We start from the raw sequence: 57,159 nt of genomic DNA, 5'->3' as shown, positions 1-57,159 counted from the left end.
ACCTCCATCCGTCATGGTGGTGAGGTCGCACCCGCGGCCCGACCCAACCACGCGCAGGGAGACAGCAATGACCGAGTACGTCGTGTTGATCGTGGGTGACGCCGACCGCTGGTGGACGTCCATGAGCATGAAGGAACGCCACGAGGGCTACGCCGAGTACGCCCGGTTCGGAGAACAGCTCGCCGAGCGTGGCCACAAGGTCACCGGAGGTGCCGAGCTCAAGTCGAGCACCGAGGCACGGACGGTGCAGCCCGGCAGCCTCGCGATCATCGAGGGCCCCTACACCGAGAGCGCCGAACAGGTGGGCGGCTTTTACCAGGTGGAGACCGACGACCTCGACGACCTCCTGGAGTGTTGCAAGATCATCGCTGGCCTCGGCGACGCCGTTCAGGTCGTGCCCACGGTCTCTGCCGAGGAGCGTCCGTCGTGAAGTACCTCGTGCTCCTCATCGGCGACGGCGAGGTCAAGCCGTGGGCCGAGCAGACTCCCGACGAACAGATGACGGCCATGGGACTCTTCCAGGCCTTCGACGAGGCCTGCGCCGGCCGGGAGGGTGTCGAGCTGCTCGCGGGCGAGGCGCTGGCAGAGGCGAGTGATGCGACGACCCTGCGCACGCGTGGCGGTCAGCTCCAGATGACCGAGGGGCCCTACGCCGAGGTGGTCGAGGGCATGGGCGGGTTCTATCTCATCGAGGCCCCCCACCTGGACGTGCTGGTCGACCTGCTGGGCGTCCTGCCGCCGTACGACATGCAGATCTCGCCCGTGGTCGACGTCTCCGGGTGACTCCTGTGGATCCGTTGGCGGAGGTGGTGCGCGAGGAGTGGGGTCGCCTTGCGGCGCTGCTCCTCGCGCGCTTCCGGCGCCTCGACCTGGTCGAGGACGCGCTGGGCGACGCGGTGGAGGCTGCTGCTCGCGCCTGGCCCGACGACGGCGTCCCTGACAGACCAGCTGCGTGGCTGCACACCACGGCGAGCCGGCGCATCCTCGACCGGCTGCGCACGGAGGCCGTCGCCCAGCGGGTGCAGCCGCTGCTCGTCGTCGAAGCGGCACGCGCAGAAGCAGGTCGCGCCATGGCCGACCCGGGCGCGCTGGTCGAGGACGACCTGCTGCGCCTGGTGCTCATGTGCTCCCACCCGGCTCTCGCCCCGGAGGCGGCCAGTGCCCTGTCCCTGCGCCTGGTGCTCGGGGTGTCGACACCCGACATCGCCCGGCTCTTCCTGGTGCCCGAGACGACGATGGCGGCTCGGCTCACCCGGGCGAAGAAGCGCATCGTCGGCGCTGGCATCCCCTTCGGTGTCCCCGACTCCTCCGTGCTGCCGGGGCGCATCGACACCGTGGCCCAGACGGCCTATCTCGCCTTCACCGCCGGCTACTCACCCGGCACGGGCACCGACCTCCTGCGCCCGAGCCTGTCCGGCGAGGCGATCCGACTCGTCCGCTCGGTGCTGGCCCTGCGTCCAGGCGAGGCGGTGCTCGTCGCCCTGTTGGCGCTGATGCTCTTCCAGCACTCCCGGCGTGACGCGCGCGTGCGCGACGGTCGACTCGTGCTGCTTCCCGACCAGGACCGCGAGCTGTGGCACCGCGACGAGGTCGAAGAGGCTCGCGCCCTGCTGGACGCTCCGGCACTGCGCGGCCCGGTCACGCGCCAGGCTGCGGCATACACCCTCCAGGCGCGCATTGCTGCCGAGCACGCTCTTGCGCCGTCGGCGGCGGAGACCCGGTGGGAGCACGTCGTGGGCCTGCATGACCTCCTGCTCGGTCTCGCCCCGACGCCGAGCGGGCGACTGGCGCGCGCGGTGGCCGTGGCCGAGGCTCGAGGACCGGCAGCGGGGCTGGCTGCGTTGGAGGGCGTGGATATCCCGACGACGCACCGCCTCGCCGCCGTACGCGCCGAGCTCCTGGCCCGGTCGGGTCAGCACGACGCCGCCCGCGCGGCCTACGACCAGGCCCTCGCCGCCTGCCGCAACGACGTCGAGAGCGCCCACCTGCGCGAGCGCCGTCAGTCGCTGGGCTGAGGGGCTGCGACCTGCTGCTGCTTGGCGAGCACGGTCAGTCCGTCCTCGACGACGAAGCCACGCGCGCGGTCCTCGTCCGCGTCGACGCCGATCCTGGCGCCGGGAGGCACGATCACGCCCTTGTCGATGATGGCGTTGCGCACGATGGCACCCTCGCCGACGTGCACGCCGTCCATCAGCACGGAGTCGGACACCTCGGCGGCGTCCTTGACCCAGACCGCGGGTGAGAGCACCGACTGGTTCACGGTGCCGCCGCTGACCACCACGCCGGGCGACAGGATCGAGTTGTAGGTCGAGACCCTCGCGCCACTGGCTCCCTCGACCAGCTTCGCCGGCGGATGCGGGCCATAGCTGGTGTAGATCGGCCAGGCCTGGTTGTAGAGGTTGAAGACGGGCAACGGGGAGACGAGGTCCATGTGGGCGTCGTAGTAGGAACGCATCGTGCCGACGTCGCGCCAGTAGCCGCGGTCGCGGTCGGTCGAGCCGGGGACCTCGTTGTCCTTGTAGTCATAGACGGCCGACTCGCTCTTGTCGACGAACCACGGCACGATGTCGCCGCCCATGTCGTGCTTGGACTGCTCGAGCTCGGCGTCCCGGACGACCGCGTCACGCAGCGCGTCGGCGGTGAAGACGTAGTTGCCCATGCTCGCCAGCACCTCGTGCGGGGAGTCGGGCAGCCCGACAGGGTCGGTCGGCTTCTCCAGGAAGGCGCGGATGCGGTCGGGACTCGTGGGGTCGACGTCGATGACGCCGAACTGGTCGGCGAGCCCGATCGGCTGCCGGATCGCGGCGACCGTGCAGCCGGCGCCGGACTCGACGTGGTCGGCCACCATCTGGGAGAAGTCCATCCGGTAGACGTGGTCGGCCCCGACGACCACGACGATGTCGGGTTGCTCGTCGGTGAGCAGGTTGAGCGACTGGTAGATCGCATCCGCGCTCCCGAGGTACCACCGCTTGCCCATGCGCTGCTGCGCCGGCACCGGCGTGACGTAGTTGCCGAGCAGGTTGGACATCCGCCACGTCGTGGTGACGTGCCGGTCGAGGCTGTGGGACTTGTACTGCGTCAGAACGACGACCTTGAGGTAGCCCGAGTTGACGACGTTGGACAGCGCAAAGTCGATCAAGCGGTAGATCCCCCCGAACGGCACCGCCGGTTTGGCCCGGTCGGCGGTCAGCGGCATCAGGCGCTTGCCCTCCCCGCCGGCAAGAACGATGGCAAGGACCTTCTTGCGGGCGGGTGCGGCACTCATGGCTCGAAACTAGTGCGGCGGGCCGGTGCCGACCAGCCCGGACCGCCGGTAGGTTCACCGGCATGCGCGTCGACGTCCTGAGCAAGGAGTACCCGCCCGAGGTCTATGGAGGGGCCGGCGTCCACGTGGCCGAGCTCGTGCGGGCCTTGCGACAGCGGCCCGAGATCGAGGCGCGCGTCCGGTGCTTCGGTGCTCAGCGGACCGAGGCCGGCACGTCGGCGTACGCCGAACCGAGCTCGCTCGCAGAAGCCAACCCGGCGATCCGCACCCTGGGCGTCGACCTGGCGATGGTCGACGACTGCGCCGGGGCGGACCTCGTCCACTCGCACACGTGGTACGCCAACATGGCCGGCCACCTCGCCGGGCTCATGCACGGCATCCCCCACGTCGTCAGCGCACATTCCCTGGAGCCGATGCGTCCTTGGAAGGCCGAGCAGCTGGGCGGCGGCTATGCCTTGTCGAGCTGGGTGGAGAGGACGGCGTACGAAGGCGCGGCGGGGATCGTGGCCGTCAGCGCCGCGATGCGCGACGACGTGCTGCGCAGCTATCCCTCCGTGGACCCGGCGAAGGTGTCGGTGATCCACAACGGCATCGACACCGACCTGTGGTCGCCGGTGACCGACGCCGACCGGGTGCGCGCCCTCGGGCTCGATCCGGACCGGCGGAGCGTGATCTTCGTCGGTCGCATCACCCGGCAGAAGGGCCTGCCGCTCTTCCTCCGGGCCGTCGCCGAGCTGCCTGCCGACGTCCAGCTCATCCTGTGCGCAGGTGCTCCGGACACCCCCGAGATCGCGGCCGAGGTCCGGTCACTCGTCGACGGTCTTGCGGCCACGCGTGACGGCGTGGTGTGGATCGAGGAGATGCTCCCCCGTGCCGACGTCGTCGCGCTGCTCACGGCAGCCACGGTGTTCGCCTGCCCCTCGATCTACGAGCCCTTGGGGATCGTCAACCTCGAGGCCATGGCGTGCGAGACGGCCGTCGTCGCGACCGCGACGGGCGGCATCCCCGAGGTCGTCGTGGACGGCTCGACCGGCTGGCTGGTGCCGATCGAGCAGGCCAGCGACGGCACCGGGACCCCCCTCGACCCCGAGCAGTACGTCGCCGACCTCGCCGCCGCGCTCACCGACGCCGTCTCGGACCCCGACCGGGCCCGCTCGTTCGGAGTGGCCGGCCGTGAGCGCGCGATCGAGTCCTTCGGGTGGGGGGCGATCGCCGAGAGGACGACTGCCCTCTACCGCTCCCTCACCTGATTGCGGGACGTACGACCGGATCTGGTGAGCCGCCGACTGCGCATCGTGCTGGGAGCCGACTCCTTCGGGACAGCGCCAGTGCTTGTCCAGCGTCTCGTCGCGACGGCGCACCTGCTCAGGTGGCGTTCCAGATCCAGAACGGTCCGACGGCACCGACAAACCCGATGGCAATGCCGAGGAACATGAGCAGAACCCGGGAGTAGACCCAGCTCCACGTCGTCAGGACGAATCCCGCCGGCAGGAGGACGACGCCGACGACGGACGGGCCAACGTCGTGAGAGGCGAGCAGCCAGAGGTGGATCATCCACATCGTCACCATCGCGGCGAGTCCGTGGGTCGTGCTGTTCCACGCAGCGGGCGCGCCACGGGTCGCTACCCGGTAGGCCTGGCGGAAGGGAAGCGCCCGTATTTCGCGGACGTCGTCCTGCCTAGGAGCCACTGGCTGAACCCCCTCCACGACCGGTCATGTGACGTACCTCCGGGTCCTGCTCGGCAAGCTCCTCGACGAGCGACCCCACCGCCGTTGCTGTGGAGCGACGCAGCGCAGCGGCCTCCGGGCTGGGATCGCGCTCGTGGAGCACGTCGAGCCACGTGGTCTCACCGTGCTCGACGCGGCGGGCCAGGCGCCGACCGGACTCGCCGAGCTCACCGTCGCGGCCTGCGCGGGCCAGCTCAGCCAGAGCCTGGTCACGTTCTTGACGACTCTGCTCCAGCTGGTCGCGCGCGGAGTCACCGATCTGTGCGGCGGTCGAACGGATCTCCTCGGCGTCCGCGCGGAGTCCGGCCAGGGCAGTCCGCAACCACGCGAGATCGGGGTCCGGGTTGCTCATCAGAACCCGACACCGGCGACGTCGTCGATCTTCGTCCCAGGGCCGGTGTTGGTCGCTGCCGCACCGAGCGCGAAGGCGGCATCCAAGGCAATGAAGAGCCTGCGCAGGTCACCGAGGACCCCGATGATCTTCGGGACCAACGTGTCGAGAGTCTTGATCAGGCTGATCGTCTGGTCGACGAGACCGATGATCTTGCGGACCGTCGCGCCACCGCTGATCACCTCACGGGCCAGGCCCCACGCACTGGCCAGCAGCTTCACCACTGCGTCATCCACGAGGTTGAGCAGCGCCGCCACCGTCTCGCAGACGGCCCGGGTCGCAGTCAGCATGCAGTCAAGGGCTTCGCCCATCATCTCGCAGGTCTCGCGCTGGAGGTCGAAGGCCTCGCCCATCTTCAGCATCCGACCGGCCGCGCGGTCCGCCGCTCGCCCCTCCCACACGTGCGGGACGGCTTGGGAGAGCGCGCCGTAGTTGGCACCCAGCGATCCGAGAGCATGGCCGGTGGCTCGCCAGTTGGCTGCCAACGCCTGGACGCCGTCGAAGTCGCCGGAGATCGGCTCGAAGATCAGGGCAACCAGGTCCCAGCTCGGGTTGATCTGGCGTGCCACCCAGTCGACCCCCTGGATGACGTAGCCACAGTCATCGCGCAGCGCGTCGATGTAGTTGCCGCCGCCGGGTGAGGTGGCGGCCAGGGATGACGCCGGGTCGAGCAGATCAATGGTGACGTCAGTCATCGTTTGCCTCCACGAAGTCGTCAAGCTCCTCATCGGTGGTGACGCCGTCGACGATCTGGTCGGTGTGATGGCCGATCGACAGGATGCTGCCGACTGCGTCGATCGTGTTCGAGGCCGAGCCATCCAACCCCGGACCGCGGTGCCTGGGGGATGTTCGGGCTGGGCCTCCATGCCTCCGTAGTTGATGATCCCCGCGTAGCCCTTGGCGACCGCGGGAACCTGGATGGCCTCGTTGACCTCGTGAAGCCTTGCCAGGCTGGTCTCGACCTGACGGTCCGCGGCCTCCAGCAGGTCCCGGGCTTCCCCGATCCGCTCCGCGAGCCGCCGCGTGCCGGTGCTGCTCTGGTTCATCGACGCGAACACGTCGTCGGTGGCGGAGTCGTAGTCGTCCTCGAACAACTGCATGAAGCCCTTGCTGAACCAATGGCCTTCGTACATCCCGTTGTCGCGGGTGAAGTCCCAGATCATCTGGAGGCTCTTGTGCTGCTCGTCGGCCAGCCGGATCAGCTTACTGATCCCGGCGTGACATGACCACTTGTTCACCCATGACTGACAGCCTCCCCCTCGGTCCACGTTCCAACCGTTCTCGATCTCGCCGCCGACGAGTCAGCGTGGCCCCGTCAGTCCAGCACGAGCCCGGGATAGAGCGGGTGCTTCTCCAGCATCTCGTCAGCCCCGGCCTGTACGCGTTCGGCCACGCCGTCGGCCAGGACGTACGACGCCTTGCTGGCCGTCCCCGCCTTGGTGGTGCCCGGCTGGGTGTTGGTCAGCACCTCGATCATCAGCTCCGCGACCCGGTCGAACTCGTCGTGGCCGAACCCGCGCGTGGTCAGCGCGGGCGTGCCCAGCCGGATCCCGGACGTGTACCACGCACCGTTGGGGTCACCGGGGATCGAGTTGCGGTTGGTGACGACGCCGGCGTCGAGCAGCGCCGACTCGGCCTGACGGCCGGTCAGGCCGAAGCCCGAGACGTCGAGGAGCACGATGTGATTGTCGGTGCCTCCGGTGACGAGTCGGGCACCGCGCGACGTGAACCCTTCGGCCAACGACTTGGCGTTGTCGGCGATCGACTGTGCGTAGGTCTGGAAGGACGGTTGGCGGGCCTCGGCGAAGGAGACCGCCTTGGCTGCCATGACGTGCGACAAGGGACCGCCGAGCACCATCGGGCAGCCGCGGTCGACGTCGGCCGCGAACTCCTCCTGGGCCAGCACCATGCCTCCACGCGGGCCGCGCAACGACTTGTGGGTCGTCGTGGTCGTGATGTGGGCGTGCGGGACCGGGTCCTCGTCGCCGGTGAACACCTTGCCGGCGACCAGCCCGGCGAAGTGGGCCATGTCGACCATGAGCACCGCGCCCACCTCGTCCGCGATCTCGCGCATCTTCGCGAAGTTCACCCGCCGGGGGTACGCCGAGTAGCCCGCCACCAGCACGAGGGGCTTGAACTCCCGGGCCTTGGCGGCCACGACGTCGTAGTCCAGCATCCCGGTCTCGGGGTCGGTGCCGTACTGCTGCTGGTGGAACATCTTGCCGCTGATGTTGGGACGGAAGCCGTGGGTGAGGTGCCCACCCGCGTCGAGCGACATTCCCAGCAGTCGCTGGTTGCCGAACTCGTGGCGCAGCGCCTCCCAGTCGGCCTCGGTCAGCTCGTTGACGTTCTTGGCGCGCATCTTCTCCAGGAAGGGGGTCTCGACGCGGTTGGCGAGGATCGACCAGAAGGCGACGAGGTTGGCATCGATCCCCGAGTGCGGCTGGACATAGGCGTACGGCGCCCCGAACAGCTCGCGGGCGTGCTCGGCGGCGAGCGACTCGACGGTGTCGACGTTCTGGCAGGCGGCGTAGAAGCGGTGGCCGACCGTGCCCTCGGCGTACTTGTCGCTGAACCAGGTGCCCATCGTCAGCAGCACGGCCGGCGAGGCGTAGTTCTCCGAGGCGATCAGCTTGAGCGAGCCCCGCTGGTCGGCCAGCTCCTGGCGGGTGGCTGCCGCGATCCGCGGCTCCACCGACTCGATGACTTTCAGCGCCTGCTCGTAGGCGCCGGAGGTGAGCTGGGACAGGGTGGCATCCGTCATGGTCGTCAGCCTAGACGTCGTCCCAGGTTCCGAAGACACCGTGTCAGCAGCGGGATAGCGTCCGAGGCGAGGAGCTGAGACACGATGCGAGCACGCACCTGGGCCATGACTGCGATGGTGGGACTGACCATGGCACTTCTGCCGGCCGTCGGGAACCTTCCGACGCCCGCGCACGCGGCGGGCCAACTGTCGATGGCCGTCACGGGCTCATCCTGGTTCTACCCGGAGTTCGACCCAGACGTCAGGCGCTATGCCGTGCATCCCGCCGACGACGGCACGATCCACGTCGACGTGACGGGCTCCGAGCACGTGTGGTTCAACGGCGTCCCGGACCCCGACGGGTCGGCCGACTTCACCAGCGTCCGGCCCGGCGACGAGATCTCGGTCTTCACCGACGACGGAGCCGGCAATCGCCGCGCCTTCGCTCTCTATGTCCTGCCGGCCGCCTTTCCCAAGCTGTCCGCATCCCGGACTGCGGCCGCCCTCGCCCCCGGCAACATCGCTGTCAACCTGAACAGATTCGACGCTGGCTCACCGCGCTATGACGCAATCCTCGACCGGCACGGCGTCCCTGTTCACACGTTCGAGCACCACCAGCGCGCTCTCGACTTCAAGATGGCCCGCAGCGGCGACTTCACCGTGCACAGGCCGACCACGAGTCCTGGCCGCAGCGGCTACGCGCTCGTGGTGCTGGACGACCAGTTCCGCGAGACCCGGCGGATCGAGACCACCGGTCTCGTCCAGACCGACGACCACGACTCAGTCCTCGAGCGCGACGGGTCTCGCTGGCTGACGGCCTACGAGCCGAACGCCCAGACCGGTCTCGAGGACTCGATCATCCAGCACGTCACGCCAGATGGTCAGGTGGACTTCGAGTGGTCGAGTGCGCCATACGCCGCCGAGACGGTCACCCCCACCGACCCTGACTACGCACACATCAACTCCATCGACGTCCAGCCCAACGGCGACGTGCTGGCGTCCTTCCGACACCTGAGCTCGGTCTTCCTCATCGCCAGCCGCGCGCACGACGGCCACCAGCCGGGTGACGTCATCTGGAAGCTCGGCGGACGAGACAGCGACTTCACCTTCCCGTCCGGCGACGGCGGCCCCTGTGCGCAGCACTCGGCATCGATCCTGCCCAACGGCAACGTGCTGATGTTCGACAACGGATCCACCGAGTTCTTCGGCAGGCTGTGCGTGGACCCCGCTGCTCCGGCGGGTCCTCCCGTGTCCCGTCAGACGACCCGCGTGGTCGAGTTCAAGCTGTCCGGCACAGCCGCGGAGCCCGTACGCACCTACGGACCCAGCGGTCGCTTCTCGTGGTTCATGGGCTCAGCTGCCCGCGTCGCGAACGGCAACGTGCTCATCGGTTGGTCGGCCGACGGTACGGCCATGACGTCAGAGACCGACGCGTCCGGTGAGATCATCTGGAGCCTCACCGACGAACGCTTCTCCGAAGGAGGACAGCAGCCGCGGCACTACATCAGCTATCGCGCCGCATTGGTGCCTGAGCGCGACGGGTTCGACCCCGAGGTCACCTTGGACGGTCCCGTCGACGGGCTGTCGGTCCCACAGGGGGCCGAGGTGCCGGTGTCGTTCGCCTGCGAGGACCGCGGCGGCTCGACGCTCCAGACCTGCGTCGGACCGGCGGGACGACGGCTCGACACCACAACCCCCGGCCACCACACCTGGCAGGTGGTGGCCCGGGACGGTTCGGGCCGCCGGACCACCGTCACGCGCACGTACACCGTGGTGGCACCGGCACCGGCACCGACACCGGCAATCCCGGCAGTCCCGCCAGTCCCGCCAGTCCCGGCCGTGCCTCCGACGCTTGCGGGCCCACGGCCCGATCTGGCGGTACGCCCGGCACGCGGGTCGTGGGTGGGCTCCCGGGCCTACTCCCCGACTCGCCAGGTGGCCAAGGTGGACCTTCCCCGTGCCCCGGGCACGCGTGTCGTCGTGCTGCGTCTGACCAACCGCGGCGAGACGCGTGGCCGTCTCTGGCTGCGCGGCTCCGACACCGTCGCGAACGGTGCCGTCGTCGTGAGCTACCGCTCGGACGGCAAGGACCGGACCCGCGCAGTGTCCCGCGGTTGGCGCACTCCGGCGCTGGCGCCCGGCCAAAGTGTCCGCATCAGGGCACAGATCACCGCTGTAGGCCCCGGTGCGGACCGGTGGACGTTGGCGTTGAGATCCGGCGGCAGTGGTCTGAGAGACCTCGTCCTGCTGGTCCCTCGAGGCTGAGCTCCAGTGTGACGTACGCCGCACCGCAGTGAATCCCGCGCCTGAAACGGCCCGCTCATCTCAGCATGTGGCGGCCCGTCTCTCATCTTGAGATTTCGTCTTGTGGACATGCTGTCCGAGAGTTGAGACTCCTTGACATGACTCTTGCTGTGACGTCCAAGTTCCTCGTGGTTCGACGCCACGTGGACTTCGGTCGTACGCGCAGCTCGATGTGTTGGCATCGCTGATCCGCCGCCCAGCCACCCCGCACCTCACCGCGCTCATCGTCGCGCGCGGCCCTCAGCGAAGAAGGACACGAACACCGTGACCGCCACCCCCGCCACCCCCGCCGCACCCGTCGACACCCCGGCCGGAACCCCGGCCGACGCTCAGGCCAAGCCCGTGCGCCGCAAGCGCGGCGAGGGCCAGTGGGCTCTGGGCTACAGCGAGCCGTTGAACAAGAACGAGCAGTCCAAGAAGGACGACAACCCCCTCAACGTCCGGGCCCGCATCGAGAACATCTATTCCAAGCGCGGCTTCGACTCCATCGACCCAGCCGATCTGCGCGGTCGCTTCCGCTGGATGGGCCTCTACACGCAGCGCGCCCCCGGCTTCGACGGCGGCAAGACCGCGATGCTCGAGGAGGAAGAGCTCGACGACCGGTTCTTCATGATGCGCGTGCGCACGGACGGCCAGATCCTCGGTGCTGAACAGCTTCGTGCCCTGGGCGAGACCTCGACGACGTACGCCCGGAACACCGCGGACATCACCGACCGCAACAACATCCAGTACCACTGGGTTCGCGTCGAGGACGTCCCGGCGATCTGGGAGCGCCTCGAGGGCGTCGGCCTCATCACGATCGAGGCCTGTGGCGACTCCCCGCGCCCGTTCCTCGGCTCCCCCGTCGCCGGCATCGCCCGGGACGAGATCATCGACGGATCCTCCGCCCTGGCCGAGATCAAGCGCCGGGCCATCAACAACCCGGAGTACTCCAACCTTCCGCGCAAGTTCAAGACCGCGCTGACAGGGCACCCGAGCCACGACGTGGCTCCTGAGGTCAACGACGTGTCCTTCGTCGGCACGGTGCACCCCGAGCTCGGCCCCGGCTTCGACATGTGGGTCGGCGGTGGGCTGTCCACCAACCCGATGCTTGCGCAGAAGCTCGGTGTGTGGATCCCACTGGACGAGGTGCCGGACGCCTGGGAGGGGGTCGCCTCGATCTTCCGCGACTACGGCTACCGCCGCCTGCGCTCCAAGGCTCGCCTGAAGTTCCTCGTCGCCGACTGGGGCCTGGCGAAGTTCCGGGAGGTGCTCGAGACCGAGTACCTCCACCGCGTTCTCGTCGACAACCCGTCCCCCGCGACCCCCGTCGCGCAGGGCGACCACATCGGCATCCACGAGCAGAAGGACGGCAAGTTCTTCGTCGGCGCCGCACCGGTCGTCGGCCGGATCGACGGTACGACCCTGACCCGCCTCGGCGACCTCGTGGCGAGGTACGGCGCACTCGGTGCCCGCCTGACCGCCTACCAGAAGCTGGTGGTGCTCGGGGTCGACGCCGGCGACACCGAGGCCTTCGCCGATGACCTGGAGACGATCGGTCTCACCGCGCGTCCGAGCAACTGGCGCCGGAACACGATGGCCTGCACCGGCATCGAGTTCTGCAAGCTCGCGATCGTCGACACCAAGGAACGCTCCCGCAAGCTCGTGACTGAGCTCGAGAAGCGCTTCCCCGACCTCGACACCGCGATCACGGTCAACGTGAACGGCTGCCCCAACGCGTGCGCCAGGACCCAGGTGGCAGACATCGGCCTCAAGGGTCAGCTCGTCATGGACGAGGACGGCAACCAGGTCGAGGGCTTCCAGGTGCACCTCGGTGGCGCCCTGGGGCTCCAGGCCAACTTCGGCCGCAAGCTGCGTGCCCACAAGATCACCAGTGCCGGCCTGGACGACTACATCACCCACGTGGTCAACGGCTACCTCGCCGACCGCGTCGAGGGCGAGAGCTTCGCGACCTGGGCAGCCCGGGCCGACGAGGTCCACCTGCGCGGGGAAGCGGACTGACATGAGCGAACGCGCTGCAGCACAGCACTGCCCCTACTGCGCGGACACGAACCTGTGGCCGCTGGAGGAGGGGTGGGAGTGCCGTTCCTGCCTGCGTGCCTTCAGCGTGAAGTACCTCGGCCTGGTCCGATCCAACGCGTCCCCGGCATCATCGGGGGACGAGCAATGAGTCTCTCCACCCAAGCGGCCCGCGACTTCAAGGGCACCCACACGGCGGGGCGTACTCCCGAGGAACTGCGCGAGCTGGTCTCCCACGTCGGTGCCGAACTCGAGCTCGCACCGGCCGAGAACATCATCGAATGGGCGGCTGCGACCTTTGGTGAGCGCTTCTGCGTGACCTCCTCGATGGGCGACGCCGTGCTCGCGCACCTCGCCGCCAAGGTCGCTCCCGGCCTGGACGTCGTCTTCCTCGACACGGGATATCACTTCGCGGAGACGATCGGGACCCGGGACGCTGTCGAGGCGACACTCCCGGTCAACCTGATCACCATCACGCCGGTCCAGAGCGTCGCCGAGCAGGATGCGGCGTACGGCAAGGACCTCTACAAGACCGATCCTGACCTGTGCTGCAAGCTGCGCAAGGTCCAGCCCCTGGCCGAGTCACTGGCCGGCTACGACGCCTGGGCAACCGGGCTTCGCCGCGCCGAGACCCACAACCGCGTGATCGCGCCCGTCGTCGGCTGGGACGCCCGCAAGGGCAAGGTCAAGGTCTCCCCCCTCGCGCGATGGAGTGACGAGCAGATCGACACCTACATCGCGGACAACGGCGTGCTCGTCAATCCGCTGGTCTACGACAACTACCCCAGCATCGGGTGCTGGCCGTGCACGCGGCGCGTGGCTCCCGGTGACGACCCGCGCAGCGGTCGCTGGGCCGGCACGACCAAGACCGAGTGCGGTATCCACTGATGACTTTCCTCGACCCCAACGACAACGACGTCGACCTGTTCCCCACCACCCGAGATGGGAGGCCTCTCTGATGGCCGCTCCTGCACTGGTTGCCCTGGCTCACGGAAGCCGGGATCCTCGTTCGGCCACAACGATCAAGGCCCTCGTGGCCGAGGTCAAGGCCATGCGCCCCGACCTGCGCGTCGAGACCGCGTTCCTGGACCTGTCCAAGCCGTCGTTCGACACGGTGGTCGACCGCCTGGTCAAGGCCGGGTTCGACGAGATCGTGGTCGTGCCCCTGCTGCTCACCGAGGCCTTCCACGCGAAGGTCGACGTCCCGGAGGCTGTCGCCGCAGCGACCGCACGGCACAAGAACCTCAGGATCCGGGCCACCCGGGTGCTCGGCATGGAGACGGCGTTCCTCGAGGTGCTCGACGTGCGCCTGCGCGAGGCACTCAAGGAGGCCCGGGTGCGTGAGCTCGACGCGCTCGTCCTTGCCGCTGCCGGCTCGTCGGACCCGCTGGCCAACCAGGCCGTGGCGAGGCTTGCACGCACATGGGGCACTCGCCACAAGCTGCCCGTCACGGCTGCCTTCGCCTCCGCGGCTCCTCCCGCTGCCGGTGAGGCCGTCCGGGCTTTCCGGGCAGAAGGTCGTCGCCACATCGCGGTCGCGTCGTTCTTCCTCGCACCCGGGTTCCTGGGCGACCGGGCCGCCGAGCTCGCCCTCGAGGCCGGCGCCGTCGCCGTGTCCGCACCGCTCGGCGCGCACCCGGAGGTGGCCCGTGTGGTGCTGGCCCGCTACGCCGTCGGTGCAGTGGAGCTCGTGCCGGTCTAGACCTCGCACTGGTGCTACCACCATCCCCGGCCGGGCGGCCCTCCGGCCGTGACGGTGCCGACAACAGCGGCTTCTACATCTTGGCCAGGTCGGCTGCTGCCGGCGAGGTGCTGATCCGGTACGTCTGGGCCTACAAGGCTCCCTGAGCCCTGGCCGCGCAGGGCTCACGTCCTCGCGACGAGACAGCTCGCTCGACCTTCCGGGTGGGGTCCCGACGACGTCGGGTCCCCACGCGGATCTCGTCCCCACAAGGCTCCTTGGGCTTCAGCCCACCAGCCGCTCGAGCAGCCGCTCGAGCTGCCGGGCCGGGTCTGCGGTCAAGCCGCCGTGGACCGGTCCGGGCTGGAGCACCGTGCTCCTCGGCGCCTTGAGGAAACCGAAACGCTGCCCCAGGGACTGCGCCGAGGCGGCTCCCCCGCGCTCCTCACCTCGGCACACCGCTTCGACGAATCGCAGCGCGGAGCGAACGGCGTCCACGTCCAGTCCGGGGTCGAGCGCGTGCAGCCGAGCGGGATCGCATCGCCATACGGAGTCGAGGAAGTCGCGCGACTGGCAGTGGACGACGACCCCGACGTTGATGAACTCCTCGCGCTCGGGCCTCGGCACGCAACGCAGGACGACGTATTGGTAGGCGATCCGACTCACGACGATGCACCCGGCAGCCAGGCTCGGGTGGCCAGGCGGGCGCTGAGGAACTCGACGTACGCCGCACGCAGCTCGGGCGGCGTCGACGCACCCGGCACCGACTCGAGCCAAACGCCTGGGACCTGCTCGAGGACAGCGATGAAGACGTCCCGGTCGAGCAACCCACCGATCCGCTGGTCGACGGACGGGAGGTCGCCCACGCGGTCCTTCATGACGTGCTCGCTGATGTCCCAGGGCTGTTGGGCGAAGCGATCCGGGTCGGTCACGCCACCTGCCCACCCGTGGTGGAAGTACAGGGAGGCGCCGTGGTCGATCACCCAGAGATCGCCGTGCCACACCAGCAGGTTGGGGTTCTTCCAGGATCGGTCGACATTGGCCGTGAAGGAGTCCAGCCAGAGCACCGCAGCGGCCTCGTCGGGATCCGTCGTCGAGTCCGTGTCGAAGCCGAAGGCGCCCGGGAGGAAGTCGACACCGAGGTTGAGGCCGCGGCTGGCATTGAGGAGGTCCTGGACCTCCTCGTCCGCTTCGTAGCGAGCGATCTCGGGATGCAACCTGAGCGCCACCAGGCGAGGGGTGCGCAGGCCGATGCGCCGCGCGAGCTCGCTGACGATGACTTCGGCAACCAGCACCTTGAGACCCTGTCCAGCGCCGCGGAACTTGCAGACGTAGGTGCCTAGGTCTTCGGCCTCCACGATGCCGGGAAGGCTCCCACCTTCGCGGAGGGGCGTGACGTAACGCGTCACGTCGACCGTCGAGATCACGCCGGCGGAGTCTCGTCGAACATCCGTTGCTTCTGGGCCTCGACGTCGAAGTCGGCGAGGGGCCACTGCAGGTCCATGCCGCGCAATGTCGCGAGCAGGAGCTCGGCGACCGCGAGATTACGGAACCACTTCTTGTCGGAGGGGATGACGTGCCAGCGCGCGAGGTCGGTGTTGGTGCGCTCGAGCGCGATCTCGTAGGCATTCTGATACTTCGACCAGTGCGCTCGCTCGTCGAGGTCGCCGGGGTTGTACTTGTAGTGCTTCTCCGGCTTGTCCAGACGCGCCTTCAGACGCTCCTTCTGCTTCTCGGGACTGATGTGGAGCATGCACTTGATGATCGTGGTGCCCTCGGCGGCCAGTCCTGCTTCGAAGTCGTTGATGGCGTCGTAGCGGCGCTCGATCTCCTCCGGCTCCGCGTAGCCGCGGACCTTGGCGATCAGCACGTCCTCGTAGTGCGATCGGTCGAAGACTCCGACGTAGCCCGCTTCGGGCAGCCCTTTCTTGATGCGCCAGAGGAAGTCGTGCTTCAGCTCAGCGTCCGTCGGCGCCTTGAAGCTCGTGATGCGCACACCTTGGGGATCGATCAGACCCACGGCGTGGCGAAGCACGCCGCCCTTGCCGGAGGTGTCCATGCCTTGGAGCACCAACAGGATCCGGCGCCGCGAACCGGACGTCCCCTCCGCCCACAATCGCTCCTGCAGGCCGGCAAGGTCGTCAGCAATCTCGGCCAGGGCAGCCTTGCCGTCGGACTTCGTCCCCGAGAACCCGGGAGCGGCGTCCGTCTCGATGGTCGTCAGATCAACGGGGCCGATGGGAAGGCGGACGGTCTCGGCGATCGCATCGGTCATGGGCACATCATGGCGCACAACCACCTGCGCCTCGCGTCAGTCGGCCGCGCTGCCCAGCACATTCTTGAGTGTGGTCCACATGCCCAGGACGGCGAAACCGAAGAAGAACGCCATGTCCTTGCCGTACGCCTTGAGGACTTCGCCGTCGAAGATCGACGTCCGCACGAACTCACCCTTGCCCATGCCCATGCCGATCTGATCAGCAGGCATGCCTGCCGTGACGTCGTCGTACGCCAGCGCAGCGTCGTAGCCCACGAGCAGGAAGAAGGTCGCGACGACTCCGGTGACCACCAGCAGGATCAGCGGAACAACGCCCCGACGCGGGGGCGCACCGGCCGCCACGCCGTAGAGGAAGGTGGCCCCGGCGGCCATGATAAAGCTGGTGATCGAGGCGATGAAACCGAAGTTCCACAGGGCCAGGGTGACGCCCGCGCCAACCAGGAGGCCGACGAGTGCGGCCGCCAAGCCCAGGACGACCCGCTCGCGCCGCGGAGTGGCGAGTTGGACTTGGTCGTCGACCACGCTGCCCGGCGACTGTTCGGGGGTCGGGTACTGACTGTCCGCGTCCGGTTCCCCGGTCTGTTCCGGTGGTGAAGCAGGCTGGCTCATGATGTTTTCCCCCTTGTGGCGGGTCGGTCGATCCGCCCCGGAGGGATATTAGGCGAAAGCGGGGCCAAGTGTCGGCAATTCGTCGGACGGGTCCAGTCGTGTCGTCATGGGGTCGCCACGCCCAACACCCGGCTGACGTCGAGGCTCCAGCCGACAACCGTGTCGACAGCCCCGTCGCTGCGCGGCTCGTCGAACCACACGCCGCGCTCGAACCCGAGCTTCTCGAGCATGCGCAGGCTGGCCGCGTTGCGGTGGTCGGGAGCAGCGAAGTAGCACCTGGCGTCGGGCAGCCGGTGCTCAATCTTGAGCATCCAGGCCCACAGGATCCTGACGCCCAGACCACGACCGACCCACTCAGATTCACCGATGGCGTAGTCGACGCCGATCGCTTCCGGGTCCGGGGCGAGCAGCGCGTAGTCCGGGTAGTCACTCAGGCGATAGTCCTGGACGAATCCCACCGACCGGCCGTTCACCTCCGCAACCCACATGCGGGTCGGAGTGGTGCCGTCGATCCTCTCGCCGTATTTCTCGGTGACTCCCTCGAGCGTTGGCTCGCCCTCGTCGGACCACCACCGCTGGACGTGTGGTTGCTGGCGCCACCGGGCGACTTGGGGCAGGTCACCTCGGGTCATGGCCCGCAGGCTTACGACCCGGTCGTGCTCGATGGCGAACTGCTTGACGTCGCCGCTGAGGTCGACGGCAACGGGCTCACCGCTCAGGGCACCGGCGGTGCGCTCCGCAGCCGCGCGCCAGGACTCACCGTCTCGCACCACCCCGACGAGCTGGTGGTCGCCCTGGGTGACGACCAGCCGGACGCTCATGTCCTTGGCATCGGTCGAGGCAAGCACCTGGCGAACCCCCGAGACCTCCGGCATCCCCCGAGCCTAGAGCTACTCGCCGGCGAACGCATCGGGGTGCAGGTCGAGCTGCTCCTCACCGTGCTGCCGCAGCTCTTCCTTGACGATGGCGAACGCCATGGCGCCGCCGTAGCCCTTGCGCGCGAGCAGACCGACCAGGCGCCGGGTGGCCTTGTGCTGGTCGACCCCCGCCAGCGAGCGCAGCTTCTTGCGGACCAGGATCCGTGCTGCCGCCTCCTCGTCGCCGGGATCGATCTCGTCCAGCGCCTCGCGGGCCACGTCGTCCACGATGCCCTTGCGCCGGAGTTCTTGGGCCAGGGCGCGACGAGCCAGGCCCTTCCCGGGCTGGCGAGAAGCGATCCACGCGCGGGCGAAGGCCTCGTCGTCGATCAGACCGACCTCCTCGAACCGGTCGAGCAACCTCTCGGCGAGCTCAGCAGGGACGTCCTTCTTCGCCAGCTTGTCCGCCAGCTCCTTGCGCGATCTGGCTTGACCGGTCAACGCATCGAGCAGGATCTTGCGGGCCACCGACTCGGGGTCGGCCGGCGGGCCCTGGGACTCGACGTCGGGAGGTGCGGGGGCCCGACTGGTCGGGCGCTCTTCGGACATGCTCGCAACGCGATCGCGGGACCGGCTGGAGCGACGTCCGGACCGGCGGCTCGGAACCCGCTCGAAGGGTTCCCCCGGATCGTCGGAGTCCGGGGTCCCGGACTTCGACAACCTCGACGACCTCGTCCACGCCTCGACACCGACGTGGACGTCACCCGCCCACGCCGGCGCCGGACGGTCCTCGCCTGCTGCTCGAGCCGCCCGCCCGGGCCGCTCAGAAGTCATTCACACCGATGGGCTCATCCGACAGGTCGTCAGCCGGAGCGTCGACGGACGGCCCGACACCGAGCTTTTCGAGAATCTTCTTCTCCAGCTCGTTGGCCAGGTCCGGGTTGTCCTTGAGGAACGTGCGGGCGTTCTCCTTGCCCTGGCCGAGCTGGTCGCCCTCGTAGGTGTACCAAGCGCCGGCCTTGCGGACGAGTCCGGCCTCGACGCCGACGTCGATCAGGCCGCCTTCGCGACTGATTCCCTTGCCGTACATGATGTCGAACTCGGCCTGCTTGAACGGCGGCGCGACCTTGTTCTTCACGACCTTGACGCGGGTGCGGTTGCCGACCATGTCGGTGCCGTCCTTCAGCGTCTCGATGCGGCGCACGTCGAGACGAACCGATGAGTAGAACTTCAGCGCCTTGCCACCGGTCGTGGTCTCGGGCGAGCCGAACATGACGCCGATCTTCTCGCGCAGCTGGTTGATGAAGATCATCGTGGTGCCGGAGTTGCTCAGGGCACCGGTCATCTTGCGCAGTGCCTGGCTCATCAGTCGGGCCTGGAGGCCGACGTGGCTGTCGCCCATCTCGCCCTCGATCTCGGCCCGGGGCACGAGTGCGGCCACCGAGTCGATGACGACCAGCGACAAGGCGCCGGAGCGGACGAGCATGTCGGCGATCTCGAGCGCCTGCTCACCGGAGTCGGGCTGCGAGACGAGCAGGGCGTCGGTGTCGACGCCGAGTGCCTTGGCGTAGTCGGGGTCGAGCGCGTGCTCGGCGTCGATGAAGGCCACGATGCCGCCGGCGCGCTGGGCGTTGGCCACCGCGTGCAGGGCGACCGTGGTCTTGCCCGAGGACTCCGGACCGTAGATCTCCACGACGCGGCCGCGGGGAAGCCCCCCGAGACCGAGCGCAACGTCGAGCGCGATGGAGCCGGTGGGGATCACCTCCAGCGGAGCACGGATCTCGTCGCCCAGTCGCATGACCGAGCCCTTGCCGAACGACTTCTCGATGTTGGCGAGCGCTGCATCCAGCGCCTTCTCGCGGTCTCCACCGGCCATGTGCGTGTCCTTCTCTACGTGTCGGATGTCAGGTACGTCGGCGACGCTAGAGCGAGCCACCGACACCCGAAGGTCACAGCCTGATCAGCTGCTTGATCTGTGGAGAACCTCAGCCCTGCGTCGTACCTGTGGACACAATGTAGCCCGAACACCTGTTCGACGCGCCGTATGATCGCGGCGTGTCGAACATCCGCCAAGATGTGGTCCGGCACAACGTCCAGGCACACCACACTCGGGGGGAATCAGTCGTTCCTGCTTCCAGCACCGAGGCCAAGGTGCCCGACCTCGACCCCGGCCGCTACGTGTTCCGGGTCAAAGCAGTCAGCCGCGGTGGTGCGGGCCCGTGGGCACGCAGCATCGCGGTCTACGTCGAGTGATCGAGCTGCCGTCCCGGGTCCGCGGCTGAGCCCTGCGCGTCGCGTCGCGTCGCAATGCCAGCCGCGACCACGGCCGCCCCCAGCAGGGCGGCAAAGGCCGCGAGCACGGGGTAGCCGAAGCCCTGCACGATGACGCCCGCGAGCGCACCACCGCCGGCTGCCATGAGCGACATGACCATGTCCGACGACCCTTGTACGTCGGTGCGCGCGCTCAGCGGTGTCCGGTCGGCGATGATCGTCGAGGCGGCGACGGTCGAGAAGGACCACCCCAGGCCGAGCAGGAACAGGCCGGCGAAGATCTGCCACGAGCTGCCCTCGGGCGCGAACCCGCACAGCACGAGCGAGACGAGCAACGTCAGACCTCCGGCGACGAGGACTGGCGGGCGCCCCCACTTGTCGGCCGCGAGGCCGACGAGCGGCGAGAACGCGAACATCCCGAGCACGTGCAGCGAGATGACGAAGCCGATGACCTCCAGGTGCGCTCCACCGTGCTCCATGTGGAGGGGCGTCATGATCATCACCGTCACCATGGACGCGTGGGCACACGCCATGCCGACCACGGCGGCACCCACTGCAGGCACCTCGCGCACGGTGGTGGTGAAGCGCGACCACGACCGGGTCGGTGTATCGCTGGGCTCGACGGGCGCGGCCGCCTGGGCCAGCAGGAGGGGATCTGGCCGGAGCAGCACACCGATCCAAGCAGCCGCAGCGACGAGCGCCACCGCGCCGATCGCGAAGCCCCCGGTCAGCTCGGGGATGCCCATCGCGTTGGCCAGGCCCGCGCCCACTCCGGTCAGGTTCGGCCCGGCAACCGCTCCGATGGTGGTGGCCCAGACGACCACGGACAGGGCGCGGGCGCGCGACTCCTCGGGCGCCAGGTCGGTGGCGGCATAGCGTGACCCGCTGTTCGTTGCGGTGGTCGCACCCAGCAGCACCGCCCCCAGCAGCAGCACCAGCATCGAGTCGACCACGCCCGCGACCACGGCCAGGGTGGCACCCACTGCGCCCAGCAGATATCCCGTCACGAGGCCGACCCGGCGACCGTGCCGGCGCATCAGCCGCGAGAGCAGGACGGCCGCGCCGGCCGTGCCCAGCACCTGGAAGGTCTGGGCCAGCCCGGCCATGCTCTCGCTGCCCGAGATGTCGCGGGCGAGGAGCGAAGCGGTGGCCACTCCGATCGTCACGCCCACCGCACCGACGGCCTGCGAGACCACCAGCGTACGGATCGTCCGCACCTGGACCCGGTCGAGGTCCACGGCACTCGGAGCAATGGACGCCGTCACGGGGGCATCTTGTCAGGCGACCCCGCCGTCGTCGGGAAGGAGGACCACGAAGCGGCAACCGGGGTCGTGGTTGGCGACCGTCACCTGGCCGCCGTGTGCCTCGACGATGCCCTTGACGATCGCGAGTCCGAGACCCGCCTGTCCGAGCTGGTGGGGGTCGTCGCGGTCCGGCGTGCGTGCTGAGCTTCCCTGCCAGCCCACGTCGAAGACCCGTCGTAGGTCTTCGCCGGACAGGCCCCCGCAGCCATCACTCACGATCAGCTCGATGCCACCGGAGTTCGCTCGGCCCAGGATCTCGACCGCCCCGTCGGCCGGAGTGTGCCGGACGGCGTTGTCGACGAGGTTGGTCACCACGCGGGACAGCCCGCCGGGGTCGGCCTGCAGGACAAGTCCCGGATCAACCTGCCCGCCGAGTCGGACCCGGCCGGCCCGCGCCTCCCGATCGGCGCCGGCGATGGCCTCGCTCACCACGTCCGCCAAGGCGACCGCCTCCACATTGAGGGGAAGCACGCCGGCATGGATACGCGAGAGCTCGAACAAGTCGTCCACGAGTCGAACCATCCGCTCCACGTCGCGCCGGATCAGGCTCAGGTAACGCGCAGGGTCGTCGACGAGACCGTCCTCGAGCGCCTCGGTCATGGCGCGCATCCCCGCCAGCGGCGTGCGTAGATCATGAGAGACCCACGAGACGAGCTCGCGGCGCGACTCCTCGAGGCGTCGCTCACGCTCGCGCGACTCCGCCAGCTTGCGGCTGGTCAGGGTCAGCTCGGTGGAGACGTCGCGGAACTCGGCAGGTCCCGCGCCCCGCGACTCCACGTGGCCGTCGTCGCCAAGTCGGCGGGCGTCGTGGGCCAGCGACCGCGACCACCGTGCCGTGGCGCTGCCGAGCACCAGGGCGACAGTCGCGGCGACGAGGCCGGCCACGAGGCACACCCACAGCACGACCGCGAAGTCGTGAGCAGAGAGGAACATCGCCCGGGCCGTGCCGATGACCCCGGCGACCACTGCCAGCACCGCGGTGAGTGCGATGGTGACCGACTGCCACCGCAGGGAGGCCGAGCGCACGAGCCAGGCGGCAACGAGGCCGACGAGGGCCACCCCGCCCGACCAGGCAAGAGCAATCATCACCACCGCGACGTCGTCACTCATGGGCTGGCTCCCAGCGATAGCCGACGCCCCACACCGTGACCAGGCGCACGGGCTGCGCTGGGTCCGTCTCCACCTTCTCGCGGAGGCGTCGGACGTGGACCGTGACGGTCGACTGGTCACCGAAGGACCAGCCCCACACGTGTTGCAGGAGCTCGTCGCGGGAGAACGCCGCTCCCGGGCGGGCGACCAGGAAGGCCAGCAGGTCGAACTCGCGGCCGGTCAGCGCCAGCACCTGACCGCCGAGGGTGGCCTCGTGCCGTCCGGTGTCGACGACGAGGTCGCCGTCGAGGAGGCGCGCGGCGGGGGTGGCCCGCTCGGCGGCTCGCCGGAGCAGTCCCTCGACCCGCAGCACGAGCTCCCGCGGACTGAACGGCTTGGTGACGTAGTCATCAGCTCCTCGCTCCAGCCCGACGACCCGGTCGGTCTCCGACCCCAATGCGCTGAGCATGATCACCAGGACGTCACTGCTCCGGGTGAGCTGGCGGCACACCTCGAGCCCGTCGATGCCGGGAAGCATCAGATCGAGCACGACCAGGTCGAAACCCGCCTCCGATGCGGCGACGAGCGCAGCCTCCCCGTCACCGACGTCGACCACTTCGTGACCCGCTCGGCACAGATAGGACACGACTACTTCGCGCACGGTGGTGTCGTCGTCAACGACCAGGACCCGAGCCATCACCCTCCCCCACGTCGGCGGTCGTGTTCACGCAGTCACCGGCGCGGTGCCGAAGGCGACGTTGAAGCGGTCACACCAGATCACCACGGACCGCATGGCACGCAGGTCGATGTCGGCAGGGACCTCGTAGTTGTGGTTGCCGTGGGTGGCCTTGAGCAGTCCGAGAGCGGCGTAGCGGCCGTCGTCGTACGAGCCCCATTCCCCTCCGCTGGGCTGGTCGCTCAGCCACACGTGCAGGTCGGGTCCGTCTGAGCTTGCCAGCCCTTCGAGGCGTACGAAGCGACGCCCGTCGGCGAGCTCGATCAGGCGGACCGAGCCCGACGTCGCGTGCTCGGCATCCTCGAAGCGCCCGGTTGCCAGTACCTTGTCCCGGGGGGTCGGGGACGGATCGCCACTCGCGGGCGTCGTCGTGGGGGAATCGCGTGGCTCGCTCACGGGCGCGGCCTGGTCGATCTCGCTGCTGGTGACCAGTCGCCAGGGTTGGAACGCCCACAACGCCACGCCCACGAGCACCACCGCTGCAGTCAGCGTCGCGAGGATGATCTTCGATCTGCTCATGCTGGCACCGTAGTCAGTCGGGCACTGCTGCCGGAACGGCTCGGGGTTCCCCGTCACAGATCTGTAAGGATCAGCGCTCGGTGGCCGGGAGGTCGAGCACATGCCAGACGGCCGCCCAGACCTCCTTGGGAGCCACTCCGGCGTCCAACGCCTCGACCGTGGTCCGGTTGTCGAGCTCCGTGAGCACGAACAGCTCGGCCCAGGTCCGCGACCGCGCCCGTCCGAGGGCATGGTCGAGCCGGGACCAGAACTCCGTGTGCCTCATGCGCGGACGTCGTGGACGTGGTGGACGATGTCGTGGAGGTGGTAGATCCCGAGCGTGGTCACGCTGAACTCGCTGCCGTTGGAGCGGGAGCCACGGCGCTGGGCCGCCTCCGGCGTCACCGTCGCATAGAGGCCGGCCACGTGTCCCGCGGCCTCGACCAGGTCGGCGTCCACCTCGGCTGGGTCCTGCTCGGCGTACGACGATGCAGTCGCGGTCGCGTCCTGGTCCCAGTTGGCGAAGCGCGGCTCGTCCTCGTCGAGCATCAGCTCCACGCGCTCCGCGAAGAGCCGGTGCACGTCGCGCACGTGACAGGCGTATTCGAGCGGCGACCACACGGCCGGCGCCGGCCTCTCGCGCACGTCCGGTCGTAGGAGGACCTGCGACCACACCATCGCCGTGTCGTGCATCAGCTGCGGGAGGTCCGCCAACGTGTACGCCTGCGGGTCGAAACCGCACTCCGCGCACGGGCGCTCGAGGACCCAGGTCCAGTCCTTCGTGTCAGGGACGATCGGCTCAGACATGCAGCCATCCTCCCAGCGTGTCGACAGCGGGGGCCAACGGGTTCCTGCCAGCGACTTCTGCAATCACGCCAGCTTGACCCGGTCGGGCACCGCCTCAGGTCAGGAGCAGCGTGTCCAGCCGCCGGCGGACGACGTACAGGCCGACCAGACCCATCACGACGAGGTAGATCACCGAGACGACACTCGCCCAGCCTGCCTGCCCCAACGTCAGCTCACGGCACAGCACGACGCCGCGGTAGAGCGGGGTCGCCTCGACCACCCACCGCAACCAGCCGTCATAGGTCGTGATGGGGAAGAATGTCGCCGAGAACAAGAAGAGCGGGAGCTGCAGCAGGGTGATCTTGTCGAAGTCCTGCCACGAGGTCATCCAGGTCGTCGCGGCCATGCACACAGCCGAGAAGGCGAAGCCGATCAGCAGTGCCGCGGGCAGTGCCAGGACGGCAGTCCACGAGTGCAGCATCCCCATCGCCCACATGAGCAGCAGGAAGGCCGCCGAATAGCTGGACCCACGGAGCTGGCCCCAGATGATCTCGCCGCGCGCAATGTCGGCGGTGGTGAGTGGTGTGGCAAGCATCTGGTCGTAGAGCTTGTCGTACTTGAGCTTGAAGAAGACGTTGTACGTCGAGTCCATCAGCGCACCGTTGAAGGCGCTGACTGCCAACATCGCCGGTGCCACGAACTCGGCGTACGGGACTGCACGCCCGTTGACCTCGAACGTCTCGATCAGCTGACCGACGCCGATGCCGATGGAGAAGAGGAAGAACACCGGCTCGAGGAAGCCGGTCAGGAAGAGCTTCCATGCCTGTCGATAGACGATGTAGCTGCGGGTCACCAGCAGCCACGCCGCGCGCACTGGTCCGAGCGGCGGGTGGACGGGGTGGGTGAGCGCGGCCATCAGTCGGCCAACCGTCGTTGCAAACCTGACACCGACCAGAACCAGCCGACCGCGATCGTCACCACGAGCACGCTCGCGTTGAGCGCGGCCATCGACCAGTCGACGGTGTCCAGGCAGAACATGCGACTGAGGTTGACCCCGTGCCACAGGGGCGTCAGCCGGGCCACCCACTCCAGCCAGGGACCGAGGTTGGAGATGGGGAAGAACGCCCCGGAGAACAGCGTGAGCGGCAGGACACCGAGCCGGAACAGCACGCCGAACGCTGCCTCGCTCTTGATCCTCGTGCTGTAGCCGAAGACGAGCCCGGCGAAGGCCATGCCGACCAGCAGCTGCGCTGCGAAGGCGAGGAACGGCCCCCACCAGGACTCGAAGACACCGAAGGGGGCGAGCACGAGCATGAAGAGTCCGCAGGCGGTGGCCAGCCGGAACAGGACGAAGACGAGGTTGCCGGCGACCACGTGCCGTGGCTCGAGTGGCGTGGCGATCATCGAGTAGTAGGTGCGGTGCCACTTGAGCGCACCCATCACCGGGTAGGTCGTCTCCCCCACCGCGATGGTCATCGCATGCGTCGCGACGAGGCCGGGCACGATGAACGCGAGGTAGGACGTGGCTCCCTCGAGCTTGGCGGGATCACCGTCGATGAACCCGCCGAGCAGCACGCCCATGGCGACGACGTAGAAGAGCGGGGAGACGAACGAGGTGATCACCCCGCCCTTCCAGGTGCGCTTGAAGACGGTCCACCAGTAGTCGGTCTGTCGCCGTGTGCCGGCGGCCAACGTCAGGCTCATCAGTCGACCAACGTCCGGCCGGTGAGCCTGAGGAAGACGTCCTCGAGGGTGCTGCGACGCACGAGCACGGCGATCGGGTCGAGGCCGCGTTCATGGGCCTTGGCGATGACCTCTTCGCCGTCCGAGCTGTAGACCAGGATGCGGTCGGGCAGCACCTCGAGCCGGCCGAGGTCCTCGATCTTGTCCGCGACGGCATGGTGGGGGTTGGTCTCGTCGGTGATGGCGAACCGGAGCTCGGTCACCTCCCGACTCGAGTGCTGCTCGATCAGCTGACGCGGCGATCCCTCGGCCGCGATCAGTCCCTTGTCCATCACCACCAGCCGGTCGCACAGCTGCTCGGCCTCGTCCATGTAGTGAGTGGTGATGACCAACGTGACGCCGGCCTGCTTGAGCCGGAAGAGCTGGTCCCACAGGACGTGTCGGGCCTGCGGGTCAAGACCGGTGGTCGGCTCGTCGAGCAGCAGGAGGTCGGGCCTGTTGACCAGGCTGCGAGCGATCGTGAGTCGTCGCTTCATCCCGCCCGAGAGGTCCTCCACCTTCGACTTCGCCTTGTCGGTCAACGACACGAACTCCAGCAGCTCGTCAACGCGGCTGTTGACCTCGCCCTTCGGTATGCCGAAGTAGCGACCGTAGATGTAGAGGTTGTCCCGGACGTTGAGCTCGTTGTCGAGGGTGTCCTCCTGGGGACACACGCCGAGCCGGGCACGAATGGCCGGCCCGTCCGTGGCGGGATCCAGGCCCAGGATCTCCAGCGTGCCGCCGCTGATCGGACTCACGCTGGCGATCATCCGCATCGTGCTCGACTTGCCCGCGCCGTTGGGTCCGAGGAACCCGAAGGCCTCGCCGCGGCGGACGTCGACGTCGATGCCCTTGACGGCCTCGAAGTCACCGAACGACTTGCGCAGTCCCCGGGCCAGGATCATCGATTCGCTCACGGGCGTCGACCCTAGGTGACGGCACCGACACTGACGAGCCGATACCTACTGGACCGGGGTCACTCGACGGGGCGTTCGCCCCACTCCTCGACGTACGACGCGTGCTCGCGACTGGTCTCCCGGAAGTCGTAGGGCAGCAGCTGGGCCATCGACCCGTCTGCCAGCTTGATCGAGATGTTGACCACCTCGACGGGCTGGACGCGGCTCTGCCACACGATGCGCGCCGCTTCACTGGCCAGGTCGCCCTCGCTCGGCTGCGAGCTGCGGAGCTCGATGTCGACCCCGGATCCGTTGGTGGGTGACTCGGGGATGAACTCCACCCGCTTCACCATCGTGATGCCGTCGAGGGCTTCGAGCTGGGTGCGGATGTCCGCGACCTCGCGCTCACAGGAACCGCAGCCAGCGACGTCCTCGGCGCCCGGGCCCGGGTCGGCGCAGGCCGACAGTGTCGAGATCGTCGACAGGAGGAGCGCGGCGAACAGGAGCAGTCGTGGTCTCATCGTCAGTCTCGTCCTCGGGTGATCTGGAAGGTGTCGACGCTGGTCACGCTGCCGTTGCCAAGGAACCCGTCGTTCTCCATCGCGGTGATCTGGCTCTGGATCGAGCCGTTGGTCGACGCGTCGGCTGCGGCCGCGCCGCTGACGTAGTGATCGATGTCGTGGTTGTCGGCAGTGTCGCTGCTTCCTTGGTCGAACTTGACCGTGGTGCGGTTCGGCTGGTCCGGGTTGTCCTCACCATCGAGCATCGGCACCGCGTCTCCGCGGTTCTCGAAGTGGATGGCGTGGGTCTGCGCCGGCAGGTCGGAGACCTGGGCGGTCGGCGCACCCGCGGTGATCACGTGCTTGACGTTGAACTCCTTCGCGAAGTCGGGATCCGCCGCCAGCGAGGTCGAGACCATGCCGCCCTGGGAGTGACCGACGAGCATGACGTCCTTTCCGCTGAGCCCGGCCTCGCGCATGGCTTCGGTGATGCCGTTGCCGTAGGCCGAGTCCAGGCCCCCTATCAGCTGGTAGTTGGTCTCCATGTCGCGAGCGTGCTCGCCGTCCTCCGGGATGGGTCCCATGTCGTCGGTGCCGGGGATGTAGACGATGTAGCGCTCCTCGCCGTCCTCGCCGATGATCTGCTGGATCTGGATGGCCCCGTGGTGGTCGGGCTCGGCGGTGTCGATGGCGTTGGTGTCGTTGAGGGATTGCATCACGTCTCTCAACGACGTCGGCGTCGCCGTCAGGTTGTCCGTGGGCACCACCCCGTCCAACCGATCGACGTCCGCCTCCGTGCTGTTGCCCAGCAACAGCGCCAGCAAGCGTGCGGCGTCGTTGGTGGTGGCACCGTCGATCGGGCCGTCGCCGGGGTTGAGATTCCCGATCGGCAGACCGAGCCCCTCCAGCAGTCCCCCGCCACTGTTGATCAGGTGCTGGGCCAGCTCGGGGTGGTCGTGCAGGATCTGCCCGAGGTTGGTCTGGAGGTCGCTGAGCAGCTTCTTCTGCTCCCCCGGCGAGAGCGTCTGGTAGTAGACGAAGCCGATCCCGCCCGCGGCCAGCAGGGCGGGGAGGGCAACGGGGAGCGAGACGCCGATGACCTTGCCCAGAGCGTTGTCGAGAGCCTCCATCGTCTGCCGACTCAATGAGTCGCTGGCCTGGAAGGCGGCGACGACGGCGCGTACGCCGAGCGCGTCGGCCTCGATGCCGAGAGCCCGGACCGTCAGCCCGTTGGCCCCGGTCGTGGCGTCGAGCAGCTGCATCTCGGCGTCCGCGAACGAGATCGGCGAGAGGATCGCCGACTCCAGGAGGTCACCGTTCGCCATGACCTTGGCACCCAGGCCTGCCATCTCGAGGAAGTCGAGGGCGCGGCTCTCGTACTTGTCGGCGAGCGCGAGCATCTGCTCGTAACCGGCCCGGACACCGTGCGACCCGCCCGAGACGGACTCGATGGGCGGGAGACTGGGATCGGTCATGACGTCAGTTCCGCAGCCAGCACGGCCAGGTCGCGCCCGAGGTCCTGCGGTCCCTTGCGCTCGATCCGCACCATGTTCCACCCGTCGCGCTTGAACGGAGTGAGGGACCGCCAGCCGTCGGGGAACAGCACCCATTCGATGATGCCGGCGCCGGGGCGTCCGCGTTGGCTGCGCGCGAGGACTGCCGCGTGGAGGCGCCCACGCGACATCCGCTCCAGAGCCACGTGCCACGTCCTGACGTCACTGTCGGCCGCCGGCACCAGGCTCTGGACCGAGTGGCCTGCGGTTGTCCGACCCGCGTAGTCGGCGACCAGCTGGTCGACGAGCTCGACGCGGTTGCGATCGACCGCTTCACCAGTCGCCAGCAGCAGCTCCCAGGGCGTCTCGATCGCGTCCGGAAGCGTGTCGGCAGGCTCGTCCGGAGGAGAGAACCTCTGGGGGTCCACCCAGGCCACCCGCCCCAGCTCCAACCACCAGTCGTCGACTGCGCACCACGTGAGCTCGAAGGTTCGGCCGTCGGCACTGGACAGGCACACCACCCAGGTGTCGAGGTTGCGATGCCAGCTGCGCGCCCGGACCCGGCCGTGCCGGGTCGCAAGGAGCATCTCGAGCTCGACCGCGAGGGCGGGCCTGTGCCATACATCGAGGACCGCACGACCGGTCTCGGTGGGCTCGCCATCGGCGACCAGGCCAGCGCCGGCCAGGACCGCGTCGAGATCGGGCTCCTCGTCGTGCTGAGCAGCATCGGCGTGCGGCTCCGGGCCGCCGTCCGGGGCGGTCGTCGGCGCTTCCCGATCAGCCAAGGTGCCGAGCCGGTCGCCCAGCGACTCGACGGACACACTGGTCGTGGCCATCTGGGCAGCGGGCGACTCGACACCGCCCAGGTCAGCCAGCCGGTCCAGCGCGCTCGCCGACAGCAGGACACGGCGCGGTGCGACGGCCTGCTCCTCCACCTCGAAGCCCTGGGCGTCCAGGGTCACGCGGCTCATCGGCACCCCGGCAGGCTCTCGGGAACGTCGAGCCAGTCCTTGTGCCCCTGGGGCGGCGGCGAGAAGGTCGCCAGCAGCTCGTCGACGGGATCAGGCAGCACCTTCTTGACCAGGTCGATCGCCTGGCCGGCGAGGTCGACCAGTCGTGACTTCGCGCCCTCGATCAGCCCGGAGACCTTGGCAGCGATGTCGGCGATCAGCTCCTTGAGCCGGTCGACCTCGGCGGCATGGTGGCGCAACGCCTCAGCGGCATCGTCGTGCTCGTCCGCGGTCCTGCGCAGGGCGAGGGAGCGCTCCGCCATCCGTTCACGCATCGCAGTGGCCGCCTGGCCGTCCCACACGACGAGCTCGGACGCCTGCATGAGCTCGTCGGCATCCGTGCGGATGTCACCGGCCTGCTCGGCCACCTGTTGTGCCAGTCTGCGGATGGTTGCTGTATTTCCGTACATGAGCACCTCCTGCGGTCACTGACACAGTGCCCACCCGAGCGGCGCCCAAACAGGGAGGGATCCGAGGCGGTGGTGGACTGTGCGCGCGAGGAGCCCGTCCGTGCGTGATTGTCTGCTGGCGGCTAGGCGGGGCTCAGCCCTTCCGCGACGACTTCTTGGTCGTACGCCGCTGCGAACCCCTCGCCGCGTCGGCAGCCTCCGTCTCGGTGTCGGCCCCCTCGGTCACCAGTCGACCTGCGGAGTTCTCCAGGTGCGCACGGACGAACCAGTGGAACTGCTCGAGGTCGCCGGTCTGGGAGATCAGCAGGTCCTCGCTCACCGGGTCGATCTCGCCGACGTCGTCGATCGCAGCGCGGTTGTCCTCGATCACTCCGGTGTAGACGAGGTCGAGGGCGCCGAGGTGTGCCTGGGCGGTGTCCCTCGTGAGCTCGTAGTCGTCCCACGAGCGTGCGGCCACGAGTGCCCCGGGGGTGCCGATCGGGGTCCCTCCCATGGTCGCGATCCGCTCTGCCAGGACGTCGGCGAAGCCACGGACCGCCTCGACCTGCGGATCGAGCATCTCGTGGACGCCGATGAAGTTGGGCCCGACGACGTTCCAGTGGACGTGCTTGAGCACGAGATGGAGGTCGGTGTAGGCGAAGAGTCGGTCCTGGAGGGCGGCGACGACGGTGGTGCTCTCCTTGGCGGTGAGCCCCGGCACGTGGAACGTCTGGGCGGGCGACTTCTTGGCAGTAGGCATGCCTTCGACACTAGGGATCCCAGGCCAGCGCTCCACCACCCCAGGGGAGGGAACCCGCCGAGCGTTGTAGGTGCCGTGGTCCACACTGGGACCATGGCCGCCCTCGACCACTTCAGCGCTCCGACGCGCACGTGGTTCCAGGCCGCCTTCGCCGCGCCGACCCCCGCCCAGGAGGGTGCATGGGACGCGATCGCACACGGCAAGCACGCGCTCGTGGTGGCACCGACCGGCAGCGGCAAGACCCTGAGCGCCTTCCTGCACGCCATCGACAAGCTCCTCACCGCGGACACACCGGACGACAAGCTGCGGCGCACGCGCGTCCTCTACGTCAGCCCGCTCAAGGCACTGGCCGTCGATGTCGAGCGCAACCTGCGTTCACCGCTGACCGGCATCCGGCACACGGGTGATCGTCTCCAGACGGCTCTGCCCGAGGTCACGGTCGGACTGCGATCGGGCGACACCAGTCCCGCTGAGCGGCGTCGGCTCGCGACCCGGCCGCCCGACATCTTGATCACCACCCCGGAGTCGCTCTTCCTGATGCTCACCAGTCAGGCGCGCGAGACTCTCCGCGGCGTCGAGACCGTGATCATCGACGAGGTCCACGCCGTGGCCGGCACCAAGCGCGGCGCGCACCTCGCGTTGACCCTCGAGCGTCTGGACGGCCTGCTCGAGCGACCTGCCCAACGGATCGGGCTGAGCGCGACGGTGCGACCACTCGAGGAGGTCGCCCGCTTCCTGGGAGGCACCGCCCCTGTCGAGATCGTCGCACCACCCTCCACCAAGGAGTGGGACCTCACCGTCGTCGTCCCGGTCGAGGACATGACGATGCCCGAGGAATACGACGAGACGTCCGGCAACCCCGGACGCTCCAACAGCATCTGGCCCCACGTCGAGGAGCGGGTCGTCGATCTCATCGAGGCGCACCGCTCCACCATCGTCTTCGCCAACTCCCGACGACTGGCCGAGCGGCTCACCGCACGGCTCAACGAGATCGCCGGCGAGCGGGCCGCCCGGGCGAGCGAGGACGGCAGCCCGCGCGCAGTCGCCGAAGCGCAGTCGCCCCCCGCGTCGATCATGGCCCAGTCAGGGTCGAGCTCAGGGGCAGAGGCCATCATCGCCAAGGCCCACCACGGCTCCGTCTCCAAGGAGCAGCGAGCGATCATCGAGGACGACCTCAAGAGGGGGCGACTGCCGGCAGTGGTCGCCACCAGCAGCCTCGAGCTCGGGATCGACATGGGTGCCGTCGACCTCGTCATCCAGATCGAGTCGCCGCCGAGCGTGGCCAGCGCCCTCCAGCGAGTGGGGCGCGCCGGACACCAGGTCGGGGAGGTCAGCCGCGGAGTGCTGTTCCCCAAGCACCGCGGCGACCTCGCCCAGACGGCGGTGTCGGTGCAGCGCATGCGCGAAGGCGCGATCGAGAAGCTTCGGGTGCCCACCAACCCGCTCGACGTCCTGGCCCAGCAGGTCGTGGCGGCCACCGCGATGGACGACTGGTCGGTCGAGGAGTTCTTCGACCTCACGCGGCGCGCAGCGTCGTACGCCCAGCTCCCCCGCAGCGCCTTCGACGCCACCCTGGACCTCCTGAGCGGCCGCTACCCGAGCGAGGAGTTCGCCGAGCTCCGGCCCAGGATCGTGTGGGACCGGGTCAACGGCACGATCTCGGGCCGACCTGGTGCCCAGCGGCTCGCGGTCACCAGTGGCGGCACCATCCCCGATCGTGGTCTCTTCGGAGTCTTCCTCGTCGGCGAGAAGGCCAGCCGGGTCGGCGAGCTCGACGAGGAGATGGTCTACGAGTCGCGCGTCGGCGACATCTTCGCCCTCGGTGCCACCAGCTGGCGGATCGAGGACATCACGCACGACCGGGTGCTGGTGACCCCCGCTCCGGGCATCCCGGGCAGGCTGCCCTTCTGGAAGGGCGACACCCTCGGCCGCCCGGCCGAGCTCGGCGCAGCCATCGGCGCCTTCACCCGCGGGCTGCTGACCCACAGCGAAGCGAAGGCGCGCGCTGCCGCCACGTCGGCCGGGCTCGACGAGCACGCCGCCGCCAACCTGGTCACCTACGTCACCGAGCAGCGCGAGGCGACCAACGTCGTGCCGAGCGACACCCAGATCGTGGTCGAGCGGTTCCGCGACGAGCTCGGCGACTGGCGGCTCGTGGTCCACTCCCCCTACGGCACTCCCCTGCACGCCCCGTGGGCCCTGGCCATCAACGCCCGGTTGCGCGAGCGCTACGACATCGACGGTCAGGCGATGGCCTCCGACGACGGGATCGTGATCCGCATCCCTGACACCGACCAGGAGCCCCCGCTGGGCGACCTGATCGTCTTCGACGCCGAGGAGATCGAGCAGATCGTCACCCGCGAGGTCGGCGGATCAGCATTGTTCGCCAGTCGCTTCCGCGAGTGCGCCGCGCGTGCGCTGCTGCTGCCTCGGCGCGACCCGGGCCGACGCAGTCCCCTCTGGCAGCAGCGGCAGCGCAGCGCCCAGCTGCTCGAGGTCGCCTCCAAGTACCCGAGCTTCCCCATCGTCCTGGAAGCCATCCGCGAATGCCTCCAGGACGTCTACGACCTCCCCGCCCTGACCGAGCTGCTGCGGCGCATCGACCGTCGCGAGGTCACGGTGGTCGACGTGTCCACGCAGACACCCAGCCCCTACGCCCGCAGCCTCCTGTTCGGGTACGTCGCCCAGTTCGTCTACGAGGGAGACTCCCCGATCGCCGAGCGGCGAGCCGCGGCGCTCAGCCTCGACCAGGGGCTGCTCGCCGAGCTGCTCGGCCGCGCCGAGCTGCGCGAGCTCCTCGATCCCGAGGTGCTCGCCGAGGTGGAGGCGGAGCTGCAGTGGCTGGCCCCCGACCGGCGTGCCCGCACCGCCGAGGCCGTGGCGGACCTCCTCCGCCTGCTCGGACCGCTGTCCATCGACGAGATCGAGTCCCGGGTCACCGACGAGCACCGGACCGAGGTCGCCGGTTGGCTCACCGGCCTGGCCGAGGCTCGGAGGGTCGTCGCCGTACGCATCGCCTCGGAGGAACGCTGGACCACGATCGAGGACATCGCCCGCCTCCGCGACGGACTCGGTGTCCCGGTCCCGGCAGGCACCCCCGACGTCTTCACCGAGCCCACCGAGGACCCGGTCGGCGACCTGGTGTCCCGCTACGCCCGCACCCACGGACCGTTCACCACCACGGAGGTCGCGACCCGGTTCGGCCTCGGCGAGGCCGTGGCCCGCCAGGCCCTGCACCGCCTCGCAGCTCGCGGACGCCTGCTCGAGGGCGAGTTCCGGCCTGCCGGGAGCGGTGCCGAGTGGTGTGAGGCCGAGGTCCTGCGCAAGCTTCGACGCCGGTCCCTGGCCCGGCTGCGCAAGGAGGTCGAGCCGGTCACGCACGAGACGCTGGCGAGGTTCTTGCCGTCGTGGCAGCACGTGGTCCACCCGCACGGCGGCGGCAAGCTCAACGGAGTCGACGGGGTGATCGCCGCCATCGACCAGCTGGCGGGTTGCCCGGTGCCGGCCAGTGCCCTGGAGCCGCTCATCCTCGCCTCCCGGGTCCGTGACTACGAGTCGAGCTTCCTCGATGAGCTCACCAGCAGCGGAGAGGTCATCTGGGCGGGTCACGCCCCGTTGCCGGGCAGCGACGGCTGGGTCAGCCTCCACCTGGCCGACCAGGCCCACCTGACACTGCCTGACCCGCAGTGGGGCGAGCTCGACGAGCTCCAGCAGTCGGTGCTGGAGGCGCTCGCGCCCGGTGGTGCGTGGTTCTTCCGACAGCTCAGCGACCGACTGGGCTCGACCGCCGACGCCGCTCTCTCGACCGCCCTGTGGGGACTCGTCTGGGAGGGCATGATCACCAATGACACGCTGACCCCGCTGCGGTCGCTGGTCCGCTCCGGCAGGGCCAGCCACCGCACCCGTCGGGGTCCCCCACGCGTCTCCATGGGCTCGGGTCGCATGCCGATCCGCTCTGGGCCGCCGGAGACCGCAGGCCGCTGGAGTGTGCTGCCGGCTCGTGACGCGGACGCGACCCGTCGAGCGCACGCCACGGCCGAGCACCTCCTCGAGCGCCACGGTGTCGTGACCCGGGGGGCCGTCATGCAGGAGCGCATCCCCGGTGGCTTCGCGGGCGTCTACAAGGTGCTGTCCGCGTTCGAGGACACCGGACGCTGTCGCCGGGGCTACTTCGTGGAGGGTCTCGGAGCCGCTCAGTTCGGGGCGCCCGGCGCGATCGACCGACTGCGCACGTTCTCCGAGCCCGACGAGTCCAAGCCGGTCGCTCTTGCACTCGCGGCGACCGATCCGGCCAATCCCTACGGCGCGGCGCTGCCCTGGCCCGCCAACGCGAGTGAGGGCGGGCACCGACCAGGACGGAAGGCCGGAGCGCTGGTCGTGCTGGTCGACGGCGCCCTGATGCTCTACGTCGAGCGCGGCGGGCGCACCCTGCTCACGTGGAGCGAGGACATCGACCGACTGACGCTGGCGGCGGCTGCGCTGGCCGATGCCACCCGGCGCGGTGCCCTCGGCAAGCTCACCGTGGAGAAGGCCGACGGCGAAGCGCTCCTCGGGGCCGGTGACACCCCGTTGCGACAGGCCCTGAACGCCACTGGCTTCGTTTCCACACCCAAGGGGCTGAGGATGCGTGCCTGAGGGCGACACCGTGTTCCGGGCAGCCCAGCTCCTCGACCGCTCCCTGTCCGGCCGGGCGCTCACCCGCAGCGACTTCCGGGTGCCGCAGCACGCGACCGCCGACCTCAGCGGGTCGACGGTGCTCACCACGATCTCGCGCGGCAAGCACCTCCTCACCCGGACCGACACCGGCTTCACGATCCACACCCACCTGAAGATGGAAGGCTCCTGGCACGTCTACCGCGCAGGCGAGCGGTGGAAGCGGCCCGTCAGCCAGGTCCGGCTGCTGCTGGAGGCGGGCAGCACGACCGCGGTCGGATTCAGCCTCGGTCTGGTGGAGCTGATCGAGACCCCCCTCGAGCATGAGGTCGTCGGCCACCTCGGGCCTGACCTGCTCGGCCCGGACTGGGACGAGGCCGAAGCCCTTCGCCGGCTGGGCGCCGATCCCGACCGGGAGCTGACGGCGGCGCTGCTCGACCAACGCAACCTGACCGGCATCGGCAACATGTACGCCGCCGAGCTCTGCTTCATCAGTGGGGCCCATCCCACCACCGCGGTCAGGGACGTGCGCGACCTGCCGCGCCTGGTGCGCCGAGCCAAGCTGATGCTGGAGCAGAACAGTGAACGGGCGATCCAGTCGACGACCGGAAACCTGCGCCCGCGCGAGCGAATGTGGGTCTATCGCCGCGACAAGTCCCCGTGTCGTCGGTGTGGCACGCCGATCCGGGTCGCGATGCGAGGAGACCTCGGTCGCGAACGGGCGATGTACTGGTGCCCGAGCTGCCAACCTGCCGTCGGCACGCAGGCCGGAGCCTGACTCAGGCGGCCGACGCCACCACGGGGCCGGGGCCGGGCCTGGTCCCGGTGATCGGTGTCGCCTCGATGCTGTGCAGCTCGAGCGCGACCTCCTCGAGGGCCACTGCGTCGGAGACCTCGCGCAGGACCTCCGAGAGCGGCAGGTCCATCGCGGCACACAGCGAGGCCAGGAGCTCTGAGGAGGCTTCCTTCTGCCCGCGCTCGATCTCCGAGATGTAGCCCAGGCTCACCCGAGCCTCGGCCGAGACCTCACGCAGGGTCATGCCACGCTGCATCCGCTCGCTGCGGAGCACGTCGCCGAGGAGCCGACGAAAGAGCACCATGCGCTCGTCCTTCCAGAGGATGGGTGGGACCCGTGGTCGGCAACGCTACCCGAGGGCCGAATCTTCCATGCGCAGCATGTCACCGAGCACCGACATCGCGCCGCGACAGCTGCCGGCCTGGACGGCCGCCCGATCGCCCTCCAAGGACAACAGTCGAGTCTGCACGCCGTCGGGACCGGCGACAGCGACCCACACCAGCCCCACCGGCTTGTCCTCCTGTCGGTCCGGCCCAGCGACCCCGGTGGTGGCGAGGGCATACGTCGCACCGAGCAACGTCCGTGCTCCGCTCGCCATGGCGGCAGCGCACTCGGCCGACACCACACCGTGCTGGTCGATGATGGACTCCGAGACGCCCAGCAGGGAGACCTTGACGGCGGTGGCGTACGAGACGACGCCGCCGAGGAAGCACGCTGAGGCACCCGGCACCGAGGTGAAGAGGGCGGCCAGCTGGCCACCGGTGAGCGACTCGGCCGTCGCGAGCGTGTCCCCGCGCGCCGACAGGACCTCGACGAGCTGACGCGGGTCCATGGTCATCACCTGAGCCTAGCTACGTTGGTGGGCATGGCTCTCCCCATCGAGGACTACGCACTCGTCGGCGACCGCGGCACGGCCGCCCTGATCGGCGCCGACGGCTCGGTCGACTGGCTGTGCCTGCCCCGCTTCGACTCGCCGGCGTGCTTCGCCGCGCTGCTGGGCGGCCCCGAGCACGGTCGGTGGCTGCTGGCGCCCGCCCAGGGCGAAGGCGTGACGACGAGTCGGCGCTACGTCGGCAACAGCGCCATCCTCGAGACCACGTTCACGACGCCCACCGGCGTGCTGGTGCTCCGCGACGTGATGCCGGTCGGGGACGGGCGCGCCGACCTGGTCCGCACCGTGCGCTGCACCCGAGGGACGGTGCGGGTCCGCCACGAGTGGGTGGTCCGTTTCGACTACGGCCGGGTCCGACCCTGGGTGGCACGTGAGCAGGTGGCCGGCCAGGAGGTCATCGTCGCGACAGCCGGCCCCGACAAGCTGATGCTCCGAGGTCCTCGCCTTCCGCACGCCGCCGACGGCCACCACACCGACGAGTTCGACCTGGCCGAGGACGAGGTCATGACCTTCTCCACGACGTGGGTGCGCTCGTGGCGCGCCCTCCCCGAGCCGCTGGGCTTCGACGACCGGATCGAGGCGACGCGGGCCGAGGAGGAGCAGTGGGCGGCCACCTGCATCGATGACGTTCCTCACGTCGACGTCGTACGCCGCAGCCTGGTCACCCTCCGCCTGATGACGCACGCCGAGACAGGCGGGATCGTCGCAGCTCCCACCACCAGCCTCCCGGAGGCCTTCGGCGGCGAGCGCAACTGGGACTACCGCTACTGCTGGCTCCGCGACGCGGCGCTCACGCTGGAGTCGCTGCTGGCCGTCGGCTACACCGACGAGGCGAGGGACTGGCGCGACTGGCTGTTGCGCGCCGTGGCCGGTGACCCCGAGGACCTGCAGATCATGTATGCCGTCGACGGCGGCAGGCAGCTTCCCGAGCGCGTCCTGGACCACCTCCCCGGCTACGAGCACTCCCTACCCGTACGCATCGGCAACGCGGCCGTCAGCCAACGCCAGACCGACGTGCTGGGCGAGGTGATGATCGCTCTCGAGGACGCCCGCGACGCCGGCATCACCGAGACGAGCCAGAGCTGGGCCCTCCAGCGGTCCCTGGTCGAGGAGCTCGCCGAGCACTGGGACGAACCGGACCACGGGCTGTGGGAGATCCGGGGCGAGCCGCGCCACTTCACCCACTCCCGGGTGATGGTGTGGGTCGCCTTCGACCGAGCCGTCAAGGCCGTCGAGAAGCACGGACTGGAAGGGCCGGTCGATCGTTGGCGCGAGCTACGCGACCAGGTCCACGCGCAGGTCCTGGTGAAGGGCTACGACGCCGAGCGCGGCACCTTCACCCAGCACTACGAAACCTCGGAGGTGGACGCGAGCCTCCTCAACCTCCCGCTCGTCGGGTTCCTCCCGGGCGACGACGAGCGGGTGCTCGGCACGATCCGGGCGATCGAGGAGGACCTGATGCACCACGGCCTCCTACGGCGCTACCGCAACCAGAGCGGCGTCGACGGCCTGCCGGGCGGCGAGCACCCGTTCCTGGCGTGCTCGTTCTGGCTCGTCGCCGCCCTGGCCGCGGCGGGTCGGACCGACGACGCGCACGCCCTGATGGACCGGCTGTGCGCCCTGACCAACGATGTCGGCCTGCTGTCCGAGGAGTACGACGTCGACACCGGCCGCATGGCGGGCAACTTCCCCCAGGCCTTCAGCCACCTCACCCTGGTGCAGGCCGCGCTCGCCCTGCGGTGACCAGCGCTGACAACGGGCCTCAACGGCCGGCGGCCCGGTCACCCCTCGCGGGATGACCGGGCCGTCGTTGCGTTCCCTCAGGTGAGGATCAGCCTCGCCTCACCCGGATGAACACCCGGTCCCGGCTCGCCAGAACAGTGTCCGACCCGAGGTACCTCACGACAAGGACGTGGCGACCGATCCCGAAGTTCCTCTTCACGGTGATGACGACCTTGCCGTCCTCGAGGACGCCGCTGCCGACCCGGTCACCCTCGAAGAACACTCGGACGCGGCCGGTCGGCGTGACCGAACCTGCCGTCACCTTGACCCGCACCTTGACGTTCTCGCCGTACGTCGGCCGCTTCGGCGCGACGTCAGCGACCGTGTCCGAGTCCACCATGGCGGGGCTCGGAGTCGGCGTCGGCGTCGGCGTGGGCGTGGGCGTCGGCGTCGGCGTCGGAGTCGGCGTGGGCGTGGGGTCCGGCGTCGGAGTCGGCGTGGGCGTGGGCGTCGGGTCTGGCGTCGGCGTCGCGGCCTTCACCGGCACCCTCACCAAGGTGCCCGACGGCTGAGCCAGGAGCTCGACCACGGCACCGGTCGGCGTACCGGCGGGGACCGTCAGGTCCACCGTCGCGACACCATTCGTGACCGTGAAGTTGCCCAGGGCGGACCGGTTGGCACCGTTCACCAGCGTCGCGGCGACCGTGGTATTGGTCGGGCTACCGACCGACGTCAGGTCGAGCGTGGTCCCCGTGATGGGTGCCACCCCGTCGTTGATCGGCAGGCCCAGCTGGAACTGCGTCGCCTGACCGGCTGTCAGCTCGGCCGGCAAGTTCTTGACGAACACCTGCTGGCGGGCGAAGTCCGGTGCGAGCGGAGCAGCCTGGGTGCCCGTGGCGAGGTAGTCCCGCCACAGCTGGGCGTCGAGCAGGCCGGTGTCGACGTACGAGCCCTGCGTGAAGGCCCGGAAGTTGTCACCACCCTGTGCCAGGAACGACAGGGTCGAGATCGTGTACGTCGCGGCCGGGTCGAGCAGCACCCCGTCGACGAACACCGACTGGATGCGGGAGCCAGCCGGCTTCGACTCGTCAGCAACGACGTTGACGTTGTCGGAGAACCCGAGCTGCAGGTAGGGACGCGACGGCAGGGTGCCGTCCGGGTTGGTCTGCCACTGCTGCTCCATGACCTGCTTCAGCTGCGCTCCAGTCAGCTCCACGATCGCGACCGTGTTGTTGAACGGCAGCACCGCGTTGGCCTCGGCGAAGGTCACCACGCCGTTGGTGTTCTGCGGGTTGCTGCCGCCGCCGGCGAACAGCAGGTCGGCGCGCAGGCCACCGGGGTTCGTCAGGCCAAGGTCGGGCTCGGCGAAGGCGGACACACCGTCACGCAGCGCGTTGGCGACCAGGTCGCCCAGCGTCGACTCGGCGGCGCGGTCCTCCTGGCCGTTGTTGAGCGCTCGGGTGAAGTCCTTGGAGATGAAGCCGACCGGCTGGTTGCCGATCCGCGCAGCTTCGGCGATCGCCGCATCGGTGATCTGCTTGACCGTGGCCACCCGGGGGTAGTTGAGGTCCTCCGTGGTGGACCGAGCGACGTTGCGCTGGGTGTAAGACACGACGTCACCCGTGGCGGGGTCGACGGTCAGCTTGATCTGACCGACGTTCTCGCCGTACGACCCGGTCTGCAGGATCGGCCGGGTCTTGTTGGGGACTCCCGGGACGGGGAGGTCGCACGCGTAGGTCTTGTGCGTGTGACCGGTGAAGATCGCGTTGACCTCGGCTGAGGTCTCGTTCACGATCCGGCCGAAGGCACCGCCGTCGGCGGCCTCCTCGGCGCAGGTGGCGGTGTCGGGCAGGCTGGCGCCGGCACCTTCGTGGTATTCCGCGACCAGCACGTCGGCCTCGCCGTTGACGGGGTTGCCGTCACTGAGCTGCGCGGCGACGCGGTTGACCGCGTCGATCGGGTCTCCGAAGTCGAGACTGGAGATGCCGCCGGGTGACACGAGCGCGGGGGTCTCCTCGGTCACGACACCGATCACACCCACCGTGACGCCGTCGACCGTGAAGATGTCGTATTCGTCGAGCGCCGGGGTGGTGGTGCCCTTCTCGTAGACGTTGGCGCCCAGGACGGAGAAGTCCACGTCGGGGATGACGTCGGTCTTCAGGTCGCTGAAGCCTTGGTCGAACTCGTGGTTGCCCGCTGCCGAGCTGCGCAGCTTCAGCGCGTCGAGCACGTCCAGCGTCGGGTCGTCGTCCTGGATCGCCGAGGCGAAGAGGGACGCACCGATGTTGTCGCCGGCGGAGAGGAACAGCGTGTTGTCGTCAGTGCCCTCAGCTCGGAGCTGCTCGATGGTCGTCGCGAACTTCGTCGTGTTGGCGTCGATGCGCCCGTGGAAGTCGTTGATGTTCAGCAGGTTGATCTCGGTCTGGGCGCCGGCGGGCGCCGTGATGCCGAAGATCTCCGAGTTGTGGTCGGACGCAGCGAACAAGTCACGGCTGTAGAGGATGTTCGCGTTGTAGTTGTAGCGGCTGTACTGGTAGGCCGTCGACTCGTTGGCGTTGGTCTCCCACACGTCGGCGCCGGTCACGAGCGGCACAGCCGCCGCGTTGGCGAAGACGTGGTCGAGCGAGCCCGACAGGCCGCTGAAGCTGTAGGAGTAGTCGCCGGTCTGGTTGGACTTGACCAGGGTGAACCCGTTCTCCTCGAGCTTCAGGATCGGGTCCTCCATGGTGTAGGAGTTGAAGTCGCCGGTGAGGAAGACGGCCGCGACTCCACGCTCGGCGGTGAACACGTCGACGAAGTCAGCAAGCGCCTGCGCCTGGTTGGTGCGGTCCACGTTGCAGTTGCCCTGGGTGGGGCTGTTGTTGCTCGCGGGGGTGCAAGCAGAACCCTTGGACTTGAAGTGGTTGACGACGACTGCGAACGCGGCGTCCGCGCCCGCACCGACCTGCTTGAAGGCCTGGGCGAGGGGCTGCCGGGCGTTGGTGAACGCGGCGGAACCGACAAGCACCTTGGACGGCCCGACGATGTTGACCATGGACGGGTCGTAGATGAACGCGTTGCGGATCACGTCCTGCGAGGCGAGCGGCGGCAGACCCTCCGGGCCGGGCGACGGGACGAGTGCCCAGCGGCGCCTGCCTGCGTCCGCGTTGAGGGCGGTGACGAGCGTGCGCAGGCCCGCGTCGCGGTCGGTGTCGCCAACCTTGATGGAGTTCTCCATCTCCTCGAGGCCCAGCACGTCGGCGTCCATGGCGTTGATCGCCTTGACGATCTTCGCCTGCTGACGCTCGAAGTCTCCGAGCTCCGCGGCGCCACGGGGGCCGTTGTTGGTGCAACTGTCCACGGAAACCGGGTCTTCGTCGCGGTCGCGGTGGTACGTGCAAGTGCCGAGTCCGCGCCTCTCGTAGGCGTGACCGGTGACCGGGAAGTAGTTCAGGACGTTGAACGTCCCGATCTTGAGGTCGCCGCCGACGGGCTCGGGCACGAGCTCCTGGGCGCGGGTGTCCTCGAAGGTCGCGACGTTCGAACCGTCACCGATCACCTGCTCCCGGGGCTGGAACTTCCAGGTGTTGTTGCGCCAGTCCAGGATGACGGGAGCAACCAAGGTGGCCGCTGCGTCGACCCGGATCGAGCGGGTGCGCGTCAGCCAAGGCAGCAGGATGTCCTGGTTGTCCCCGCCGCCGAAGGGCAGGAAGTCGATGCTGGCACCGTCGTCGAGGGTCACGGCGCGGGCGGCGTTGTCCGCCACCACAGCGTCGTAGGCAGGGGTGTTCGGACGCGCCACCTCCGTCGGCTGGATCAGCGGCTTGTTGCCGGTGGCGAGGCCGATCTCCGCGAAGCGGTTGGTGCTGAAGACGTTGGTGACGGTGAAGGCGTCGGTCGGGGCGAGCAGCTCACTCTCGTGCGCTTCACGGCCGGCGACGCCGGGGTAGGCAATCGCGAGCGGCGTCACAGCCGGGAGCGCGGCGATCTTGGTGACCAGGGTCGAGGTGATCTGGGTCGAGCCGAAGAACTCCGAGACGGTGCCCTTGACCTCGACCGAGTCGCCCAGGGCGAGACCCTGTGCGTTGGTGAAGCCGGAGCCACCGAAGACGAAGAGGCCGTCGGAGGCGGCGGGGGTGGCATCAGTGGCACCGCCGGTGCCGCCGGTCTGGATGAAGAAGCCGTTGTACGTGCCGGGGTACATCGCCGTGACGACGCCCTCGGTGGTCACCGCCTGTCCGGCGAGCGGAGAGGTCGTGCCGGTGCCCTGGATGTCGGCGATCGGGGTTGCGCCGGGGGGCGCGCTGACCGTCCACACGAAGGTCTCGGTGTCGGTCGCGGCTGCGCTGTCGGTCGCGGAGACGGAGACGGTGGGAGCCTCGACGGTCGTCGGGGTACCGCTGATGACACCCGTGGCTGTGTCGAGGGCCAGTCCAGCCGGGAGGCCAGTGGCGCCGAACGTGTAGGGCGACGTGCCGCCGGCCGCGCTCAGGGTGACAGGCGTGATGGCCGTGCCGACCGTGCTGCTCTGCGGACCCGGGTTGGACAGGGAGAGGGCGGACGTCCCGTCGGCGGAGCTGACCGTGACGTCGTCGATGCCGACCCACTCGTCATTTCCAACCGCGTTGGCGGTGATGACCCGAACGAAGACGCTGGCCTGGTTGTCGACAGCCGCCGGGAGCACCACGCTCTTGGCGGTCACCTGGGTGTCTGTGCCGCCGGTGGTCGCGTCAGGGATGTGGCCCGCCGGCAGGTTGGTGAACGTGCCGGAGGCGCCCACGCGGTACTGCACGGCGATCTGCTGCACGGCATTGTCGGCGGACGCGTCCAGGTCGCGGGCGTTGAACGCGAACGTCGTGGTCGTCCGGCCGGTGAGGTCGAAGTGGAAGGCGAGGTAGGGAGCATCGCCGGTGCCGCTGCCCTGCAGCGCGATCGACGGGTCCGCAAGCGTGTCGAACTCGGCGACGCCGCCGGAGTTGAGGCCCGCGGGGGTGGCGTTCGCAATGACGTCGGTGTCGGGCGTGACGGTAACGGCGCTTTCCCCCGTCAGCGTCTGCGGGTCGGTGCCGGTGGTCGTCGTGAGGTCCTGGCCGAGGTAGCCCTGGACACCGGCGACGCCGGACCAGTCGTCGGGGGCGACGATGGCAGCTCCCGTGTTCGTCCATGCCTGGCCGTAGGGGAGGACCGAGATCTTGCTCGACACGCTGGCGTTCGCCGGTGCGGCGAGGCCGAGAGCAAGCGGGGTCGCGACGAGCGCGACCACGGTCGCGCCGACGAGGCCGCGAGTGCGCGACCCCTTCCGCGACCCGGGAATGAGGTTGAACGACACAGGCAGAGACCCTTCTCAAGGCGTGACAGGTGGTGCTGATGGGTGGAGCAGGCGGAGCCTGGACCCGGCTCCCGGGGCGCGCGATGTGAGACCCCTCACGTCCACGCTGGCGAACAGTAGCCCGGCGTTTCCTATCTGCCGGTATCCCTGCGTCAACTGCCGCAGAGGGTGGAGTGTGCCACCCGAAGTGGGGATGTTCTACCCCTGCGGGCGACGTATTGCCCAACGGCCGGTAACGGTTTGGCGTCAGCTGCGCTGCGAGCGTTCACGGCGTACGTCGCGAAAGAATTCGTAGCCCGACCACAGTGTCATCGCAACGGCTCCCGCCAACAAGACCTGGGCCAGGAAAAATAGCGCCTCGCCGAGGGGCCCGGGCCAGAAGTCGAAGGCCCCACCGTGAGCATCCCCGTGGGGAAGCGGCCAGATCAACCCGGACAGGGCGATCGCCTGGAGGGTGGTCTTGATCTTGCCGCTGCGGGCAGCCGGGATCACGACGTCCTTGAGGACCGAGAGGCGCAGCAGGGTGACCGACCACTCGCGCACGAGCACGACGATCGTCACCCACCACCAGACGTCCCCGACGATCGAGAGGCCGATGAAGGCCATGCCGGTGACGGCCTTGTCGGCGATCGGGTCGGCGATCTTGCCGAAGTCGGTGATCAGGTTGTGCTTGCGCGCGAGGTCGCCGTCGATCTTGTCGGTGATCATGGCAACGGCGAACAGCGCGAAGGCGATCCACCGCCACATCGTCGAGTTGCCGTCGTCCTGCAGCAGCGCCCAGCCGAAGAACGGCACCATCGCGATGCGCAGGGTGGTCAGGACGTTGGCGATGTTGAAGTTGGAGACCTGGTGCTCGGTGCTGCTCATGCCTGGTCTCCCGAGTCCGTGAGCGGTGCGGCGATGAGGTCGACTCCGTCGGTCGCGACCACCGTCGCCGTGACGAGGTCGCCGATCGCGAAGCCAGCGACACCCTCGAGCGTCGTCGTGCCGTCGACCTCAGGACCCTGGTGCTCGGCCCTGCCCTCGGCGACACCGTCCTCCTCTGACTCGACGAGCACGGAGACGGTCTCGCCGATACGCTCCTCGGCACGCTGGGCGTTGAGCTCCTCGACGAGGCCGGTGACGTGCTCGGTCCGAGCGCGCACCTCGTCCTCGTCCAGCTTGGCGTCGTAGGTCGCCGCCTCGGTGCCGTCCTCGTCGGAGTAGCCGAAGACGCCGGTCACGTCCATCCGAGCGGCCTCGAGGAAGTCGCAGAGCGTCTGCAGGTCGTCCTCCGTCTCACCGGGGAAGCCGACGATGACGTTGGACCGGACACCCGCAAGTGGGCTCAGGGTGCGGATGCGCGCCAGGAGGTCCAGGAAGCTGTCCGGGTCGCCGAAGCGACGCATCCGGCGCAGCACCGTCGCGCTGGCGTGCTGGAAGGAGAGATCGAAGTAGGGCACGACGCCCGGGGTGTCGGCGATCGCCTCGATCAGTCCGGGCCGGGTCTCGGCAGGTTGCAGGTAGGACACCCGCACCCGGGCGATGCCCTCGATGGCAGCGAGCTCGGGCAGCATCGTCTCGAGCAGCCGCAGGTCGCCGAGGTCCTTGCCGTAGGACGTCGAGTTCTCGCTGACGAGGAAGAGCTCCTTGATGTCCTGGGTCGCGAGCCACTGAGCCTCCTGCAGCACGTCGCTCGGGCGACGACTGACGAAGGAACCACGGAAGCTCGGGATCGCGCAGAACGAACACCGGCGATCGCACCCGCTCGCCAGCTTGAGCGGCGCCATCGGGCCGCTGTCGAGCCTGCGGCGTACGACGCGGGGACCGGTCGCCGGCGCACCCTGGCCGATCTCGTCGGTGGCCCTGTTGTCGGCGTGACCCGGCATCGAGATCGCGGACGCGTCCCGATCCACCGGGGAGATCGGGAGCAGCCGTCGACGGTCCGACGGGGTGTGGGCGTGGTGGGTCTCCCCCGCCACGATCGATCGCAGCTTGGCGGCGATGTCGGGGTAGTCGTCGAACCCGAGGACCGCGTCCGCCTCGGGCATCGACTCGGCCAGGTCCTTGCCGTAGCGCTCCGCCAGGCAGCCCACCGCCACGACGGCCTGTGTCTTGCCGTGCTGCTTGAGGTCGGCCGCCTCCAGCAGCGTGTCGACCGAGTCCTTCTTGGCGGCCTCGACGAAGCCGCAGGTGTTGACCAGGACGGTGTCGGCGTCGGCCGGCTCGGCCACCAACACGAAGCCACCCGCCTCGAGGCGTCCGGCGAGCTCCTCGGAGTCGACCTCGTTGCGCGCACACCCCAACGTCACCACGGCCACGCTCATGGGCGTCTCGGCAGCAGCAGCAGCGGTCGGGGAAGGGCTGGGGCGGGTGGAGGTCGTCATCGCCCCTGAGTATGCCGGTCCAACTGTCCGGACCCCGCAACAACGAAGAGGTGAGCCGTCTCACCGTCGCATCTCGTTGTTCCCTCAGCGCGCCTGATCCGATAGACAGTGGCACCGACGGGCGGAGGTCCCATGACGCAGTCCCAGACCCAGCAGGGCGAGCTGAAGGCTGGTGCCATCGGTTTCACCGATGCCCTCGTCATCGGGCTCGCCTCGACATCGCCGGCCTATTCCCTCGCCGCGGTCATCGGTGCGATGACCGCGCTGGCCGGGGTCAACGCACCCGGCATCCTGCTGGCGTCCTTCGTCCCGATGGCCTTGATCGCCGCCGCGTTCCTCTACCTCAACAGGGTCGACCCCGACTGCGGGACGACCTTCAGCTGGGTGACCCGGGCCATGGGCCCGTGGTTCGGCTGGCTGGGCGGCTGGGCGGCTGGGCGATCATGATGACCGGGGTGCTCATCGTGGGCTCGCTGGCCGACGTCGGGATCCGCTTCGGGTTGTACGGGTTCGGCGAGCTGCTCAACAGCACCGCACTGATCGAGGCCGGGGACAACGCCTGGATCCGTGTGCCCGCGTCCGTGGCGCTGGTGCTCCTCATGACGTGGATCTGCGTGCTCGGGACCGATGTCTCGGCGCGATTGCAGAACATCCTCATCCTCGTCCAGGTCGTGTCGCTGCTGGTCTTCGCTGCGGTGGCCACCTACCGCGCTCTCCAGGGCGACAGCCCTCTCGACGAGATCACGCCCTCCGTGGGCTGGCTCAACCCCTTCGGTGCCGGCGGCGCGGCCCTGAGCTCAGGTCTGCTGCTCGGCGTGTTCGCCTACTGGGGATGGGAGTCCGCGGTCAACCTCAGTGAGGAGACCACGGACGGCGCCAAGACCCCCGGACGTGCGGCGCTCCTCTCCACCTTCATCCTGCTCCTCACCTACGTCTCGGTCGCGATCGCGGTGGTCGCCTTCGCCGGCACCCAGTGGCTCAGCGACAACGCCGGCGAGGAGGAGTTCGTCTTCTACACACTCGCCAGCGAGGTCCTCGGGTCGTGGGACTGGGTCCTGCTCCTGTCGGTCTCCACCGCGGCGATCGCCTCCACGCAGACGACGATCCTGCCCGCATCACGCACGGGGCTGTCGATGGCGCGACGCGGAGCGATCCCGCACCAGGTCGGCCGGATCCACCCGCGTCACCGCACGCCCGACGTGAGCACCTGGCTCGTCGCGGTGATCGCGATCATCTGGTACGTCGGGATGTTCCTCGTCAGCGAGAACGCCCTCTTCGACTCCCTGACCGCCCTGGCACTGCTGATCGCCTTCTACTACGCCCTGACCGGCATCGCCTGCGCGGTGTACTACCGCAGGCACCTCACGGAGAGCGTGCGCAACTTCCTCCTCATCGGCGTCGGTCCGGTCACCGGATCGCTCATGCTCCTGTGGCTGCTCGGGCTGGCCGTGCGCGACCAGTCGGACGCCGCGAACTCCTACAGCGGCCAGGCCTGGTTCGGCGTCGGCCCGCCCTTGGTGATCGGGGTGGGCGTGTTCCTGGTCGGCGTGGTCTTCATGTTCGTCTGGCGCGCACAGGGCCGTCGCTACTGGGCAGAGCGTCCCTCGCTCCCCGATCCCGACGTCGTGCACGGTCTCAAGCCGGCGCGACCCGACCCTGACGGACTGGAAGGCTGAACTCATGACGGTGCTGCTGGGCTACGACGAGTCACCCGGGTCCGATGCGGCCCTCAAGGCCGCCATCGAGGTCGCGACCAAGTGGAACGAGGACCTCGTCCTCGTGTACGGCGCCGCCCCACCCGGGGGCATGGGTGAGGAGGCCCACTCGCACCGTGACGCCTTGATGGAGATGGGTCGGACCGCGACCGCCCACGCCCTTGACCGGGCGACGGCCGCGGGTGTGTCCACCACCGTGCGGCTGGTCAACGCCAAGCCGGCCGACGCGCTCATGGCGGTGGGTGACGAGCTCGACGCCACGGTCATCGTGGTGGGAACGGCGGGCGACAGTCCGTTCCGCGGGGCACTGCTCGGCTCGACGCCGCACAAGCTGTTGCACGTCGCCAACCGACCGGTGCTCTGCGTGCCGGCGACCCGCTGAGACCTGAGCGCCGGACGATCAGCGAGCGACGTAGGTGCCCTGACCCGCTACGCCGGGCTCGCCGATCGGCTTGGCTGCCTGACCGTCCAGGGCCACGGTGACCGCACCGTCGGTGGTCTGCACGCGCACCGGCGGCGCGGCGGCGACCTTCTTGACGTCACCCACGGCAAGGTTGCCCTTGAAGACGATCTTGCCGGCGCCGTCACGGACCACGAGGTGTGCGCCCCCGCTGGTCGCGCTCAGCACGACCGGCACGGGGTCACCCAGGGCGGAGCCGGACCCTCCGCCGGGCCCTCCCGATCCGTTGAGCACGGGAGCGGAGCCGCGCAGCTCGGTCGGTGGGTCCATCACCAGACGCGCCACTGACCAGCAGAGGACGACGGCCATCACGACGGCGACGAGCAGCGACCAGTTGGGACCGCCCTTGGTGCCGCGGATGGAACCGTTGGCGCCCGTGGCCAGCTCCGCCTCGAAGACGCGACGCGGGTTGATGTCGGCATGGGCGTATCGCTCGTCATAGGCGGCCAGCAACGGTGCCACGTCCACCCCCAGCACCCGCGCAAGGGTGCGCAGGTGACCGCGGGCGTAGAAGTCGCCGCCGCAGGGCACGAAGTCATCGACCTCGATCGACTCGATCACGTGCGGGCGGATGCGGGTGCGGTCGGCGAGCTGGTCGACGCTGAGTCCCAGGCGGGTCCGGGCGGCGTGGAGCTCGGGTCCGATGACCGGGTCGAGCGCAGGCTCCACCTCGAAGTCGTCGAGCACCAGGGGGGCGACGACCTCGCCCGGACGAGAGATCGGTCGCACGCGGTCGCCCCAGACCTGGGTGTCCTCGACCAGACTGACGCTGCCCGGCCGGCGAAGCTCGCGGCCGTGCAGCTCGTCCTCCTCGCCGGGCAACGACGCGACGAGGTCCTTGCGCACCTCGCTGCGGCGTCCCACGTCGGACACACGAAGGGGCGACGGGGTTGCGCTGGCAACGATCGTCTCCTCCTCGGCCTCCTCGTCCACGTCGTGGGTCGGGTCAGCCTGACCGATGTCAGTCAGGCCCGACCGGCGCTCGGGTGCCAGCTCGGCGAGCTTCGCGATGGCCGCTGCGAGCAGGGGGCGCGGGTCACGCCACGTCGGGTGGGTGCGGCGCTCGTCGGTGTCGGCCGCTGGCTCTGCGTCGTCCAGCTCGGGCTCGTCGACGTCGACGTCGAGGACGACGACGGCACCGGTCGCCTCAGCAACGCGATCGATCGCGGCGCCCACGTCGTCACCGGCTCCGACGACGCGGGTCGAGAGACCGAGGGGAAGCGCGAAGGGCGCGCCGTGCAGACGGGTCGACAGGGCAGCACGGCGACGACTGGAGCCGTCGAGCTCGGCGAGGAGCTTCTCCTCGTTGTGCGGGTGGATGACCAGCCGGCCGTCGCGCAGCAGCCCTCGCCGCGGCATGTGCTCAACGCGCTGGACCGCACTCCACGGCAGGCCGCGCCAGGTGCGTCCGAGTCGGATCCGCACGCCGTGCGCGTCCGCCACCAGCAGCGGGGTGCGGGCATCGAAGAAGGTGAGCAACCAGTAGCCGCCGAGCAGTCCCATCCCCAGGGCGAGCACGCTGTCGAGGACTCCCCCGCCGCCGACGGCACGGGCGAGGTAGGCGATGGCGAGTGCCGAGGCGAGCGCCCCCAGGCCGGCAGCGAGGCCCGCGTTGCGGCGTACCTCGACGGCATCGGGTGTCAGGGACAGTGCCTCATGGCTCGGCTCGGCCGCGTCCACGGCATCCGACTCCTCGTAGAGCTCGGCAGCACCCATCACGCGTCCCCCTCCAGAGTGGCAATCACAGCGTCGATCTCATCTGGCTTCACCAGCACGTCGCGCGCCTTCGACCCCTCGCTGGGGCCGACGACCCCACGGCTCTCGAGGATGTCCATCAGGCGCCCCGCCTTGGCAAAACCGACGCGCAGCTTGCGCTGGAGCATCGAGGTCGACCCGAACTGTGTCGACACGACCAGCTCGATGGCCTGGATGACCAGCTCCATGTCGTTGCCGATGTCGTCGTCGAGCTCGCGCTTGGCCTGCTGCGGCGCCGTGACGTCCTCGATGTAGGTCGGCTCGAGCTGCGCCTTGCAGTGGTTGACCACCTGCTGGATCTCGGCCTCGGTGACCCAGGACCCCTGCACGCGCACCGGTTTGCTGGACCCCATCGGCAGGAAGAGCCCGTCGCCCTGGCCCACGAGCTTCTCGGCACCCGGCTGGTCGAGGATGACCCGGCTGTCGCCGAGGCTCGACGTCGCGAACGCCAGCCTGGACGGCACGTTGGCCTTGATCAGCCCGGTGACCACGTCGACGGAGGGCCGCTGGGTCGCCAGCACGAGGTGGATGCCTGCGGCTCGAGCGAGCTGGGTGATCCGGACGATCGCGTCCTCGACATCGCGCGGGGCGATCATCATCAGGTCGGCGAGCTCGTCGACGATGACAAGGAGATAGGGGTACGGCGCCAGCTTGCGCTCGCTCCCGGGCGGCACCTCGACCTTGCCGGCCCGCACCGCCTTGTTGAAGTCGTCGACGTGCCGGAACCCGAAGTTCGCCAGGTCGTCGTAGCGCATGTCCATCTCGCGCACCACCCAGGCCAGCGCCTCGGCGGCCTTCTTCGGGTTGGTGATGATCGGGGTGATCAGGTGCGGAACGCCTTCGTAGGCGTTCAGCTCGACCCGCTTCGGATCGATCATGATCATCCTGACCTCGTCGGGCGTCGAGCGCATCAGGACTGACGTGATGAGCGAGTTGATGAAGGACGACTTGCCCGAACCCGTCGCGCCGGCCACCAGGAGGTGGGGCATCTTGGCCATGTTGGCGACCACGAAGCCACCCTCGACGTCCTTGCCGAGGCCCGCCACCATCGGGTGGTGGTCCGATCGGGCGGTGTTGGAGCGGAGCACGTCGCCCAGGGAGACGATCTCCTTGTCGAGGTTGGGGATCTCGATGCCGATCGCGGACTTGCCCGGGATGGGCGACAGGATGCGCACGTCCGCGGACGCGACGGCGTAGGCGATGTTCTTCGACAGCGCGGTGACCTTCTCCACCTTCACTGCGGGGCCGAGCTCGACCTCGTAGCGGGTGACCGTGGGGCCTCGGGTGTAGCCCGTCACGGCGGCGTCGATGCCGAACTCCTCCATGACCTGCATGAGCCGCTCGACCACGGCGTCACTGGCCTTCGAGCGTGCCTTGTGCACCGAACCGGGCTTGAGGACCTCGTTGCCCGGGAGGGAGTAGGTGATGTCGCCGGAGAGCGCGAGCTGCTCGACGCGCTCGGGCAGCGGGGTGTGCGGCGGCGGGACGAGGTCACCGATGGCGTCGGCGTCGGCCACGACCGGCGTGAGCTCGGTCGGCGCGTCCGCGAACAGGTCGATCCCGGCGTCACCACTCTCGGGGTCGACGAGGCCCTTGTTCTTGCGCCGCCTCTTGACCTCACGATCCTCGAGCATCGGGGTGTCATAGGGACTGTCGCCCATGTCCGGGTCGATGTCCGCCGCACCGTCGAGCATGCTGCGGCGCGTGCGCATCGGACCAGTGGCTTCCTCGGCCGGCTTCTCGCTCGCAGGCGTGCGCCCCAGGACCGAGTCGCGGGCAGCCGCCAGCTTGGCGGGGATCTGGTAGACGGGGGTGGCAGTGATGATCAGCACGCCGAAGAACGCCAGGATCGCCAGCAGCGGGACCACGATGTAGGGCGTGCGGAGCAGGTCGAGCAGGAGGCTCGACATCACGAACCCGACGGCCCCGCCGGCCTGCTGCAGGCTGCTGGCGTCACCGAGCTCGGGTTGGGGGTTGCCGTTGGCGATGTGGACGATGCCCAGGAGACCCAGCGCGAAGGCCGTCCAGCCGATGAGCTGACGACCGGCGGGGCCGTTGGTCTCGGGGTCGCGCAACGTGCGCCATCCGGCGTACAGGACGAAGAACGGCACGAGCCAGGCGACCTTGCCGACAGCACCGGCGGTCATCTGGCGCAAGAACTCCATGACGCCACCGGGCAGCTGCCACCAGACGGCTGCCGCGATGACCATCGCCAGACCGATCAGGAACAGCCCGGCCCCGTCGCGGCGGTGCTCGGGCTCGAGGTCACGGGCCGACCGGCCGATGGAGCGTGCCACGGCGCCGATCGCGTGGGCCAGGCCCAGCCAGACGGACGCGATGGCGCGGCCGAGCACGCCGAAGGTGCGGGACACGGGTCCTGGTCCATTGCGTACGGCGCGAGGTGCGACCCGCTTCGTCGGGGCGCTCCCCCGACCCCTGCTCGAACCTCTGCCCGACCCGCGAGCGGGCGCGGACTTGCCGCGCGCCGGCCGGGTGGTCGGACGCTTGGAGCTGGTACCCCGGGATCGGGTGCTCGAACTCGACTTGGTGCTGCCGCGCGAGGCGGTGGAACCAGAGGTGCTCGAACTCCGCGAACCCGGCGGGGAAGACGTACGGGTCGCCATGCCTGGACCCTAGTTCACAAGTCACACCAGCCCCATGCATCACAGGAGCGTGTCGGCGGGCAGTCGCCCCTGCCGGTGGGGGGCGTTCAATGCTTCCCCCCATCTCGTGCTGGAGCTTCGAAAGGAAATGTGCCATGAACCAGACGTTGCGCGAAAGTGTCCGTTCGGGGCTTCCCGCGACGGAAAATGCTTCGTATGGTGTCGCAGGTCACTCGGGGCACTGTGTCCTGGGTGGATCCAAACCATGGAGGCCCCACGTGAAACTCCTCACCCAAGGAGTCGCGCTGACGTTGTTGGGAGCTGGCCTAGCGGCCGTCCCCGCGTTGCAAGCGCAAGCAACCCCCGCCGATGACAACGGCGTGCAAGCCATGAAGTCGGCGGCCACCGGCCGTGCCGTCGTCGCAGCCAATCCCGCCACCGACCGGGTCCGCTTCATCCGGCTGGCCGGCCAGGGCGACCTGATGCCCTCTGTCCAGGCCGCCAGCCGAACGGGCGCCATCAACAAGGCTGACGCCTACCTCGACGAGTACGCCGCGAACTTCGGCGCCCGTCCGGCTGAGCTCGCCCAGAGTGAAGTCATCGCGGGCGACACCGGCTGGTCGGTCACGTTCACCCAGTCCTACAAGGGCGTCCCGGTCTTCGCCGGTGAGCTGAAGGCCCAGGTCAACCGTGAGGGCGACCTGACGTCGGTGAACGGTTTCATCGCCCCCGACCTCAACCTCTCTGTGACTCCCGGCGTCACCGAGGCCGCGGCTTCGGCCCGGGCCTTGAGCCTCGTGAAGACGGACCCCGACGGATACGAGGACGGTCTGCCGGCCGGCTTCGAGAAGGGTCTGGTCGTCCGCTCTGCCGACCTGGAGGTCTACCGGACCGGCACCACCCGCGGCATCGACGGCGTCGCCAAGCTCGCCTGGGTCGTCGAGGTGTGGAACAAGTCCACCGTCCGCGAGACGCTGGTCCTCGACGCCGCCACCAACAAGCCCCTCAACCGCTGGTCGATGATCGCGCACGCGCTCGACCGCGAGCTCTACGAGGCCTCGCTGAACAACAACGGCACTCCCGCCAACCCCAACGACGACTTCGTCGACTACGCCCGGGTCTACAGCGAAGGCAACGACGCGGAGTTCGCGGCGCTCAACGCGGACCAGCGCAACGAGGCGCTGGGCGCGAGCGAGTCCTACTGGATGTTCCGCAACACGTTCGGCTACAACTCGTGGGACGGCAACGGCGGCACGATGTACACGGTCAACAACGACCCGAACATCAGCTGCCCCAACGCCAACTGGAACGGGTTCTCGACCAACTACTGCACCGGCGTCACGGGTGACGACACGGTGGCCCACGAGTGGGGCCACGCCTACACCGAGTCGACGTCCGGTCTCATCTACCAGTGGCAGGCGGGCGCCTTGAACGAAGCCTACTCCGACATCTGGGGTGAGACCGTCGACATGCTCAACACCCGCCACAACGAGGTGGGTGAGCCCAACTCGCCCGGCGGCACCGTCCTTCGGACCCCTGGCCTCTGCTCGGACTACACGCGGTCCGAGATCACCATGACGATCACGGCTCCGGACACTGTTGCGGGTCCGTGCAACGCCGCTCCGGCGGCCTTCGGACCCCAGATCACCGAGACGCCCGTCAACGGCACTGCCGTCGTGGACGACGCTCTCAACGGCTGCGCACCCTTCACCAACGCGGCTGCGATCGCCGGCAAGTGGGTCTACGTCGACCGTGGCGTCTGCAGCTTCGCCACCAAGGCTGCCAACGCCGAAGCTGCGGGAGCGATCGGCATCGTCATCGGCAACAACCAGCCCGGCGACCCCTTCTCGCCGTCCGGCTCGGCCGGGATCTATGGCGTGATGGTCAGCCAGGCTGACGGCACGAAGTTCAAGACCGCCGGCGGTCCCGTCAACTTCACGGTTGCCGCCGTGCCGGCCGCCGCAGACCCGACCCACCGCTGGTTGTCCGGCGAGACCGACCCCGCGTTCGGCGGTGCGATCCGCGACATGTGGAACCCGAACTGCTATGGCGACCCGGGCAAGGTCTCGGATGCCGAGTACCACTGCGATGACAGTGACAGCGGTGGCGTGCACGTCAACTCCGGTGTCGTCAACCGCACCTTCGCGATGCTCGTCGACGGCTACCCCGGTGTTCCGGCGATCGGTCTGGACAAGGCGGCGTGGCTGTTCTGGCACACGCAGCTCAACTACCTGACACCTTCGTCCTACTTCCCCGACCTGGCCGACGGCCTCGAGGCCTCCTGCCAGGCTCTCCGGGGCGTGTCGTTCGAAAGGGTCAGCCTCGGGAACCCCGTGGACCCGGACGGATCTGACGGCGGTCTCGTGCAGCCTGCAGTGGTTGCGGGCGGTACGACCGCAGCGGACTGCGCTGCGTTGGCCAACGCAATCGCCGAGACCGAGCTGCGGCTCGACCCGGCCGAGCAGTGCGACTTCCAGCCCTTGCTGGCGCAGGGCGCAACGGACCTCAGCTGTGGCTCCGGCACCACCACGACGGCCGCTTTCACCGAGGACTTCGAGGACGGACTCACCGGTTGGACCCAGGACGAGGTGGTCGAGTACGCAGGCGGAGACGGCATCCCGTGGGAAGCTTCTGACGAGGCGCCGGCCGACTACGAGGGCGACGTTGCTTTCGGGCCCGACCCCCAAGGTGGTGCGTGCACCGAGGGAGCTGGTGACCTCACCAGCCGCAACGGCCTGATCAGCCCGGCGATCACGATGCCTGCAGGCAGCACGCCGCGTGTCTCGTTCGACCACTACGTGGCGACCGAGGCGGAGTACGACGGCGGCAACGTCAAGGTGAGTGTCAACGGAGGAGCCTTCACACTCATCCCCGCCGACAAGTACCTGTTGAACGCGCCAGCCGGCGAGCTCTCCGCGGACACCGTGCCGATGGGTGAGGAGCCTGCCTTCACCGGCACCGACGGTGGACAGCTCGGCGGTTCGTGGGGCACGTCGATCATCGACCTGACCGGCCTGGCCACACCTGGCCAGACGATCAAGTTCCGCTTCGACATGGGTCGTGACGGCTGTGGCGGTCTCGATGGTTGGTACGTCGACAACGTGGTCGTGGAGGCGTGCGAGAAGCCGGCGCCCACCACTCCGCCGAGCCCGACGCCGACACCGACCCCGGTGCCGAGCAAGTTCGACACCGAGACCTTGGTGAAGGTCAAGCCGAAGAAGCCGGAGTTCGGGCAGAACTTCAAGGCAGTCGCCACGGTCGACTCGCTGGGTGGTGGCAAGACGCCCACCGGCATCATCAAGTTCCGCCTTGATGGCAAGAGGGTCGGAGTGGCAACCCTCAAGGACGGCCGCGCCGTCATGTGGTTCAAGAAGAACGTCGCGATCGGTATGCACCACATGGTCGCGACCTACAAGGGTGACGCCACCCACAACTTCAGCCGTGACAGGCTGAGGTTCTGGGTGGTTCGCTGACCTGCACAGCCTGAAGAACAGGGCGGGGCCCCGGTGGAGAACTCCACCGGGCCCCGTCCCTTTTCTCGCGGAACGTCATCCGAGGACAAC

Annotated in this window: 51 protein-coding genes; 18 read left to right on the top strand and 33 right to left on the bottom strand. The window is 69.0% G+C overall.

Going from position 1 to position 57,159, the window contains the following annotated elements; all coding sequences use genetic code 11:
- Positions 1 to 67: 67 nt before the first annotated feature.
- From VNJ48_RS10050 to VNJ48_RS10040, 3 genes are read left to right on the top strand one after another with little or no spacing between them, the layout of a single operon-like run.
- Entirely contained in the window at positions 68 to 430 is a 363-nt protein-coding gene (locus VNJ48_RS10050; RefSeq protein WP_325601646.1) for a YciI family protein, read from the top strand.
- Positions 427 to 783, top strand: a complete 357-nt coding sequence (locus VNJ48_RS10045) for a hypothetical protein (RefSeq protein WP_325601645.1) — start codon at positions 427 to 429, stop codon at positions 781 to 783. Before VNJ48_RS10050 ends, VNJ48_RS10045 begins: the two co-directional genes overlap by 4 nt.
- Positions 780 to 2,015, top strand: a complete 1,236-nt coding sequence (locus VNJ48_RS10040; protein ID WP_325601643.1) for an RNA polymerase sigma factor — start codon at positions 780 to 782, stop codon at positions 2,013 to 2,015. Before VNJ48_RS10045 ends, VNJ48_RS10040 begins: the two co-directional genes overlap by 4 nt.
- Here VNJ48_RS10040 and glgC read toward each other — a convergent pair.
- Positions 2,000 to 3,265: a glucose-1-phosphate adenylyltransferase gene (gene glgC / locus VNJ48_RS10035; protein WP_325601641.1), complete on the bottom strand. Its 1,266-nt coding sequence runs from the start codon at positions 3,263 to 3,265 to the stop codon at positions 2,000 to 2,002. The genes VNJ48_RS10040 and glgC overlap by 16 nt on opposite strands.
- Before the next feature lie 62 nt (positions 3,266 to 3,327).
- On the opposite strand from glgC, the gene glgA reads away from it, so the two are divergent.
- A complete protein-coding gene (glgA, locus tag VNJ48_RS10030; protein WP_325601639.1) occupies positions 3,328 to 4,515 on the top strand; it encodes a glycogen synthase in 1,188 nt (395 codons plus the stop codon).
- Positions 4,516 to 4,630: 115 nt separating this feature from the next.
- On the opposite strand, the gene VNJ48_RS10025 is transcribed toward glgA, so the two are convergent.
- The 4 genes from VNJ48_RS10025 to VNJ48_RS10010 form a co-directional block, all read right to left on the bottom strand.
- Positions 4,631 to 4,954: a hypothetical protein gene (locus VNJ48_RS10025; RefSeq protein WP_325601638.1), complete on the bottom strand. Its 324-nt coding sequence runs from the start codon at positions 4,952 to 4,954 to the stop codon at positions 4,631 to 4,633.
- The gene (locus VNJ48_RS10020; protein WP_325601636.1) at positions 4,944 to 5,345 is read right to left on the bottom strand and encodes a hypothetical protein; all 402 of its coding nucleotides are present in this window, start codon (positions 5,343 to 5,345) and stop codon (positions 4,944 to 4,946) included. Before VNJ48_RS10020 ends, VNJ48_RS10025 begins: the two co-directional genes overlap by 11 nt.
- A complete protein-coding gene (locus VNJ48_RS10015) occupies positions 5,345 to 6,622 on the bottom strand; it encodes a hypothetical protein (RefSeq protein WP_325601634.1) in 1,278 nt (425 codons plus the stop codon). Before VNJ48_RS10015 ends, VNJ48_RS10020 begins: the two co-directional genes overlap by 1 nt.
- A gap of 77 nt (positions 6,623 to 6,699) precedes the next feature.
- Positions 6,700 to 8,148 carry a glycine hydroxymethyltransferase gene (locus VNJ48_RS10010; RefSeq protein ID WP_325601632.1) on the bottom strand — a complete coding sequence of 483 codons (1,449 nt, stop codon included), beginning with the start codon at positions 8,146 to 8,148 and terminating at the stop codon, positions 6,700 to 6,702.
- Positions 8,149 to 8,232: 84 nt separating this feature from the next.
- Here VNJ48_RS10010 and VNJ48_RS10005 point away from each other — a divergent pair, with 84 nt between their 5' ends.
- The 6 genes from VNJ48_RS10005 (at position 8,233) to VNJ48_RS09980 (ending at position 14,298) form a co-directional block, all read left to right on the top strand.
- Positions 8,233 to 10,392 carry an arylsulfotransferase family protein gene (locus VNJ48_RS10005; protein ID WP_325601630.1) on the top strand — a complete coding sequence of 720 codons (2,160 nt, stop codon included), beginning with the start codon at positions 8,233 to 8,235 and terminating at the stop codon, positions 10,390 to 10,392.
- Between the two features lie 303 nt (positions 10,393 to 10,695).
- Positions 10,696 to 12,432 (top strand): nitrite/sulfite reductase, encoded by a 1,737-nt coding sequence (locus VNJ48_RS10000; RefSeq protein ID WP_414689937.1) that lies wholly within the window; start codon positions 10,696 to 10,698, stop codon positions 12,430 to 12,432.
- Position 12,433: 1 nt separating this feature from the next.
- Positions 12,434 to 12,601, top strand: a complete 168-nt coding sequence (locus VNJ48_RS09995) for a hypothetical protein (RefSeq protein WP_325601628.1) — start codon at positions 12,434 to 12,436, stop codon at positions 12,599 to 12,601.
- Positions 12,598 to 13,338 (top strand): phosphoadenylyl-sulfate reductase, encoded by a 741-nt coding sequence (locus VNJ48_RS09990; RefSeq protein ID WP_325601626.1) that lies wholly within the window; start codon positions 12,598 to 12,600, stop codon positions 13,336 to 13,338. Before VNJ48_RS09995 ends, VNJ48_RS09990 begins: the two co-directional genes overlap by 4 nt.
- A 70-nt stretch (positions 13,339 to 13,408) precedes the next feature.
- A complete protein-coding gene (locus VNJ48_RS09985; protein ID WP_325601624.1) occupies positions 13,409 to 14,152 on the top strand; it encodes a sirohydrochlorin chelatase in 744 nt (247 codons plus the stop codon).
- An 11-nt stretch (positions 14,153 to 14,163) separates the two neighbouring features.
- Entirely contained in the window at positions 14,164 to 14,298 is a 135-nt protein-coding gene (locus tag VNJ48_RS09980; RefSeq protein WP_325601622.1) for a hypothetical protein, read from the top strand.
- Between the two features lie 118 nt (positions 14,299 to 14,416).
- Here the strand turns inward: VNJ48_RS09980 and VNJ48_RS09975 are convergent, their stop codons facing one another.
- The 7 genes from VNJ48_RS09975 to recA all read right to left on the bottom strand — a co-directional run bounded on the left by VNJ48_RS09975 (position 14,417) and on the right by recA (position 19,748).
- On the bottom strand, positions 14,417 to 14,797 hold the full coding sequence (locus tag VNJ48_RS09975) for a DUF3037 domain-containing protein (protein WP_325601620.1): 381 nt from the start codon (positions 14,795 to 14,797) through the stop codon (positions 14,417 to 14,419).
- Positions 14,794 to 15,558 carry a HipA family kinase gene (locus VNJ48_RS09970; protein WP_325601618.1) on the bottom strand — a complete coding sequence of 255 codons (765 nt, stop codon included), beginning with the start codon at positions 15,556 to 15,558 and terminating at the stop codon, positions 14,794 to 14,796. Before VNJ48_RS09970 ends, VNJ48_RS09975 begins: the two co-directional genes overlap by 4 nt.
- Entirely contained in the window at positions 15,555 to 16,406 is an 852-nt protein-coding gene (locus VNJ48_RS09965) for a PPK2 family polyphosphate kinase (RefSeq protein ID WP_325601616.1), read from the bottom strand. The genes VNJ48_RS09970 and VNJ48_RS09965 overlap by 4 nt, the downstream gene beginning before the upstream one ends.
- A 36-nt stretch (positions 16,407 to 16,442) precedes the next feature.
- Positions 16,443 to 17,015, bottom strand: a complete 573-nt coding sequence (locus tag VNJ48_RS09960; RefSeq protein WP_325601614.1) for a hypothetical protein — start codon at positions 17,013 to 17,015, stop codon at positions 16,443 to 16,445.
- A 104-nt stretch (positions 17,016 to 17,119) separates the two neighbouring features.
- Positions 17,120 to 17,890 (bottom strand): GNAT family N-acetyltransferase, encoded by a 771-nt coding sequence (locus VNJ48_RS09955; protein WP_325601612.1) that lies wholly within the window; start codon positions 17,888 to 17,890, stop codon positions 17,120 to 17,122.
- A gap of 15 nt (positions 17,891 to 17,905) precedes the next feature.
- Positions 17,906 to 18,481 (bottom strand): regulatory protein RecX, encoded by a 576-nt coding sequence (locus VNJ48_RS09950; RefSeq protein WP_325601610.1) that lies wholly within the window; start codon positions 18,479 to 18,481, stop codon positions 17,906 to 17,908.
- A 214-nt stretch (positions 18,482 to 18,695) separates the two neighbouring features.
- The gene (gene recA, locus VNJ48_RS09945) at positions 18,696 to 19,748 is read right to left on the bottom strand and encodes a recombinase RecA (protein WP_325601608.1); all 1,053 of its coding nucleotides are present in this window, start codon (positions 19,746 to 19,748) and stop codon (positions 18,696 to 18,698) included.
- A 179-nt stretch (positions 19,749 to 19,927) separates the two neighbouring features.
- Between recA and VNJ48_RS09940 the strand changes: the two genes are divergently transcribed.
- Positions 19,928 to 20,125, top strand: a complete 198-nt coding sequence (locus tag VNJ48_RS09940) for a fibronectin type III domain-containing protein (protein ID WP_325601606.1) — start codon at positions 19,928 to 19,930, stop codon at positions 20,123 to 20,125.
- Here the strand turns inward: VNJ48_RS09940 and VNJ48_RS09935 are convergent.
- The 14 genes from VNJ48_RS09935 to VNJ48_RS09870 form a co-directional block, all read right to left on the bottom strand.
- Positions 20,113 to 21,408 carry an MFS transporter gene (locus tag VNJ48_RS09935; protein WP_325601604.1) on the bottom strand — a complete coding sequence of 432 codons (1,296 nt, stop codon included), beginning with the start codon at positions 21,406 to 21,408 and terminating at the stop codon, positions 20,113 to 20,115. The genes VNJ48_RS09940 and VNJ48_RS09935 overlap by 13 nt on opposite strands.
- 12 nt (positions 21,409 to 21,420) lie before the next feature.
- Positions 21,421 to 22,557 (bottom strand): HAMP domain-containing sensor histidine kinase, encoded by a 1,137-nt coding sequence (locus tag VNJ48_RS09930; protein WP_325601602.1) that lies wholly within the window; start codon positions 22,555 to 22,557, stop codon positions 21,421 to 21,423.
- A complete protein-coding gene (locus tag VNJ48_RS09925) occupies positions 22,550 to 23,233 on the bottom strand; it encodes a response regulator transcription factor (RefSeq protein ID WP_325601600.1) in 684 nt (227 codons plus the stop codon). The genes VNJ48_RS09930 and VNJ48_RS09925 overlap by 8 nt, the downstream gene beginning before the upstream one ends.
- Positions 23,234 to 23,260: 27 nt before the next feature.
- Positions 23,261 to 23,791 (bottom strand): DM13 domain-containing protein, encoded by a 531-nt coding sequence (locus VNJ48_RS09920; protein ID WP_325601598.1) that lies wholly within the window; start codon positions 23,789 to 23,791, stop codon positions 23,261 to 23,263.
- Between the two features lie 70 nt (positions 23,792 to 23,861).
- Positions 23,862 to 24,056, bottom strand: a complete 195-nt coding sequence (locus tag VNJ48_RS09915; protein ID WP_325601596.1) for a DUF3046 domain-containing protein — start codon at positions 24,054 to 24,056, stop codon at positions 23,862 to 23,864.
- Positions 24,053 to 24,577, bottom strand: coding sequence for a DinB family protein (locus tag VNJ48_RS09910; protein WP_325601594.1), 525 nt, complete (start codon positions 24,575 to 24,577; stop codon positions 24,053 to 24,055). Before VNJ48_RS09910 ends, VNJ48_RS09915 begins: the two co-directional genes overlap by 4 nt.
- 94 nt (positions 24,578 to 24,671) lie before the next feature.
- Positions 24,672 to 25,472 (bottom strand): ABC transporter permease, encoded by an 801-nt coding sequence (locus tag VNJ48_RS09905; protein ID WP_325601592.1) that lies wholly within the window; start codon positions 25,470 to 25,472, stop codon positions 24,672 to 24,674.
- Positions 25,472 to 26,260, bottom strand: a complete 789-nt coding sequence (locus tag VNJ48_RS09900) for an ABC transporter permease (RefSeq protein WP_325601590.1) — start codon at positions 26,258 to 26,260, stop codon at positions 25,472 to 25,474. The genes VNJ48_RS09905 and VNJ48_RS09900 overlap by 1 nt, the downstream gene beginning before the upstream one ends.
- The gene (locus VNJ48_RS09895; RefSeq protein ID WP_325601754.1) at positions 26,260 to 27,183 is read right to left on the bottom strand and encodes an ABC transporter ATP-binding protein; all 924 of its coding nucleotides are present in this window, start codon (positions 27,181 to 27,183) and stop codon (positions 26,260 to 26,262) included. The genes VNJ48_RS09900 and VNJ48_RS09895 overlap by 1 nt, the downstream gene beginning before the upstream one ends.
- Before the next feature lie 71 nt (positions 27,184 to 27,254).
- The gene (locus VNJ48_RS09890) at positions 27,255 to 27,695 is read right to left on the bottom strand and encodes a hypothetical protein (protein WP_325601588.1); all 441 of its coding nucleotides are present in this window, start codon (positions 27,693 to 27,695) and stop codon (positions 27,255 to 27,257) included.
- 2 nt (positions 27,696 to 27,697) lie between these two features.
- Positions 27,698 to 29,149, bottom strand: a complete 1,452-nt coding sequence (locus tag VNJ48_RS09885; RefSeq protein ID WP_325601586.1) for a hypothetical protein — start codon at positions 29,147 to 29,149, stop codon at positions 27,698 to 27,700.
- Entirely contained in the window at positions 29,146 to 30,138 is a 993-nt protein-coding gene (locus tag VNJ48_RS09880; protein ID WP_325601584.1) for a hypothetical protein, read from the bottom strand. The genes VNJ48_RS09885 and VNJ48_RS09880 overlap by 4 nt, the downstream gene beginning before the upstream one ends.
- Positions 30,135 to 30,545, bottom strand: coding sequence for a hypothetical protein (locus tag VNJ48_RS09875; protein ID WP_325601582.1), 411 nt, complete (start codon positions 30,543 to 30,545; stop codon positions 30,135 to 30,137). Before VNJ48_RS09875 ends, VNJ48_RS09880 begins: the two co-directional genes overlap by 4 nt.
- A 175-nt stretch (positions 30,546 to 30,720) precedes the next feature.
- Positions 30,721 to 31,326: a DNA starvation/stationary phase protection protein gene (locus VNJ48_RS09870; protein WP_325601580.1), complete on the bottom strand. Its 606-nt coding sequence runs from the start codon at positions 31,324 to 31,326 to the stop codon at positions 30,721 to 30,723.
- A gap of 93 nt (positions 31,327 to 31,419) precedes the next feature.
- Between VNJ48_RS09870 and VNJ48_RS09865 the strand changes: the two genes are divergently transcribed.
- Together VNJ48_RS09865 and VNJ48_RS09860 are read left to right on the top strand one after the other, a co-directional pair.
- Positions 31,420 to 35,961, top strand: a complete 4,542-nt coding sequence (locus tag VNJ48_RS09865; RefSeq protein ID WP_325601578.1) for an ATP-dependent helicase — start codon at positions 31,420 to 31,422, stop codon at positions 35,959 to 35,961.
- Positions 35,954 to 36,757: a DNA-formamidopyrimidine glycosylase family protein gene (locus VNJ48_RS09860; RefSeq protein ID WP_325601576.1), complete on the top strand. Its 804-nt coding sequence runs from the start codon at positions 35,954 to 35,956 to the stop codon at positions 36,755 to 36,757. The genes VNJ48_RS09865 and VNJ48_RS09860 overlap by 8 nt, the downstream gene beginning before the upstream one ends.
- Position 36,758: 1 nt before the next feature.
- Here the strand turns inward: VNJ48_RS09860 and VNJ48_RS09855 are convergent, their stop codons facing one another.
- Complete coding sequence (locus tag VNJ48_RS09855; protein WP_325601574.1) at positions 36,759 to 37,079, bottom strand: helix-turn-helix transcriptional regulator; 321 nt, start codon at positions 37,077 to 37,079, stop codon at positions 36,759 to 36,761.
- A 45-nt stretch (positions 37,080 to 37,124) separates the two neighbouring features.
- Positions 37,125 to 37,613: a CinA family protein gene (locus VNJ48_RS09850; protein WP_325601572.1), complete on the bottom strand. Its 489-nt coding sequence runs from the start codon at positions 37,611 to 37,613 to the stop codon at positions 37,125 to 37,127.
- A 27-nt stretch (positions 37,614 to 37,640) separates the two neighbouring features.
- Between VNJ48_RS09850 and VNJ48_RS09845 the strand changes: the two genes are divergently transcribed.
- A complete protein-coding gene (locus tag VNJ48_RS09845) occupies positions 37,641 to 39,410 on the top strand; it encodes a glycoside hydrolase family 15 protein (RefSeq protein WP_325601570.1) in 1,770 nt (589 codons plus the stop codon).
- 88 nt (positions 39,411 to 39,498) lie between these two features.
- Here VNJ48_RS09845 and VNJ48_RS09840 read toward each other — a convergent pair whose 3' ends face one another.
- The 3 genes from VNJ48_RS09840 to rimO form a co-directional block, all read right to left on the bottom strand.
- On the bottom strand, positions 39,499 to 44,697 hold the full coding sequence (locus VNJ48_RS09840; RefSeq protein WP_325601568.1) for an ExeM/NucH family extracellular endonuclease: 5,199 nt from the start codon (positions 44,695 to 44,697) through the stop codon (positions 39,499 to 39,501).
- A gap of 246 nt (positions 44,698 to 44,943) precedes the next feature.
- Entirely contained in the window at positions 44,944 to 45,564 is a 621-nt protein-coding gene (gene pgsA / locus VNJ48_RS09835; protein WP_325601566.1) for a CDP-diacylglycerol--glycerol-3-phosphate 3-phosphatidyltransferase, read from the bottom strand.
- Positions 45,561 to 47,063: a 30S ribosomal protein S12 methylthiotransferase RimO gene (gene rimO / locus VNJ48_RS09830; protein WP_325601564.1), complete on the bottom strand. Its 1,503-nt coding sequence runs from the start codon at positions 47,061 to 47,063 to the stop codon at positions 45,561 to 45,563. The genes pgsA and rimO overlap by 4 nt, the downstream gene beginning before the upstream one ends.
- A 132-nt stretch (positions 47,064 to 47,195) precedes the next feature.
- Between rimO and VNJ48_RS09825 the strand changes: the two genes are divergently transcribed.
- From VNJ48_RS09825 to VNJ48_RS09815, 3 genes are read left to right on the top strand one after another with little or no spacing between them, the layout of a single operon-like run.
- Positions 47,196 to 47,510: a hypothetical protein gene (locus VNJ48_RS09825; protein WP_325601562.1), complete on the top strand. Its 315-nt coding sequence runs from the start codon at positions 47,196 to 47,198 to the stop codon at positions 47,508 to 47,510.
- Positions 47,468 to 48,739 (top strand): APC family permease, encoded by a 1,272-nt coding sequence (locus tag VNJ48_RS09820; protein WP_325601560.1) that lies wholly within the window; start codon positions 47,468 to 47,470, stop codon positions 48,737 to 48,739. The genes VNJ48_RS09825 and VNJ48_RS09820 overlap by 43 nt, the downstream gene beginning before the upstream one ends.
- A 4-nt stretch (positions 48,740 to 48,743) precedes the next feature.
- Positions 48,744 to 49,160, top strand: a complete 417-nt coding sequence (locus VNJ48_RS09815; RefSeq protein ID WP_325601558.1) for a universal stress protein — start codon at positions 48,744 to 48,746, stop codon at positions 49,158 to 49,160.
- A gap of 18 nt (positions 49,161 to 49,178) precedes the next feature.
- On the opposite strand, the gene VNJ48_RS09810 is transcribed toward VNJ48_RS09815, so the two are convergent.
- Positions 49,179 to 50,954: a helix-turn-helix domain-containing protein gene (locus VNJ48_RS09810; RefSeq protein WP_325601556.1), complete on the bottom strand. Its 1,776-nt coding sequence runs from the start codon at positions 50,952 to 50,954 to the stop codon at positions 49,179 to 49,181.
- A complete protein-coding gene (locus tag VNJ48_RS09805) occupies positions 50,954 to 53,617 on the bottom strand; it encodes an FtsK/SpoIIIE family DNA translocase (RefSeq protein WP_325601554.1) in 2,664 nt (887 codons plus the stop codon). The genes VNJ48_RS09810 and VNJ48_RS09805 overlap by 1 nt, the downstream gene beginning before the upstream one ends.
- Before the next feature lie 257 nt (positions 53,618 to 53,874).
- Between VNJ48_RS09805 and VNJ48_RS09800 the strand changes: the two genes are divergently transcribed.
- On the top strand, positions 53,875 to 57,069 hold the full coding sequence (locus VNJ48_RS09800) for a M4 family metallopeptidase (protein ID WP_325601553.1): 3,195 nt from the start codon (positions 53,875 to 53,877) through the stop codon (positions 57,067 to 57,069).
- Positions 57,070 to 57,159: the final 90 nt, after the last annotated feature.

The sequence above is a fragment of the Nocardioides sp. genome (genome assembly GCF_035576065.1).
Classification (GTDB): domain Bacteria; phylum Actinomycetota; class Actinomycetes; order Propionibacteriales; family Nocardioidaceae; genus Nocardioides.
This window is presented reverse-complemented; position numbering and strand designations above follow the sequence as displayed.

Excerpts from the sequence above, each read along its gene's own strand:
- VNJ48_RS10050 (WP_325601646.1), top strand. The coding sequence starts at position 68 with ATGACCGAGTACGTCGTGTTGATCGTGGGTGACGCCGACCGCTGGTGG.
- glgC (WP_325601641.1), bottom strand. The coding sequence starts at position 3,265 with ATGAGTGCCGCACCCGCCCGCAAGAAGGTCCTTGCCATCGTTCTTGCC.
- glgA (WP_325601639.1), top strand. The coding sequence starts at position 3,328 with ATGCGCGTCGACGTCCTGAGCAAGGAGTACCCGCCCGAGGTCTATGGA.
- VNJ48_RS10020 (WP_325601636.1), bottom strand. The coding sequence starts at position 5,345 with ATGAGCAACCCGGACCCCGATCTCGCGTGGTTGCGGACTGCCCTGGCC.
- VNJ48_RS10010 (WP_325601632.1), bottom strand. The coding sequence starts at position 8,148 with ATGACGGATGCCACCCTGTCCCAGCTCACCTCCGGCGCCTACGAGCAG.
- VNJ48_RS10005 (WP_325601630.1), top strand. The coding sequence starts at position 8,233 with ATGCGAGCACGCACCTGGGCCATGACTGCGATGGTGGGACTGACCATG.
- VNJ48_RS09995 (WP_325601628.1), top strand. The coding sequence starts at position 12,434 with ATGAGCGAACGCGCTGCAGCACAGCACTGCCCCTACTGCGCGGACACG.
- VNJ48_RS09990 (WP_325601626.1), top strand. The coding sequence starts at position 12,598 with ATGAGTCTCTCCACCCAAGCGGCCCGCGACTTCAAGGGCACCCACACG.
- VNJ48_RS09985 (WP_325601624.1), top strand. The coding sequence starts at position 13,409 with ATGGCCGCTCCTGCACTGGTTGCCCTGGCTCACGGAAGCCGGGATCCT.
- VNJ48_RS09965 (WP_325601616.1), bottom strand. The coding sequence starts at position 16,406 with ATGACCGATGCGATCGCCGAGACCGTCCGCCTTCCCATCGGCCCCGTT.
- VNJ48_RS09960 (WP_325601614.1), bottom strand. The coding sequence starts at position 17,015 with ATGAGCCAGCCTGCTTCACCACCGGAACAGACCGGGGAACCGGACGCG.
- VNJ48_RS09955 (WP_325601612.1), bottom strand. The coding sequence starts at position 17,890 with ATGCCGGAGGTCTCGGGGGTTCGCCAGGTGCTTGCCTCGACCGATGCC.
- VNJ48_RS09950 (WP_325601610.1), bottom strand. The coding sequence starts at position 18,481 with ATGTCCGAAGAGCGCCCGACCAGTCGGGCCCCCGCACCTCCCGACGTC.
- recA (WP_325601608.1), bottom strand. The coding sequence starts at position 19,748 with ATGGCCGGTGGAGACCGCGAGAAGGCGCTGGATGCAGCGCTCGCCAAC.
- VNJ48_RS09930 (WP_325601602.1), bottom strand. The coding sequence starts at position 22,557 with ATGAGTGACGACGTCGCGGTGGTGATGATTGCTCTTGCCTGGTCGGGC.
- VNJ48_RS09925 (WP_325601600.1), bottom strand. The coding sequence starts at position 23,233 with ATGGCTCGGGTCCTGGTCGTTGACGACGACACCACCGTGCGCGAAGTA.
- VNJ48_RS09920 (WP_325601598.1), bottom strand. The coding sequence starts at position 23,791 with ATGAGCAGATCGAAGATCATCCTCGCGACGCTGACTGCAGCGGTGGTG.
- VNJ48_RS09915 (WP_325601596.1), bottom strand. The coding sequence starts at position 24,056 with ATGAGGCACACGGAGTTCTGGTCCCGGCTCGACCATGCCCTCGGACGG.
- VNJ48_RS09910 (WP_325601594.1), bottom strand. The coding sequence starts at position 24,577 with ATGTCTGAGCCGATCGTCCCTGACACGAAGGACTGGACCTGGGTCCTC.
- VNJ48_RS09905 (WP_325601592.1), bottom strand. The coding sequence starts at position 25,472 with ATGGCCGCGCTCACCCACCCCGTCCACCCGCCGCTCGGACCAGTGCGC.
- VNJ48_RS09900 (WP_325601590.1), bottom strand. The coding sequence starts at position 26,260 with ATGAGCCTGACGTTGGCCGCCGGCACACGGCGACAGACCGACTACTGG.
- VNJ48_RS09895 (WP_325601754.1), bottom strand. The coding sequence starts at position 27,183 with ATGATCCTGGCCCGGGGACTGCGCAAGTCGTTCGGTGACTTCGAGGCC.
- VNJ48_RS09890 (WP_325601588.1), bottom strand. The coding sequence starts at position 27,695 with ATGAGACCACGACTGCTCCTGTTCGCCGCGCTCCTCCTGTCGACGATC.
- VNJ48_RS09885 (WP_325601586.1), bottom strand. The coding sequence starts at position 29,149 with ATGACCGATCCCAGTCTCCCGCCCATCGAGTCCGTCTCGGGCGGGTCG.
- VNJ48_RS09880 (WP_325601584.1), bottom strand. The coding sequence starts at position 30,138 with ATGAGCCGCGTGACCCTGGACGCCCAGGGCTTCGAGGTGGAGGAGCAG.
- VNJ48_RS09870 (WP_325601580.1), bottom strand. The coding sequence starts at position 31,326 with ATGCCTACTGCCAAGAAGTCGCCCGCCCAGACGTTCCACGTGCCGGGG.
- VNJ48_RS09865 (WP_325601578.1), top strand. The coding sequence starts at position 31,420 with ATGGCCGCCCTCGACCACTTCAGCGCTCCGACGCGCACGTGGTTCCAG.
- VNJ48_RS09855 (WP_325601574.1), bottom strand. The coding sequence starts at position 37,079 with ATGGTGCTCTTTCGTCGGCTCCTCGGCGACGTGCTCCGCAGCGAGCGG.
- VNJ48_RS09850 (WP_325601572.1), bottom strand. The coding sequence starts at position 37,613 with ATGACCATGGACCCGCGTCAGCTCGTCGAGGTCCTGTCGGCGCGCGGG.
- VNJ48_RS09845 (WP_325601570.1), top strand. The coding sequence starts at position 37,641 with ATGGCTCTCCCCATCGAGGACTACGCACTCGTCGGCGACCGCGGCACG.
- pgsA (WP_325601566.1), bottom strand. The coding sequence starts at position 45,564 with ATGAGCAGCACCGAGCACCAGGTCTCCAACTTCAACATCGCCAACGTC.
- rimO (WP_325601564.1), bottom strand. The coding sequence starts at position 47,063 with ATGACGACCTCCACCCGCCCCAGCCCTTCCCCGACCGCTGCTGCTGCT.
- VNJ48_RS09825 (WP_325601562.1), top strand. The coding sequence starts at position 47,196 with ATGACGCAGTCCCAGACCCAGCAGGGCGAGCTGAAGGCTGGTGCCATC.
- VNJ48_RS09815 (WP_325601558.1), top strand. The coding sequence starts at position 48,744 with ATGACGGTGCTGCTGGGCTACGACGAGTCACCCGGGTCCGATGCGGCC.
- VNJ48_RS09810 (WP_325601556.1), bottom strand. The coding sequence starts at position 50,954 with ATGGGTGCTGCCGAGCTCTACGAGGAGTCGGATGCCGTGGACGCGGCC.
- VNJ48_RS09805 (WP_325601554.1), bottom strand. The coding sequence starts at position 53,617 with ATGGCGACCCGTACGTCTTCCCCGCCGGGTTCGCGGAGTTCGAGCACC.